Annotated in this window: 56 protein-coding genes, 1 riboswitch and 1 other annotated feature (2 of these 58 running past the window's edge); of the genes, 37 read left to right on the top strand and 19 right to left on the bottom strand. The window is 50.0% G+C overall.

All coding sequences use genetic code 11. From position 1 onward, the window contains the following. On the top strand, nt 1–370 hold the 3' end of the coding sequence (gene rpoD, locus KQJ23_RS16550; protein ID WP_216480018.1) for an RNA polymerase sigma factor RpoD. It extends 527 nt beyond the left edge of the window; 370 of the gene's 897 nt are visible here — the last part of the coding sequence; the start codon falls outside the window, past its left edge; the stop codon is at nt 368–370. Between the two features lie 44 nt (nt 371–414). On the opposite strand, the gene KQJ23_RS16545 is transcribed toward rpoD, so the two are convergent. Beyond that, complete coding sequence (locus KQJ23_RS16545) at nt 415–1512, bottom strand: S1 family peptidase (RefSeq protein WP_249529834.1); 1098 nt, start codon at nt 1510–1512, stop codon at nt 415–417. A gap of 84 nt (nt 1513–1596) precedes the next feature. Here KQJ23_RS16545 and KQJ23_RS16540 point away from each other — a divergent pair, with 84 nt between their 5' ends. Next, nucleotides 1597–2931 carry a voltage-gated chloride channel family protein gene (locus KQJ23_RS16540; RefSeq protein WP_249529833.1) on the top strand — a complete coding sequence of 445 codons (1335 nt, stop codon included), beginning with the start codon at nt 1597–1599 and terminating at the stop codon, nt 2929–2931. Between the two features lie 71 nt (nt 2932–3002). On the opposite strand, the gene KQJ23_RS16535 is transcribed toward KQJ23_RS16540, so the two are convergent. Next, nucleotides 3003–3416, bottom strand: a complete 414-nt coding sequence (locus KQJ23_RS16535) for a DUF4183 domain-containing protein (RefSeq protein ID WP_216480017.1) — start codon at nt 3414–3416, stop codon at nt 3003–3005. 200 nt (nt 3417–3616) lie between these two features. On the opposite strand from KQJ23_RS16535, the gene KQJ23_RS23995 reads away from it, so the two are divergent. Further along, nucleotides 3617–4528 carry a DUF4183 domain-containing protein gene (locus KQJ23_RS23995; protein ID WP_346779419.1) on the top strand — a complete coding sequence of 304 codons (912 nt, stop codon included), beginning with the start codon at nt 3617–3619 and terminating at the stop codon, nt 4526–4528. 49 nt (nt 4529–4577) lie between these two features. Continuing rightward, entirely contained in the window at nt 4578–5459 is an 882-nt protein-coding gene (locus KQJ23_RS16525; RefSeq protein WP_216480016.1) for a radical SAM/SPASM domain-containing protein, read from the top strand. A gap of 105 nt (nt 5460–5564) precedes the next feature. Here the strand turns inward: KQJ23_RS16525 and KQJ23_RS16520 are convergent, their stop codons facing one another. Genes KQJ23_RS16520 through namA form a run of 3 tightly spaced genes read right to left on the bottom strand, consistent with a single transcriptional unit; the run spans nt 5565 to nt 8149 of the window. Continuing rightward, nucleotides 5565–6401, bottom strand: coding sequence for a 1,4-dihydroxy-6-naphtoate synthase (locus tag KQJ23_RS16520; protein ID WP_216480015.1), 837 nt, complete (start codon nt 6399–6401; stop codon nt 5565–5567). Continuing rightward, a complete protein-coding gene (locus tag KQJ23_RS16515) occupies nt 6398–7102 on the bottom strand; it encodes a futalosine hydrolase (RefSeq protein WP_216480014.1) in 705 nt (234 codons plus the stop codon). Before KQJ23_RS16515 ends, KQJ23_RS16520 begins: the two co-directional genes overlap by 4 nt. A 36-nt stretch (nt 7103–7138) precedes the next feature. Further along, entirely contained in the window at nt 7139–8149 is a 1011-nt protein-coding gene (namA, locus tag KQJ23_RS16510) for an NADPH dehydrogenase NamA (protein WP_216480013.1), read from the bottom strand. A gap of 135 nt (nt 8150–8284) precedes the next feature. Then, nucleotides 8285–8383, top strand: a riboswitch (guanidine-I (ykkC/yxkD leader). A 92-nt stretch (nt 8384–8475) separates the two neighbouring features. Between namA and KQJ23_RS16505 the strand changes: the two genes are divergently transcribed. Both KQJ23_RS16505 and KQJ23_RS16500 read left to right on the top strand, forming a co-directional pair. Continuing rightward, nucleotides 8476–8817: a DMT family transporter gene (locus KQJ23_RS16505; RefSeq protein ID WP_216480012.1), complete on the top strand. Its 342-nt coding sequence runs from the start codon at nt 8476–8478 to the stop codon at nt 8815–8817. Further along, nucleotides 8817–9131, top strand: a complete 315-nt coding sequence (locus tag KQJ23_RS16500; protein ID WP_216480011.1) for a DMT family transporter — start codon at nt 8817–8819, stop codon at nt 9129–9131. The genes KQJ23_RS16505 and KQJ23_RS16500 overlap by 1 nt, the downstream gene beginning before the upstream one ends. Before the next feature lie 269 nt (nt 9132–9400). Here KQJ23_RS16500 and KQJ23_RS16495 read toward each other — a convergent pair whose 3' ends face one another. Together KQJ23_RS16495 and KQJ23_RS16490 are read right to left on the bottom strand one after the other, a co-directional pair. Further along, nucleotides 9401–9589 (bottom strand): hypothetical protein, encoded by a 189-nt coding sequence (locus tag KQJ23_RS16495; RefSeq protein WP_216480010.1) that lies wholly within the window; start codon nt 9587–9589, stop codon nt 9401–9403. Continuing rightward, the gene (locus KQJ23_RS16490) at nt 9586–10740 is read right to left on the bottom strand and encodes a DUF4062 domain-containing protein (protein WP_216480009.1); all 1155 of its coding nucleotides are present in this window, start codon (nt 10738–10740) and stop codon (nt 9586–9588) included. Before KQJ23_RS16490 ends, KQJ23_RS16495 begins: the two co-directional genes overlap by 4 nt. Before the next feature lie 124 nt (nt 10741–10864). On the opposite strand from KQJ23_RS16490, the gene KQJ23_RS16485 reads away from it, so the two are divergent. Together KQJ23_RS16485 and KQJ23_RS16480 are read left to right on the top strand one after the other, a co-directional pair. Continuing rightward, the gene (locus KQJ23_RS16485; RefSeq protein ID WP_216480008.1) at nt 10865–11461 is read left to right on the top strand and encodes a nitroreductase family protein; all 597 of its coding nucleotides are present in this window, start codon (nt 10865–10867) and stop codon (nt 11459–11461) included. A 183-nt stretch (nt 11462–11644) separates the two neighbouring features. After that, nucleotides 11645–12325, top strand: a complete 681-nt coding sequence (locus KQJ23_RS16480; RefSeq protein WP_216480007.1) for a succinylglutamate desuccinylase/aspartoacylase family protein — start codon at nt 11645–11647, stop codon at nt 12323–12325. 36 nt (nt 12326–12361) lie between these two features. Here KQJ23_RS16480 and KQJ23_RS16475 read toward each other — a convergent pair whose 3' ends face one another. Both KQJ23_RS16475 and KQJ23_RS16470 read right to left on the bottom strand, forming a co-directional pair. Next, nucleotides 12362–12547: a hypothetical protein gene (locus tag KQJ23_RS16475; RefSeq protein WP_216480006.1), complete on the bottom strand. Its 186-nt coding sequence runs from the start codon at nt 12545–12547 to the stop codon at nt 12362–12364. A 134-nt stretch (nt 12548–12681) separates the two neighbouring features. Then, nucleotides 12682–15966, bottom strand: coding sequence for a DEAD/DEAH box helicase (locus KQJ23_RS16470; RefSeq protein ID WP_216480005.1), 3285 nt, complete (start codon nt 15964–15966; stop codon nt 12682–12684). Between the two features lie 223 nt (nt 15967–16189). On the opposite strand from KQJ23_RS16470, the gene KQJ23_RS16465 reads away from it, so the two are divergent. Next, nucleotides 16190–17170 (top strand): aldo/keto reductase, encoded by a 981-nt coding sequence (locus KQJ23_RS16465; RefSeq protein WP_216480004.1) that lies wholly within the window; start codon nt 16190–16192, stop codon nt 17168–17170. A 152-nt stretch (nt 17171–17322) separates the two neighbouring features. Here KQJ23_RS16465 and KQJ23_RS16460 read toward each other — a convergent pair whose 3' ends face one another. Further along, a complete protein-coding gene (locus tag KQJ23_RS16460; RefSeq protein ID WP_216480003.1) occupies nt 17323–17502 on the bottom strand; it encodes a hypothetical protein in 180 nt (59 codons plus the stop codon). 175 nt (nt 17503–17677) lie between these two features. Between KQJ23_RS16460 and KQJ23_RS16455 the strand changes: the two genes are divergently transcribed. Then, a complete protein-coding gene (locus KQJ23_RS16455) occupies nt 17678–18436 on the top strand; it encodes a MerR family transcriptional regulator (RefSeq protein ID WP_216480002.1) in 759 nt (252 codons plus the stop codon). A 141-nt stretch (nt 18437–18577) separates the two neighbouring features. Next, the gene (gene hemG, locus KQJ23_RS16450; RefSeq protein WP_216480001.1) at nt 18578–19981 is read left to right on the top strand and encodes a protoporphyrinogen oxidase; all 1404 of its coding nucleotides are present in this window, start codon (nt 18578–18580) and stop codon (nt 19979–19981) included. Nucleotides 19982–20331: 350 nt separating this feature from the next. Here the strand turns inward: hemG and KQJ23_RS16445 are convergent, their stop codons facing one another. Further along, a complete protein-coding gene (locus KQJ23_RS16445) occupies nt 20332–21564 on the bottom strand; it encodes an MFS transporter (protein ID WP_216480069.1) in 1233 nt (410 codons plus the stop codon). Between the two features lie 146 nt (nt 21565–21710). After that, on the bottom strand, nt 21711–22184 hold the full coding sequence (locus tag KQJ23_RS16440; protein ID WP_216480000.1) for a MarR family transcriptional regulator: 474 nt from the start codon (nt 22182–22184) through the stop codon (nt 21711–21713). Between the two features lie 184 nt (nt 22185–22368). On the opposite strand from KQJ23_RS16440, the gene KQJ23_RS24130 reads away from it, so the two are divergent. Beyond that, the gene (locus KQJ23_RS24130; RefSeq protein ID WP_216479999.1) at nt 22369–23136 is read left to right on the top strand and encodes a GNAT family N-acetyltransferase; all 768 of its coding nucleotides are present in this window, start codon (nt 22369–22371) and stop codon (nt 23134–23136) included. A gap of 59 nt (nt 23137–23195) precedes the next feature. Here KQJ23_RS24130 and KQJ23_RS16430 read toward each other — a convergent pair whose 3' ends face one another. After that, nucleotides 23196–24428, bottom strand: coding sequence for an aminopeptidase (locus KQJ23_RS16430; RefSeq protein ID WP_216479998.1), 1233 nt, complete (start codon nt 24426–24428; stop codon nt 23196–23198). 144 nt (nt 24429–24572) lie between these two features. Between KQJ23_RS16430 and KQJ23_RS16425 the strand changes: the two genes are divergently transcribed. The 5 genes from KQJ23_RS16425 to proS all read left to right on the top strand — a co-directional run bounded on the left by KQJ23_RS16425 (nt 24573) and on the right by proS (nt 30789). After that, on the top strand, nt 24573–24842 hold the full coding sequence (locus KQJ23_RS16425) for a hypothetical protein (protein WP_216479997.1): 270 nt from the start codon (nt 24573–24575) through the stop codon (nt 24840–24842). Nucleotides 24843–24880: 38 nt separating this feature from the next. Then, on the top strand, nt 24881–25315 hold the full coding sequence (locus tag KQJ23_RS16420) for a VOC family protein (protein ID WP_216479996.1): 435 nt from the start codon (nt 24881–24883) through the stop codon (nt 25313–25315). A 217-nt stretch (nt 25316–25532) separates the two neighbouring features. Beyond that, nucleotides 25533–27374 (top strand): assimilatory sulfite reductase (NADPH) flavoprotein subunit, encoded by a 1842-nt coding sequence (locus KQJ23_RS16415; protein ID WP_216479995.1) that lies wholly within the window; start codon nt 25533–25535, stop codon nt 27372–27374. 46 nt (nt 27375–27420) lie between these two features. Beyond that, complete coding sequence (gene cysI / locus KQJ23_RS16410) at nt 27421–29139, top strand: assimilatory sulfite reductase (NADPH) hemoprotein subunit (protein ID WP_216479994.1); 1719 nt, start codon at nt 27421–27423, stop codon at nt 29137–29139. A gap of 384 nt (nt 29140–29523) precedes the next feature. Then, complete coding sequence (gene proS / locus KQJ23_RS16405) at nt 29524–30789, top strand: proline--tRNA ligase (protein ID WP_216479993.1); 1266 nt, start codon at nt 29524–29526, stop codon at nt 30787–30789. 113 nt (nt 30790–30902) lie between these two features. Here the strand turns inward: proS and KQJ23_RS16400 are convergent, their stop codons facing one another. Then, nucleotides 30903–31748 (bottom strand): YitT family protein, encoded by an 846-nt coding sequence (locus KQJ23_RS16400; protein WP_430522309.1) that lies wholly within the window; start codon nt 31746–31748, stop codon nt 30903–30905. 151 nt (nt 31749–31899) lie between these two features. Between KQJ23_RS16400 and KQJ23_RS16395 the strand changes: the two genes are divergently transcribed. The 7 genes from KQJ23_RS16395 to KQJ23_RS16365 all read left to right on the top strand — a co-directional run bounded on the left by KQJ23_RS16395 (nt 31900) and on the right by KQJ23_RS16365 (nt 40032). Continuing rightward, the gene (locus KQJ23_RS16395) at nt 31900–32589 is read left to right on the top strand and encodes a response regulator transcription factor (protein ID WP_216479991.1); all 690 of its coding nucleotides are present in this window, start codon (nt 31900–31902) and stop codon (nt 32587–32589) included. Beyond that, nucleotides 32586–33593 carry a sensor histidine kinase gene (locus KQJ23_RS16390; RefSeq protein ID WP_216479990.1) on the top strand — a complete coding sequence of 336 codons (1008 nt, stop codon included), beginning with the start codon at nt 32586–32588 and terminating at the stop codon, nt 33591–33593. The genes KQJ23_RS16395 and KQJ23_RS16390 overlap by 4 nt, the downstream gene beginning before the upstream one ends. A 110-nt stretch (nt 33594–33703) precedes the next feature. Continuing rightward, complete coding sequence (locus tag KQJ23_RS16385) at nt 33704–34459, top strand: ABC transporter ATP-binding protein (RefSeq protein WP_216479989.1); 756 nt, start codon at nt 33704–33706, stop codon at nt 34457–34459. Next, on the top strand, nt 34456–36387 hold the full coding sequence (locus KQJ23_RS16380; RefSeq protein WP_216479988.1) for an FtsX-like permease family protein: 1932 nt from the start codon (nt 34456–34458) through the stop codon (nt 36385–36387). The genes KQJ23_RS16385 and KQJ23_RS16380 overlap by 4 nt, the downstream gene beginning before the upstream one ends. 132 nt (nt 36388–36519) lie before the next feature. Continuing rightward, on the top strand, nt 36520–37206 hold the full coding sequence (locus tag KQJ23_RS16375; RefSeq protein WP_216479987.1) for a YjjG family noncanonical pyrimidine nucleotidase: 687 nt from the start codon (nt 36520–36522) through the stop codon (nt 37204–37206). Between the two features lie 233 nt (nt 37207–37439). Further along, nucleotides 37440–38162 carry a YebC/PmpR family DNA-binding transcriptional regulator gene (locus KQJ23_RS16370; protein WP_216479986.1) on the top strand — a complete coding sequence of 241 codons (723 nt, stop codon included), beginning with the start codon at nt 37440–37442 and terminating at the stop codon, nt 38160–38162. 37 nt (nt 38163–38199) lie between these two features. Then, nucleotides 38200–40032 carry a UbiD family decarboxylase gene (locus KQJ23_RS16365; protein ID WP_216479985.1) on the top strand — a complete coding sequence of 611 codons (1833 nt, stop codon included), beginning with the start codon at nt 38200–38202 and terminating at the stop codon, nt 40030–40032. A gap of 60 nt (nt 40033–40092) precedes the next feature. Here KQJ23_RS16365 and KQJ23_RS16360 read toward each other — a convergent pair whose 3' ends face one another. The 3 genes from KQJ23_RS16360 to KQJ23_RS16350 form a co-directional block, all read right to left on the bottom strand. After that, entirely contained in the window at nt 40093–40965 is an 873-nt protein-coding gene (locus KQJ23_RS16360) for a carbohydrate ABC transporter permease (protein WP_216479984.1), read from the bottom strand. 21 nt (nt 40966–40986) lie between these two features. Continuing rightward, entirely contained in the window at nt 40987–41844 is an 858-nt protein-coding gene (locus KQJ23_RS16355) for a carbohydrate ABC transporter permease (protein ID WP_216480068.1), read from the bottom strand. Nucleotides 41845–42186: 342 nt separating this feature from the next. Beyond that, nucleotides 42187–43533, bottom strand: coding sequence for an ABC transporter substrate-binding protein (locus KQJ23_RS16350; RefSeq protein WP_216479983.1), 1347 nt, complete (start codon nt 43531–43533; stop codon nt 42187–42189). Between the two features lie 256 nt (nt 43534–43789). Here KQJ23_RS16350 and KQJ23_RS16345 point away from each other — a divergent pair, with 256 nt between their 5' ends. From KQJ23_RS16345 to KQJ23_RS16330, 4 genes are all read left to right on the top strand, one after another. Then, a complete protein-coding gene (locus KQJ23_RS16345; RefSeq protein WP_216479982.1) occupies nt 43790–44218 on the top strand; it encodes a DMT family transporter in 429 nt (142 codons plus the stop codon). Between the two features lie 7 nt (nt 44219–44225). Next, nucleotides 44226–44921, top strand: coding sequence for a Crp/Fnr family transcriptional regulator (locus KQJ23_RS16340; RefSeq protein WP_216479981.1), 696 nt, complete (start codon nt 44226–44228; stop codon nt 44919–44921). Between the two features lie 24 nt (nt 44922–44945). Further along, a complete protein-coding gene (locus KQJ23_RS16335; RefSeq protein ID WP_216479980.1) occupies nt 44946–45431 on the top strand; it encodes a DMT family transporter in 486 nt (161 codons plus the stop codon). A 91-nt stretch (nt 45432–45522) separates the two neighbouring features. After that, a complete protein-coding gene (locus KQJ23_RS16330) occupies nt 45523–45702 on the top strand; it encodes a transcriptional regulator (RefSeq protein ID WP_212939768.1) in 180 nt (59 codons plus the stop codon). An 80-nt stretch (nt 45703–45782) separates the two neighbouring features. Here KQJ23_RS16330 and KQJ23_RS16325 read toward each other — a convergent pair whose 3' ends face one another. Further along, entirely contained in the window at nt 45783–46931 is a 1149-nt protein-coding gene (locus KQJ23_RS16325; RefSeq protein ID WP_216480067.1) for a cation:proton antiporter, read from the bottom strand. 481 nt (nt 46932–47412) lie between these two features. Here KQJ23_RS16325 and KQJ23_RS16320 point away from each other — a divergent pair, with 481 nt between their 5' ends. The 8 genes from KQJ23_RS16320 (at nt 47413) to KQJ23_RS16285 (ending at nt 54444) form a co-directional block, all read left to right on the top strand. Next, on the top strand, nt 47413–48741 hold the full coding sequence (locus tag KQJ23_RS16320) for a hemolysin family protein (RefSeq protein ID WP_216479979.1): 1329 nt from the start codon (nt 47413–47415) through the stop codon (nt 48739–48741). A 285-nt stretch (nt 48742–49026) separates the two neighbouring features. Beyond that, on the top strand, nt 49027–49605 hold the full coding sequence (locus tag KQJ23_RS16315) for a bifunctional transcriptional activator/DNA repair enzyme AdaA (RefSeq protein WP_216479978.1): 579 nt from the start codon (nt 49027–49029) through the stop codon (nt 49603–49605). Beyond that, a complete protein-coding gene (locus tag KQJ23_RS16310; RefSeq protein ID WP_216479977.1) occupies nt 49598–50158 on the top strand; it encodes a methylated-DNA--[protein]-cysteine S-methyltransferase in 561 nt (186 codons plus the stop codon). Before KQJ23_RS16315 ends, KQJ23_RS16310 begins: the two co-directional genes overlap by 8 nt. Further along, nucleotides 50139–51038 (top strand): DNA-3-methyladenine glycosylase family protein, encoded by a 900-nt coding sequence (locus KQJ23_RS16305; protein ID WP_216479976.1) that lies wholly within the window; start codon nt 50139–50141, stop codon nt 51036–51038. The genes KQJ23_RS16310 and KQJ23_RS16305 overlap by 20 nt, the downstream gene beginning before the upstream one ends. 87 nt (nt 51039–51125) lie before the next feature. Next, nucleotides 51126–51392: a binding site (T-box leader), on the top strand. A gap of 110 nt (nt 51393–51502) precedes the next feature. Beyond that, nucleotides 51503–52588 (top strand): aspartate-semialdehyde dehydrogenase, encoded by a 1086-nt coding sequence (gene asd, locus KQJ23_RS16300; RefSeq protein ID WP_216479975.1) that lies wholly within the window; start codon nt 51503–51505, stop codon nt 52586–52588. Between the two features lie 130 nt (nt 52589–52718). Beyond that, the gene (locus tag KQJ23_RS16295) at nt 52719–53258 is read left to right on the top strand and encodes a CueP family metal-binding protein (RefSeq protein ID WP_216479974.1); all 540 of its coding nucleotides are present in this window, start codon (nt 52719–52721) and stop codon (nt 53256–53258) included. A 119-nt stretch (nt 53259–53377) separates the two neighbouring features. Further along, complete coding sequence (locus KQJ23_RS16290; protein ID WP_216479973.1) at nt 53378–53932, top strand: GNAT family N-acetyltransferase; 555 nt, start codon at nt 53378–53380, stop codon at nt 53930–53932. Between the two features lie 26 nt (nt 53933–53958). Then, entirely contained in the window at nt 53959–54444 is a 486-nt protein-coding gene (locus KQJ23_RS16285) for a nitroreductase family protein (protein ID WP_216479972.1), read from the top strand. 96 nt (nt 54445–54540) lie between these two features. On the opposite strand, the gene KQJ23_RS16280 is transcribed toward KQJ23_RS16285, so the two are convergent. Beyond that, nucleotides 54541–55098, bottom strand: coding sequence for a TetR/AcrR family transcriptional regulator (locus KQJ23_RS16280; protein ID WP_216479971.1), 558 nt, complete (start codon nt 55096–55098; stop codon nt 54541–54543). Nucleotides 55099–55277: 179 nt separating this feature from the next. Here KQJ23_RS16280 and KQJ23_RS16275 point away from each other — a divergent pair, with 179 nt between their 5' ends. Beyond that, a protein-coding gene (locus KQJ23_RS16275; protein ID WP_216479970.1) for an NAD-dependent epimerase/dehydratase family protein crosses the window boundary here: on the top strand, nt 55278–56733 show its 5' portion. It continues 68 nt past the right edge of the window; the window shows 1456 of its 1524 coding nt (coding positions 1–1456); the start codon lies at nt 55278–55280; the stop codon falls past the right edge of the window.

Here is a 56733-nt window from a genome sequence, read left to right as displayed (position 1 = left end):
ACCGGAGAAGGTTCGGGAGATTATGAAGATCGCCCAGGAGCCGGTCTCGCTTGAGACTCCAATCGGTGAAGAAAATGACTCAAATCTTGGTGATTTTATTGAGGATCACGATGCTCCTGCTCCTGCGGAAGCGGCGGCTTATGAGTTATTGAAGGAACAGCTGGAGGAAGTGCTTGATACGCTGACCGAGCGGGAAGAGAATGTTCTTCGTCTCCGCTTCGGTATGGATGATGGCAGAACCCGGACCCTGGAGGAAGTTGGAAAGGAGTTCGGAGTCACGAGAGAACGAATCCGGCAGATTGAAGCAAAGGCTCTGCGTAAGCTTAGACACCCAAGCCGCAGCAAGCGGTTGAAGGATTTCATGGAATAAAGCAGAGAGGAAAGCATTCGCTTTCCTCTTTTTCTATTACAGGCCTAACGCTGATGATGGCAATGACACGGAGTCAGCTTTTTGCGTATTTGAGAATTTAGTGGTCTGACACACATGTAGGATTTCCGCTTCCCTCTGGCAGGTGTGTTCAATACGGATCGGCCTGAACGGGCAACACGGGTCCCGAACACCTTCATGAACCAGTCAATCGGATAGGCAATGGAAAGTCGTCCTTCATCCGAACCGGCAAAGTTAACTGCGGCAGCTTGGTTGCCGGATTTGGTCAGCCAGACGGAGCCGGAATCCCCGGAGAGAGAGACCGGGTTTGCGCCGCGTATTACGCTCTGATTCTTGAAGGTAATGGTTCCCAGATTACCATAGCTGCCGTAATCGACCTGGATATCGGTGTGAATGGATTCAACTCGGCCGGAGACAACGCCTGAGGTTCGGCCTACCTTCTTCAGCCGATCTCCGATTTTATAAGTGGTTACATATCCCGGAACGGTTCCGAATACCGCGTACTTGGGAGCGAGCAGGCGACGGCGTAAAGGTGTGGAGAGCGCGGCATCCAGATAATTAGGTTTGTTTTTATGAAGCTTGATGTATCGGGTCATTACCCCGATTTGGTCTTTCCTTACTGTTCCGTTATCAGCCGCCCCCGGTTGAAGCGTGGGAGAATAGCGGTTGCTGTTCTCGTTCACAAGCACATGATTGTTGCTCAAAATATACCTGGACCGCGGACGTCCTTTAACGCTGACAATCAATCCGGCTGTGCCTGATCCCTCGGGTGTACCCACGCTGTAACCGGCTATCACCGGACGGATTCTACGCCGAAAACGTCCGCCAGAGCGGTCGAGATCGTTCTTTCGGAATTTCCTTGTCCCAACGATTCGGACAGGTACCTGCTTCTTAACTGCAGAAGGCAAAAGCGGCGGTTTTCTTCTCACAGGAGCGCCGGATTTGGTTCGAGGAGCGGCGGTAGTCACGGCTTTGTCGGCATATACAATGAGAGCAGCCCCCTTATGGGGCTTGGCAGGGTCCTTGTATCCCACTCCTACACCGTGAATTCCCCGTTTTTTGAGCATGGATGCCGCGTAACGCTGTTTCACCAGATAAGCACGTTTAAAACTTACCAATGACATCACCTTTTCTTCTTGGATTGCTTTATACTATGCAAAGGGGAAGAAGGGTGTATGTTCCTAAGGCTGAAATAAGGAGCAATTGGCATGATAAAAGCATCGGATATGAAAAGCAGATTAGCGAAGTGGGCCGATAAGGAATCCTATTCCGGATTGATGGCTTCATTCTTAAAATGGGTGGTGCTTGGAGCCCTGATCGGTATATTAACGGGAAGCGCATCCGCCCTGTTCCTAAAAGGCCTGGATGCAGTGACAGAGTACCGCATGGAACAGCCTTGGCTATTATATCTCCTTCCGCTGGGCGGAGCTTTGGTTAGTTTTCTTTATATGAGGTATGGCAAAAATAGCGGTCGGGGCAACAATCTGATTCTGGAGCAGGTGCGGGGAGGACAGGAAACCATCCCATTGCGAATGGCGCCCTTGGTGTTATTTGGAACGCTGGTTACCCACTTGCTTGGCGGGTCTGCGGGCAGAGAAGGGACAGCAGTTCAAATGGGAGGCAGCCTTGCTGAAGGGGTTGGCAGACTGATTCGCATTGATGCAGAGGACCGCAAGCTTTTGCTGATGTGCGGGATTAGCGGAGGGTTTGGTTCCGTCTTCGGGACTCCGCTTGCAGGTGCAGTTTTTGGTCTGGAGGTCATAGCGATCGGTATGATCAGTCACCGCGCGCTTGTACCTTGCTTTACAGCAAGCTTCGTTGGGAACTTGACAGCGACCTATGTCTGGAAGGTAGGGCATCTTCATTACGAGATGGGGCCGGTCCCGGGGTTATCCGGTGCGGTTTTGTTAAAGGTCTGCTTTGCTGCCATATTGTTTGGCTTGACTGCCCGTCTCTTCAGTGAATTATGCCATGCATTAAAAAAAGGGTTCACCCGGTTGATTCCAAATCCGGTCTTAAAGACGGCAGCGGGCGGGGTGGCAGTCATTATATTGGTATTTGTGGCCGGAACCCGGGACTATCTGGGATTAGGCATTCCGCTAATTCAAGGCTCCTTTGAAGAAGGAGGAGTAACGCCGTTTGCCTTCCTTTGGAAGCTGTTATTTACAGCCGTTACGTTGGGTGCAGGATTTCAGGGAGGGGAAGTAACTCCGCTATTTGCTATCGGAGCTGCTCTCGGCTCCTCTTTGTCGACGCTGCTCCATATGTATGCACCATTCCTGGCCGCATTAGGATTCATTGCGGTATTCTGCGGGGCCGCCAATACGCCGCTGGCCTGCTTCATCATGGGTATTGAACTGTTTGGCTCCGAGGGAGCCGTATATCTGATGATCGTTTGCATTATCAGCTATATTTTCTCAGGACATACCGGAATTTACAGCTCACAGCAGATTGGCATCCCGAAGAGCAGCATCCTGGGCATGCCCGGTGAAAGCTACACGCTGGAAGAGTGGAAGCAGCGAAAGCGTTCGAAACAAGATTGAATGATTCTGAGGCGCTGTCTGATCCTGACAGCGCCTCAGATCTGTTCATGGCATAGGTGCCGGGAAATGAGTTAGGTAATAATTGTGATTGTAGGCGCCGAAATATCTGGAGGTGTTGTCATATCAGAGGTAACTCCGGCAAGACTAACAACTTCAAGTACGACAGGTACACCGGCAATCAGATCCGTGGTATCCAGTACAAGAGAAGCTGTCGTAAGCGTCGACAATGAAGCTTGCTGAATAGTGCCGTTGATATATACGTTGAAATAGTCGCTGGTACCCAAATCCGGCAAGGCTGTAACAGGAGCATCCGCATCATCAACAAAGCTGGCGGCAGCAATCGTAGTATCTGTTGCACCGATCATTCCAGCGTCAATGATGGCCAAGAAGCGGGCGGAATCCGGTGTGATCACCGTGGTTACTGTTCCTCCCGTCGCAACAGGTGCAGAGGATACAGCAGTAAAGTAGGGTTTAATAACAGGCATTGCGTTCACCTCCTCTCCTAGCAAATGGAATCGAATTATATCGATCCTCTATAATGTAATATGTTTACCTTGAGACTGAAACGGCGATTCTCCACTGCATGCAAATCTGTGTCCCATAATTGGGAAATTCGTCCAGAGCAAAGGAGTTTGCTGGGCATACGATATCGGAGTGAGATTTCACCGGAGGTGTTTCGAACTTGGTGCTCTTTAAACAGTCAAGGACAAAGCGTAAAAAATGGAGAGCCAGACCGATTCATGTATTGCTTGTCAAGGTCAATGGTCCCGGATTATACAAGCTTCGGCTAAACGCCGCAGGAAGCTTGAAGGTTCACCAATGCCGTAAAACAGTTCGCGCGAAGAAAAAAGTCTGCTGCCGAGATATCCAGAAGGTATCGAAATGTACTCACCGGTATTCCACTCCAAAGAACAAGGGGCTTGCAAGAAATGCCGGAACCGGTAATCCTTCGATGCAGCTGGGCATGCCGGGAGAGCAGGGAGCTCCTGGATTCCCAGGTACACCGGGAACACAAGGGGTCCAAGGGGTGCCTGGACCACCCGGCCCACAAGGTTTACCGGGACCGCAGGGATTCCAAGGTCAGCAAGGACTACAAGGAGTTCCGGGACCAAGGGGGATACAAGGCTCGCAAGGAATTGCGGGAGTACCTGGAGCAGAGGGAGCTCCAGGAGCTCAGGGACCCCAAGGTGCGCCAGGTCTGCAAGGCATCCCGGGACCACAAGGCCTCGAAGGCCCGCAAGGTATTCCAGGTCCGCAAGGCCCTCAGGGGATACCTGGAACCATTGATCTGTCCTCCATAGAGGTTATTCCATCCTCCAGCCGCTACTTTTATATTGCCGACGAATCTATGGACGGAACCGTCATTCTATCAGCCCGTCGATTCACCGATGATGCGGGTGCGGCAATAACTCATTTTCCCGAGGAGACATCGAATAGCTACAATCATTTATTTATCAACGGCATGCTGCAGGAGGGAAGGCTCTTCACCACCAACGGCCAGACCCTGACGCTGAATCTGGGGAATGATACAGTATGGGCGGGGACTCCGGTCATTCTGGAACATGTTGCGCTGAAATTGGAAGTTGGGAGTTTGTGATAAATCAGTTACAATGGAATAACTACTGGATAAAGCAGGTTACGAATCTATGAAAAAGTTCAAAAAATTCTATATCGAAACAACAAGTATTTGCAATTTGTCTTGCAGCTTTTGCCCACCGACGCAGCGGCAGGCCCGATTTATCGCGCTGGAGGAGTTCAAGCATATTCTTGACGAGATTAAGCCTCATACAGATTATATTTATTTTCACTTAAAGGGAGAGCCGCTGCTGCATCCCAAGCTCGATCAAATGCTGGATATCAGCGAGGAAAAGGGCTTTAAGGTGAACATTACGACAAACGGCACCTTGATCCGTAAGGCGGCTCCGAAGTTGCTGGGCAAGCCGGCACTGCGGCAAATGAATTTCTCGCTGCACAGCTTTGATGGACATGAAGGCTCTGTGGACCGGGAAGGATACATCCAAAGCGTACTGTCCTTTGTCCGCGAAGCCACCTCGATTTCGGACATGCTGGTGTCCTTCCGGCTTTGGAATTTGACACAGGATAATGAAACGAATCTTCAACGCAGCCGCAACCGGGAGACTTTGGCCATGATCGAAAAGGAGTTTGACCTGGATTATAAGATCGAAGAGAGAGTAGTTCCCGGCAGTGGAGTCAAGCTGGCTGAACGGATCTATCTGAATCAGGATCATGAGTTCGAGTGGCCAAGCCTGCATGCAAAGGAAGACGAAGGAAGGGGCTTCTGCCATGCACTGCGAAATCAGGCAGGAATTCTTGTGGATGGAACGGTGGTACCTTGCTGTCTGGATGGAGAAGGGATTATCAATCTTGGCAACGTCCACCAAGCCCCTTTTTCCGAGATCATTGAAGGAGAACGGGCAAACCGCCTCTATGAGGGCTTTTCCCGCCGCACAGCAGTTGAGGAGCTCTGCAGGAAATGCGGGTACCGGCAACGGTTTGGCGGAGCGTAACGAACGGAGAGAGCATAGAAGAGATCGATGAAATGTTAAAAAAGAGCAGACTTACAGGTCGAAATGCCTGAAGGTCTGCTCTTTCAAATGTTATAGGAATTGAAGTTACTTGAAGCTCAATAATTCGGGATTTACAGCGGGTATGATGCCCTCGCGCGCCGCCCGATCCAGCAGGGCATGAACAGCAGCATATCCGTCAGCTCCGAGATTTTCCGTAAAATCATTCACATAGAGCGCGATATGGGCCTCGGTTACCTCAGGAGCCATCTCTTGGGCATGAGAACGAACAAATTCAGCGGAGGCCTCGGGATGCTGCCAGGCATAGCGCACCGATTCCTGAATCCAGCCGCTAAGGGCCTCCAGATCAAGGGAACGGCGTGCTATAATGGCGCCTAGCGGAATCGGGAGCCCGGTGTCTGTTTCCCACCAACTGCCGAGATCTGCCAGCAAATGGAGACCGTAAGTAGGGTAAGTGAAGCGTGCTTCATGGATGACGAGCCCGGCATCGATGCTTCCGTCCTGTACCGCGGGCATAATCTCATCAAACGGCATGACGATGATTTCTCCTATGCCGCCGGGAATGTGAGCCGCAGCCCATAGACGGAACAGAAGATAAGCGGTCGAACGCTCGCTGGGTACGGCAACTCTACGACCGGACAAGTCCTGCGGACCGGCAATGCCTCCGGCGGTCAGAACAAGCGGGCCGCAGCCGCGCCCCAATGCGCCACCGCAAGGGAGAAGTGCATATTCGTCCAGGACCCAGGGGAGGGCGGCAAACGAAATCTTTAATATATCGGGGCCTTGCCCACTGGCGGCAAGCCCGTTCGTGATATCAATATCCGCAAAGGTCACGTCAAATTCCGGCGCACCAGGAACCAGACCATGAACCAGAGCATGAAAGACAAAGGTGTCGTTCGGACACGGGGAAAAGGCTATATTCATGAGTGCAGCACCTCCGGTAGATAAGAGCAGGCCGCTTCAAGCGCCTGCAGGGCATCGCCGATTTTCCACAGCTCACGCTGCCTCGGGCCGATGAGGTTAGAGATCGTCCTTAGCTCAAGGACGGGCAAACTTAGTCTGCGGGCTGCGACGGCCACGCCGAAGCCTTCCATAGCTTCGGCCGCTGCGCCGGGAATGCGCGCAGCAAGCAAGGCCGCGGTAGCGGCGGTGCCGGTCACGGTGGACAGGGTCAACACCGGTCCACGGCACACCGCCATGCCCGCGGCTTGCAGGCCTTCCAGCAGGCGGCCTGCAAGCACTGCCTCGGCTTCGATCCTGGCAGATCCGAAGCCAAGCTCCTCCACGCCGGTGAACCCGTCCGGCGTCTCGGCACCCAGATCCGCGGCGATCAGCTCGCTCGCGATCACCACAGACCCGACCGGCGCCCGCTCCGCGAAGCCGCCGCCAATGCCGGCGCTGATCACCAGATCATACGCGCCGGCAGCCAGCTCGGCCGCTGTGGATGCGGCGGCCATCGCCGGCCCGACCCCGGCAAGGCGCACCGTGAATTCCGGTGCGCCTGCCGATGGCCGGGCCGAGTGGAGGCCTCGCAGCACCGCTTCGCGCTCAGCCTCCACCGCAGTCATGATCAGAACCCGCCTAATGACAGCGGGTTCTATGCTTGTGCTAGGTTGATTCTCCATCAATTTGAATCACTCCATCTCCAGAATAGGGCCGTATTAAGAGCGAAGATACTGTCTTGGACGCTCGATGTCAGCGCCAAACTCCTTCGCCGCATTTAATGCCCAATAAGGATTCCGCAGCAGTTCACGACCGAGCAGCACCAGATCGGCCCGGCCATTGCCCAGAATTTCCTCAGCCTGGATTGCTGTAGTGATTAGACCGACAGCTCCTGTGGGGATATCTACCTGATTGCGAATCGCATCGGACAATCCAACTTGATAGCCAGGGAAGACGTTGATCTTGGCAGGGACCATGCCGCCCGAGCTGCAGTCGATCAAATCGACGCCTTGTGCCTTCATTTGTTGTGAATAAGTTAGATACTGATCCAGATGGTTGCCTTGCTCATCGTATTCTTCCGCCGAGATTCGAACGAAGATTGGACCGCTCCATTCCGACTTCGAGGCTTCAATCACCTTGCCCAGCAGCCGGTAACGATTATCCGGATTTCCGCCATATTCATCCTGACGATGATTGGTAAGCGGGGAGAGGAACTGGTTCAACAAATAACCGTGCGCTGCATGAAGCTCAATGATGTCAAAGCCGGCCTCTCTGGCGCGGCGCGCAGCCTGCTTGAAGGCTTCTACAGTCTGCTCTATTTGCTGCTTGTCCATTTCGGTTGGTGTTTTCATACCGGGGAAAGGAACAGCAGAAGGAGCGTAAATGGTTCCTTCCAGGTCTGCTTTCCGTCCGGCATGGGCAAGCTGGATTCCTGCCTTGGCACCATGCTGATGAATCAGGCCGGTGATTTCCTTAAGCCCTTCAATATGCTCATCGTTCCAAATACCGAGATCCTGGTCGCTAATGCGGCCCTCCGGTGTAACGGCTGTAGCTTCCAGTATAATAAGACCAACGCCGCCTACGGCACGGGTTGCATAGTGAGTCCGGTGCCAGTCTGCGACTTTACCGTCTTTATTTGGGGAAGAATACATACACATCGGCGCCATAACGATCCGATTCTTGAAGGTTACTTCCTTGATCGTATAAGGGGAAAATAATTTGGTGTTCATTCTTCCACTCCTCATCTCTATATCGATTGAACAGATTGAATTGCTCGTTATCTATGTTAGAACAAACCTTCGAGAGTTACAAGTTGCCACAAATCCTCTATTGACATCCGGGCCCGTACGGGTTAATATAAATTCCAGTTTGTTCTCTAGGGTTCCGCGGCAATTGCCGGTCCATGGTCCGAGAGAGAACACGCAGCCATGCTGCGGACACGGAGGGATAAAAGCCCGGGAGGATATCTTTTTGATATCTTTCCGGGCTTTTTTGGCTCCATACAAGCCGACAGAAGACCGGAACAGATCATCAATACAAACCGGAGGTGTTTTTCATGAGCAAGGATTGGATTAAGGTATTTGTCGCTGCATTCTTTGAGGTGCTATGGGTCATCGGCTTGAAGCATGCTGACAGCTTCTGGACATGGAGCGGAACGGTTATCGCCATTATTATAAGCTTCTATGTCATGATTATGGCGGGCAAGAAGCTGCCTGTAGGAACGGTATATGCGGTATTTGTCGGATTAGGTACAGCCGGTACAGTCTTGTCGGAAGTGTTGTTCTTTGGCGAGCCGTTTAAATTGGCCAAGGTTCTGTTGATCCTGCTCTTGCTGGCAGGCGTGATCGGACTGAAGCTGGTTACGAAGGATCAAGTAGAGGAAGGAGCTGAATCCTGATGGCTTGGATGACATTAGTGTTGGCCGGACTTTGCGAAATGTTTGGGGTTACGATGATCAATAAGTGGCATAAGGATCAAAAATGGCAATCCTTAGTCATGCTCGTTGTCGGATTCGGGCTGAGCTTTATCTTTCTGGCTTATGCGATGGAGACATTACCGATGGGAACCGCTTATGCTATATGGACAGGGATAGGCGCTTCAGGTGGCGCAATTCTGGGAATGGTTCTGTACAACGAATCCAAGGATTGGAAAAGAATCGTGTTCATCAGTATGGTACTATGCGCAGCTGTCGGTCTGAAACTGGTGTCCTAGACTATATAAGTTGAACTACTGAATTTTTACATTCTGGGGGCAACGTGTGAAGTGTGCTTACGATCGCTGTTGTTCGCGGATTTCTCTAATTGAACTAAGATATTTTAAGGTAGAAATCCACTCACAAAGGCGAACGCTTACGCTTCTTCAACACACTTCACACTTATGCCCTTTCTACGTAGCTTTTATAGTTCAACTTACATAGTAAAATTTTATATTAAAAAAACGTCCCTGCTGGATTCCAGCGGGGACGTTCGTATTCATCAAGCTCAGGCCCGTTTGGTCGCCAAGGCGAACCGGTCCTTGATCTGTTTACTGCTTCGCTTCATGGCTGAGCGTTGCTCCTTCAAGATATGCGAGGAATTCCGCTCCTCCGGAACAAATAGCAGGGCATCCTTGGGCTGAAAGCCTACCGCTTTGCTCACCTTCCCGTTTTTAGATACGAATACGCTACTCATCGCTTCAACCCTCCCAGAAATAATTTGACCCATTCGATAATTAACGGATTTTTACTTAGTATAGCACGATTAACGCTTTCTTTGTAATGGATGAATTTCCTGGCATTCCAGTCCGGGTCGGCCGGATAGTGTAGGGTAAGCACTTTGGAACCCGAGAAGATGCAGTGATAGAACATGGCTTTGGCTTCCTTATAATAGATCTGCTCGGCCGGATTGCCCATTTGGACCGTCAGGGCCATGTAAGAGCTTTGATCATCCAGCCTGAACTCGGGTACAGGAACCGCATTGCCTGCGGCAGCATCCAGATAGAGTTTGTCCTCCCTAAGCGTATATAAGGTTGCCGCACAACAATCGCGATAGTAACCGATACATTCCGTCATATATTGCCCGTAAACCTGTTCAATATCTCCGCCCTTCAGCATGCGCCTGATCTTTTCAAGCGCACCTTCAGGCTGCTCCAATCCTGTAATTTGCATAGAAGGAAGGAGTGAGGTAATTAGCTCAAATGCATCGTCGTATTGCTCCAGCCGCATTGATGTTTGTTCAATGTAGTCCTCCAGCGGCAGCAGCAGGGATCCTCTTCGCAGCAGATCGCTGAAGTACATCTCCCAGTCGATCGGAACCCCCAAGGTCAAATCATCAATGTAAACTTTGCGTTGTGTCATATCATAGTAAAAATACCATACGTAAGGGTCGATGTTGGATGGAATTCTGGAGTCAGCTTGCAGCAGCTCTATCAGATGGGTCGGAGGAGGGAATCGGGACTCCGATGCTACATATTTCTCAATGCACTGCTCCAATATCGGCTTAACCGTCCCGAAATAGCATTGCTTGACTTCAATATCGGCAAAGACAAGAATCAGCTTGCCCTGCTCACAGGCCTTTATGAATTCCATATGGGTGACGGTTCTCATGGCATTCCCGTAATAAGTGCCAGCCCGGCTTCCGATAAACAGCAGATAAATATCACTTTCTTCAACGGCCTCCAGGCAACGGTGCACCGGATCCACATGTCCAAGCCAAGGGCCCAGATTTTCTTCCCACATCAGGGGTTCGTGGCCAAGCTGTTTAAGCTGATGGTACACCTTTTGGCGAAGGGGCTTCAATCCGTCCTCATTCACAGAACTGATAAAAATTTTCGTCTTGGGCATCCGCAGCCTCCTCGAGCGTCTATTACTACCATTATAACCCAATTCTAGTTAATAGATAGTCAGTGGTTTATTTTTGCTCGTTCGGGTAAAATAAACGTAATTCAGGCAGAAGGAGAGAAAACAGATGAGCAGTATGATTGATTTACTGAAGAAACGCCGCAGTATCTATGCTATTAATAAGGAAATTCCAGTCTCGCAGGAACGGATTGAGGAGATTGTGGGCCAGGCGGTCAAGTATGTGCCAAGCTCCTTCAATTCGCAAAGTGCAAGAGTACTTATTCTGCTTGATGAGCAGCATGATAAATTTTGGGATCTGACGAAGGAGACGCTTCGGAAAGTTGTGCCAGAAGGCCAATTCGCTTCCACCGAGGACAAGATGGCTTCCTTCCGCAGCGGCCGCGGAACGATTCTGTTCTTTGAAGAGCAGGCTATCATTGAGGGGCTTCAGCAGCAATTTGCACTCTATGCAGATAACTTCCCTGTGTGGTCGGAGCAGTCCTCAGGCATGCTGCAGCTGGCCGTATGGGTAGCTCTGGCCGACGAAGGAGTAGGAGCTTCATTACAGCACTATAATCCGCTTGTGGATGAGCAGGTTGCCAAGGAGTGGAATGTGCCATCCTCCTGGAAGTTGATTGCACAAATGCCGTTCGGGGGGATTGCGGCTCAAGCCGGCGACAAAGAATTCGCACCGCTCGAGGTGCGAGTCAGAGTCGCTAAATAATAAAATGTATCTTCAAAACGTCTTCGACCCGCATAAAACGGTCCGGAGGCGTTTTTTCATGCAGATTTATAAAGCAGCCAGGAAAGAGACAAGAGTCCATACAGGATTGGAGCCGGATGCATAGGATAAAGCCTGACGAAAGGGAATGAGAAGTTGTAAAGAAGAGAAGAGGGGGTGGCATGGATGCAGCTTTCAACTCTGAAGTTAGCTCCGGGATCACGATATGTTACAACCTATTATGACTTTCGAGCTGACCGATCAGGCCCTACTGCCATGATTATTTCCGGTGTACATGGGAACGAGACCGCCAGCATCGCCGCCGCGCAGCAGCTTGTTAAGCAATTGAAAAGGGGAGAGCTGACTCTATTGAAAGGAAGGCTTGTGATTGTGCCTCTTGTCAATCAGCAGGCCTATCGCAGGAAGGTGAGGGGACGACCAGATCTTAACCGGCAATTTCCTAGACAATCCGGAAGCAAAGGACGAAACGGACTTGCCAGAGCGGTATTCAGGCTGGCCCGGCAAGTATCCCCAAGCTGGTTCCTGGATTTGCACGAAGCTAACGGCTTGTCTCAGCTTAGCTCGCGTGTGCTCGGGCAGACATTGATTACAAATCCACGCAGCCCGGTTATTCCCGTAGTTCAAAGACAAATTCGGAAAGTGAATGCAGCTATCCCGAACAGAAACCATCATTTTAACCGGCGCCTGCATGAGCTTCCGGGCTCCGCGCGAACCGCGGCAGCACGTCTGCTTAGAGCTAAAGCCGTAACGGTTGAAACATGCTGGAGTCTTTCGCGGGCGTCCAGAATCAGGTATCAAAAGAAAATAGTGCGAGGTTTCCTGCAGGAGGCGGGGCTGTTGAAATAAAAAAAACGCCCGGTTGACCGGGCGGCGGGGGGAACGTTATTTGTCTTGAGAATCGGAATCGGTAAAGGCGACCGGCTTGGCCACCCACTCATCGGCTTCCGGCTCGATATCCACACCATTTTCCAGCTTCTTCTTCTCCGCAAGCGAATCACCATCATGATCTTGCTTATTGCGAAGCTCAGCTTCATCCTGGGAATGACTGCTCTGATTATGCTGCGGCATGATATTTCCTCCTTCTTCTGACTGTACTGTTGAGTTAACCTATACTATCTGAGGTGCTTTTCGAACTCATACTTATAGTTACCCGATACAGGTAAATAAAAACATGAATTTTTCCAGTACCGGAAGCAGGCTTGTCAGAGGCTTAGGATTTCGCGGATATCTTGTTCATTCAAGCTGGACCATGACTCTTCATCCGGATGGAGGACCTCGTCGATCAGATGCATTTTCTTCTGTTGAAGCTCGTACATTTTCTGCTCCACCGTATTCTCGGCAACAAGCCGGAGCACATGTACAACCTGTTTTTGTCCCATGCGATGGGCCCGGTCCGCAGCCTGCTGTTCAACGGCGGGATTCCACCATAGATCATAGAGAATCACGGTATCTGCGCCGGTCAGATTCAAGCCTGTACCGCCTGCCTTCAAGGAAATCAAAAAGACATCATTCTCGCCCTCATTGAAGCGGGAGCATAGCTCTACCCGTTGCTCAGGCGGTGTCCTGCCATCAAGATAGAAGAAGGGAACTCCCCGGTACCCTAACTCTCTTCCGATCAGACTGAGCATTTCGGTAAACTGGGAGAAAATAAGCATCCGTTTTCCCGCGCTTAATGCTTCCTCGATGATCTCAAGCAGCTGTTCATATTTGGCAGAGCTATCCTGATAACCCTCAACGAACAGGGCAGGATGACAGCAGAGCTGCCGCAGTCGGGTGATTCCGGCAAGAATCTGAATCCGGTTTTTCTCGAAGCTGTCATCATTCAAATGCTTGAGCGTATCCTGCTGAAGCTGGGCCAGCATAGCGGCATACAGCTTCTTCTGCTCTGGAAGCAAGGCGCTGGATTGCAGAGATTCGATCTTCTCAGGCAGCTCTTTCAGAACATCGTTCTTCAATCTGCGCAGCATAAAAGGCCGGATCATCCGCGCAATCTGCTCCCTCCGTAGCTCATTAAAGCGAGTGCGGCTTTGGAACAGCGCCGGGAAGACGGCATCATAGATCGACCATAGCTCCTCAAGCGAGTTCTCGATCGGAGTTCCGGTCAGGGCGAATCGATGCCGCGCCCGAAGTGTCTTGACGGCTTTGGCGGTCTGGGTTGCATAATTTTTGAAGCTCTGGGCCTCATCGAGAATCAGGGTATGGAATGAAGCGTCTGCGAACAGCTCGACATCCATCCGAAGAAGGGGATACGATGTAATCAGGACATCATTCTCTTCCAAGTCGCGGAGCAGCCGGACGCGGTCCGGCTTGGCTCCGTCAATAATTGTGCACCTAATATCCGGGGCGAACCGTACAAGCTCATTCCGCCAGTTGTAGACCAGAGAAGCAGGGGCTACGATCAAAGCAGGCAATCGCTCCGTACGAATCTCGTCCAGCTTGGATAGCAGGAAGGCAATGCTCTGCAGGGTTTTTCCCAGTCCCATATCATCTGCAAGTACGCCGCCGAAGCCGAAAGAAGCCAGCATGCTCATCCATTGGAAGCCAAGCCGTTGATAGTCCCGCAAAACCGGGGCAAGCCCATTCGGAATTTCAACCTGCATTTCTTCAGGATGCCGAAGCAGTGAAATCATTTTTCCGATGTCGTTATCCAAATGAACAAGGCTTCCATATCGTTCTTCTTCCATAATCTGAAGCCCGCGGGCAACCGGAAGCTTGAAGCTTGCTCCGTTCTTCTCCGATGGGAGAAAGGGCCCGGCATCATTCATTAACTGGACAATATCCTGGAATTCGGCACTTTCAAGCGGCAGCAGGGCTCCATCAGGCAGACGGTAATATTTCCGCTTTGCTTCGAGTGCCTGAATGACCTCTCGGATTTCCTGTTCCGAGATCCCGTCCAGCCGAAAGGTCAGCTCCAGCCAATCTGTTCGTTCTCCAAGAGCAAGGGAAGCCTTTGGCAGCACAGGAGCCGGCTTGACCCGGACCTTCACCGCAGAAGTGGCATAGACCTCCACCAGTTGCTCGAGCCGTGGAAGCATGTGAACGAGAAAATCATACTCCGCTTCCTCGTTGTCAAGATAATAGGCGCTTTCCGTCTTGGAAAAGCCGCTTCCCTCCATGAGCTCCAAGATAAGCCGCTCCTGTTCATCATCCCGGAGCAGGATATGCTCCGTTCCGCGTTGCTGTTCAGCGCTTTCCAGGGGATTCAGCACCACATTGCCGTAATGGAACTCCAGCCCGGCGAGAAGTCGTTCACGAAGCCGATCCAGAAACAGCTTGGCCTTTAAAGGCGTCCGTTTGATCCGGTTGCTGACCTCCTCCGCGACCTGGAGCTTGCCGAGCTTGGCCAGACCGGGCACGACTCTGCGCATAAACGGCTCCATCTGCTCCCCGGGAACATGGACATAATCTCTCCGGGAGGCATCCATCATCCCCTTCATTTCAGCAAGCCGGCGGCAATCCTCCTCTTCCAGACGGATAAAGGCATCCTCATATCGGACAAGCCCGTAATCTGCATACAGCTCAAGCTCCTCCAGACCATGGATCACCAGGATGCTGCCATGATCCTCGGACGGGCGAACCTCAAAGCGTAAGGGCAGGGGATGAAAGGAAAGCTGCAGCGGAATTACTCCGCCTTGGCGGTCTTCCACTTTCACAGAGGAAGAGTTCATGAACAAGGAAAGAAGCCGATTCCAGGCATAAGGAGGGAGGACCATCAAACGCTCCTCCTGACGACGACCGTGAGGCTGACTCGGGATCGCACCGGAATAAATCTGTTCATTTTTTGAAATAGCAACCAGCTCGCGAATGATCTCGTAATCCTGGGGATCGAAGCTGTGCTTCTCCGGATCATAAGCGAATTGCGGTGTGAACGAGAACGTTTGTCCCCGGTCCGCCAAATCCAGAAAGGCAAGAATATTCTTGACAATATAATGCCTCGAGACTCCCAGCTTCATCTCCACGGCAAGCAATCGGCGATGGGTTCTGTAAGCATAGGGTCTTAGAATGAACTCAACCTGAAGGCGTGTGCGGGAGTCAAACCGTACTTCTGCCGGCTTTCGGCGATAGGAGCGCGGATCGAACAAGCCGATCAGGTCGCGGGTTAGCCACACGTCCTTGCCGGTGGAATCGGGCCGAGAAGGGGAGGCGCTCAAAGCACCTGAATCCATTACGGGTTCATGGTCAATCTCTGTTCCCTTATGCTGCTGATCATCAAAGATAGCCAGCAAAACTGCTGCAATATGCTTGCAGTAATTATGAAGAGAGGTATAGACCTCGCAGCTGCACTGAGCGGCGACATTTCCTTTTGCAGACAGATCAATATGCACAAAGCAGGTATCGATATCATGTACGACAGCGTGGAATTGCTGTCCCTCCTGACCCACTGGAGTGAGATCGACCTTCTTGTGACGGTAATAAGCTTCTCCCCGGTCATAGGCGATGCGACCGCAAAGGAGCTTTATAAATTGACGCGTTAATTTTGCGCTCATAAGCTGTTGACCTTTCTATCATTGTTATACATAAGTTGAATTAATGATTGACGCATGCACTTTCTGCGCATCTCTTATAGTTCAACTATACATATCATTTATAATAACAGAAGATGGGGACGTATAGAGAATGTTCGGAGTGATGGATTTGCATCAAGTATTTGATAGGAATAGAATAACAGATGATAGATCCTAATTCATTTCGGAAGGTGTGTGTGAAAGAATGGAGTTTACCCGTTTGGGGCGTTCAGGTCTGAAGGTCAGCAGGCTTTGTCTTGGAACCATGAATTTCGGCACAGAAACGGAAGAGAAGGAAGCATTCAAAATTATGGATGCGGCATTGGATGCAGGTATTAACTTTTTTGATACGGCCAATGTGTACGGCTGGGAGAATTCCGGGCGGACAGAGGAAATTATCGGCCGCTGGTTCGCCCAGGGCGGCGGACGCCGGGAAAAGGTGGTCATCGCCACCAAATTCTACGGAGAGATGAAGACGAACCCGAATGACGGCCCGAATAAAACAGCCGGCCTGTCTTCGTACAAGCTGCGGCGCCATCTGGAGGAGTCGCTCCGTCGTCTTCAGACAGACCATATCGAGCTGTATCAGATGCATCATGTGGATCGGAATGTTAGTTGGGACGAGCTGTGGGAAGGTTTTAGAATCGCGATGTACCAAGGCAAGATCGGCTATGTGGGCTCCAGTAATTTTGCAGGCTTTGATCTGGTGAAGGCGCAGTACGAAGCCAAAGCCAAGGGCATGCTTGGCCTGGTGTCCGAGCAGCATAAGCTCAGTCTGCTGTGCCGCTTGCCGGAGCTGGAACTGCTTCCGGCGGCAGAGGAGCACGGCATCGGGGTTATCGCCTGGAGTCCGCTCGACGGTGGACTGCTTAGCGGACATGCACTGCATCCGATAGAGGGCTCCAGACGCTCGAACAATCCGGAGCGCGTAGAACGTCACCGCGCCCAGTTGGAAGCCTTCGAGGCGTTCTGCAAGGAGTTGGGCGAGAGCGAAGCGAACGTGGCCTTGGCCTGGACGCTGACACGTCCGGCGATGACGGCCCCGATTATCGGGCCGCGCACACTTGAGCAGTTAGAGGGCGCATTGCGCGTCGTCGAGATCAAGCTGGGTGAAAGCGAGCTTAAGCGGTTGGACGAAATTTTCCCGGGACCGGGAGGAGCCGCTCCGAAGGCATATGCCTGGTAATCATGCCTTATAATCTAGAACCCCTGGTTGGACGCCACCGTCCAGCCAGGGGTTCATCTATTTTAATCTTCCTCCACTTTAATTTCCGGGTTGTAGGCGACTTACTAAATATTAGACGTCCGGGTCGTATCGGGTTACTTTCGTCTGAAAGCTTAATCCAACTCTCTTTTAATTAATACTGTCGAGATTTGGAGCGCCCTGATCCTGCGTGTTAGCAGTGTGTGCTGAGGTGTGCCTTCTTTCAGCTTCGGCAAGGCTTTCTCGCATTTACTTATCGTCGATTCAAGTGCCCGCAACGCTTCTTTTAATTCTTCGCTCGTAAAGTTGTCCACGGCATAGTCCTCCTGGATTTCCATCAAATTTGGCAGCAATCGTATAATAAATTATCTCCTTAGGGGATCATGCTGTCCATAGGTAATTCAGAAGCATAGATATACTTTTTTGAAAATATGTATTGACCTTCACGTTACGTAAAGGTGTACTCTGGGATTGTCAGGAGGGAAGCATATGGAATACACGATTCAAAAGCTCGGCAGGCTCGCGGGAGTCAGCTCGAGAACGTTAAGGTACTATGACGAGATCGGCCTTCTCAAGCCGGCGAGAACGAACTCGTCCGGGTATCGCATCTATGGTCAGAACGAGGTGGATCTGCTGCAGCAGATTTTGTTCTACCGGGAGCTTGACGTTCCATTGGAGCATATTCGCGAGATCATGCATAATCCGGAATTCAACGGAGAAGATGCGCTGCGGGAGCATCGTGGCAAGCTCCTGGACAGAAGAAGACAACTCGATGCGCTGATTGCGAGCATTGATCAGACGCTTGATGCGCGGGAAGGGAGAACGACGATGACGGATCAGGATAAATTTGCAGGTTTCAAGCAGAAGCTGCTGGAGGAAAACGAACAGAAATATGGTGCCGAGATTCGGGAGAAATATGGGAAAGAAGCCGTGCAGCAGTCAAATGCCAAGTTTGGCAGCCTGAGTGAAGCACAGTACAATGATATGCAACAGACGGAAAAGGAATTGTTTGCAGCTTTGAAGGAAGCAATGGAAAGCGGAGACCCGGCAGGAGAAGCGGCACAGCGTGCGGCTGACCTTCACAAGCACTGGCTCAGCTTTACTTGGCCTCAATACTCCAAGGAGGCTCATGCAGGCCTTGCCCGGATGTATGTAGACGATTCGCGCTTCAAAGCCTACTACGATTCGCGCTTCGAAGGAGCGGCCTTGATGCTTAGGGATGCAATATTGCATTATATAGCTAAGTAAAAGGATGCAGGCTTCAAAGCTGTCTTCAGATCAACGGTCTGTAGGCAGCTTTTTTGCTTGCATTGTTCGTCCGGGTTGATTAAGGTATCATGAAGAATAGGCAAGATAGGCGAAACAATTTTCTGATTGAGGTGGAAGCGATTGAAGACGGTTGTCATTGTTGGCGGGGGAATTACCGGCCTGTCAGCGGCTTATTATCTAGAGCGGGAGTTATCTGAAGCACAGGAGCAGCTTCGAATCGTGGTTGTTGAGGCACAGGAGAAGCTGGGCGGGAAAATACATACGATTCATGAATCAGGCTTTATTATGGAGGCTGGGGCAGACTCTATTGTTACGCGCAAGCAGAATACGGTTCCATTGCTTGAAGAGCTGGGCTTGGCTGAGGAAGTTGTCTATAATGCTACAGGAAAATCATACATTTACACGGAAGGACAGCTTAAGCTGATTCCGGAAGAGGCGGTATTCGGCATCCCGATCGGACTTGAATCCTTGGCAAAGAGCAAATTGGTATCGGCAGAGGGGAAGGTGGAGGCGCTCAGGGATATCTACACGCCGAACGAAAGCTATACCGCAGAAGACTCGGTGGGAGTATTCCTGGAAGCTTTTCTTGGGGAAGAACTGGTTAGCAAGCAAATTGCTCCGGTGTTGTCGGGCGTATATTCCGGCACCTTGAAGGATTTGACACTGGCTTCCACGATGCCTTATTTGCTGGATTATAAAAATGAATATGGCAGTATTATGTTGGGGCTGGAGGCAAATCGGCACCTCTTTAAAGGGAACGGAAATAAGAAGTTTTTCTCCTTTAACGGCGGGCTTGGCCGTTTGGTTGACCGGTTCGAAGAGAAGCTGAAGAATGTTGAATTCATCAAGGGAGTTCCGGTGAACGGCATTCAAAAATCCTCGGATTCTTCTCCAAGCTACCAGGTACAATTGGGGGACGGGTCTATTTTGCCAGCGGATTATATCGTGCTCAGCGCACCGCATCAGGCTGCAATGTCCATGCTGAATAGCGATGATCTGAACCGGGATTTCTCCAGGCTTCGCGGCAGCTCGATGCTCAGCGTGTACCTCGGGTTTGACCTGGATGACGATGCGCTGCCCGTGGACGGAACAGGATTTATTGTCTCGGGATCAGAGGATGTCCGCTGCAATGCCTGTACATGGACAAGCCGAAAATGGCCGCATACGTCGGCGGAAGGTAAATTTCTTACCAGGCTCTTTTACAAGAGCACCAGTCCCGGCTTTGAGGAATTGGCGAGTATGACAGAGGGGCAACTGCTGGACCTTGCACTTTCCGATGTGGCACGCAGCCTGGGCATCCAGGCAGAGCCGGTATCCTGCGTTATCTATAAATGGCTGGATGCGATGCCTAATTATCATTTACAGCATCCGGAGCTGGTGCGTTCCTTGGAAGAGAAGATGAAGCTGCTTTATCCTAGAGTTCTATTGGCGGGCTGCTCGTACTATGGGGTGGGTATCCCTGACTGCATCGCTAATGGTGAGGCTACAGCCAAGCGAATTGCTCAAGATATCAGGGAGGTGTAGCCTAGTACTCGATGGAAATACATGAGTTCACAATTTGTTCATTTATTAGGGCCAAGCGCGGTGATTTATTTTCTGTGAGACGGGTATATTATAAGTAAGTGGGAAGTGGTAATGATCATACAGCACAACGGGATGATGCTTCAAGCTCATCCGGAAAGGCAGTTGATTCACCATGAAACCTCGTGAAAGAAGAAAGAGACGGAAGCTGTTGCTTGGTCTCTTGTCTGGTAAAGTTCCCTAGCAATTGGAAAGTTGCTTAACCATATTTAATATCGCTTCCCACCCCAGAAGGCTTGCGCGAAACGGAATCGCGCGAGTCTTCTTTTTTTGTGCGGTCACATGCACTGCATCTAATTTACAAGCGTTCTCTTATATAAAACGGGTATTGCTGCTGCGATAAGAATCATCCCCATAAAAGCGGGGGCGGCATGACCGAGTGATACATAGATTCGACCCCCAATGACGGGTCCAATCATTCTGGCTAAAGCTTGAATAGCTTGACTACCGCCTTGAATGCTTCCTTGCTTCTTGGCTTCGACAGATTTGGAGAGCATGCCATTGAATGAAGGGCCAAAGATCGAATCGCCAAAACCGAAAATAAACATTCCAGCGATAAGAAAAGGATAGAAGGAGAACAAAGCGGATGTAGCAATAAGACCGTATCCTATAATCTCCGAGGCCATCCCAAGGACGGCTATCCGTTTATCACTAAGCTTCTTCAAAAGCTGTGGCATAATGAAGGCCTGTGAAATGATGTCTTGGAAACCCATAATGGAGAACATAAGTCCGATTAGAGCAGGCTTCCAGTTGAAAGTATCCATTGTAAATTGGGAAAACACTGCTTGTAAAGATCCATTGGGTATCCAGAGCAAGAATGCTGAGATAAGCAGTCTGTTTAAGCTTTTCATGGAAAGCACGTTTGCAAGCTGGCTGAATGGATTCAGTCTTACAAAAGTAATCTCTTTCTGCCGGTGATGCTTTTCAAGGCTCTCGGGCATAAAGAAGAATCCATACAGAACATTCAATAAAGTGATGATTGCCCCAAAATACAAGGGGACGGAATAGCCAAACTTGGCAAGTAATCCGCCTAAAGCCGGACCAATAACAGCACCTGCACCAGCGACCGCGCTCACCCATCCAAAGTATTTCGTTCTCTCTTCCTGAGGAATGATGTCTGCAAAATAGGCGAAGATCGTGCTTATGCTCCCGCCTGTTATACCTTCTATGATGCGTCCGGCAAATAGAACCCATAGAGCTCCTCCCATGCCAAATATGAAGTATCCGATTGCTGAGCCCAAAAGGCATATTAAAAGCAACGGACGGCGACCATATTTATCGCTCAAGGCTCCAAGTGCAGGGGCCGCGAAAAACACGAAGGCGGCATATACAGCGGTCAGGAGCGTAACAGCTATAGCTTGATCTTCCGGGTTGCTTATATATGGCTGAACCAGAAAAGGGACGACGGGCGTTATGATGCTGAAGCCTACTCCGCAGAGAAATACAGAGATAAGACCGAATATTAAGGCGTGTTTATCTATGGCTTGTGATGCGGAATGTTTATTGTGTGATCTGGATTTGAACATAGTATTCTCCTCATTAAAGCGTTTTTTCTTCCTAGGAAACAAAAATATCGTACCATCATTTTGTTTCCTTGGCAACAAAATGATGGCGAAAAAAAGACAGCCTTTCACAAAAGCGTAGGCTGCCTGCAAGTTATTTTTAGTTAAATCTACTCTGATTTTATAGCTATACCTTGCTTCTTTATTTCTGTATCCAAATGCCTGCTATATTTATCAATGAAAACAAGCATACTGTCATACTGTTCTTCGGTTATCTGTTCAAATACGGCTTTATCGCGATCACGAAACTCTTGGTGGAGTTCCTCATGGATGTTATAGATAACCTTCCCTTGCCCGGTAAGCCTGAAATAGATTTCTTTCTTGTTCTCGGGCTTCTGGTAACTTTCGACGATGCCTTTATTCATAAGCTTCTTCGTTATTTTACTTATGGCGCCGCTGGTCATGTAAAGGGATTCCGCCAGCTTTGTCACGTTCGGATCCACATTTTTTTCGATATATTCGATGCAATGTACCTCAGAAGGCTTATAGCCCTTAAGGCGTTCTTCCATTTTAGATTTATTAAGCCAGACCATTTTATTGAATAAGTCCCTGAAACCCGTTAAGGCCTGTTCTTCTTTGTTCATGACCGTCCCCCCACCTTACCCGTTGGTGCACTAACCCCATTATATTTAATTTTCGTTTTCGTTTCAAAAATATAAAATCATTATTCTCAAGAAATAAGCTATGCATCTATCTGAAGCTTCCTTGCGCCTGTTATTATAGGTGTATGCCATACCTTGAACAAATCGAAATAGGAGGCACCTATACGTGACGAATCAAGATATATTGAAAATTGCTATGCGGCAATCGGCCATGGATTTGAATTGTCATGAAAGTGATTTTTGCCAACAAGAAAATAAGGTCGTTACTTCTGCGGCTGGCCCGAATGCGAGAAAATACTTGACGCTGCCCTTTTATTGCAATTTAGTTTCTTACGGCCATAACATCGTTGCGTCAGTGGATGATGAGATCGCTGGTATCGTAGAGGACTACATAAACAAGTATCCCATAGAGCACTGTTTTGAGACACCGAACCTGCATGTTCTTGATGAGGAGCTGCGCAAGAGAAACCGGCGGATTTGCTTCATGGCGGAGTACTTTCTTCCCGATCTAAGCCTTCTTCGTGAGTTAGATTGCAGCTATGAGCTGAAGCTGTTGACACCGGAGAGCTTCGGCGGGCTGTACACAAGCGAATGGGGCAACGCCCTGTGTGAAAAACGCAAGCATCTGGATGTATTGGCTGTCGGAGCTTATGAGGAAGGGGAGCTCATCGGATTGGCTGGGTGCTCTGCAGATTGCGATACGATGTGGCAGATTGGGGTGGATGTTCTGCCGTCTTATCGGAAACAAGGGATTGCTTCTGCATTGACTAGCCGTCTGGCTGTGGAGGTCATCCAGCGAGGGAAAGTGCCGTTTTATTGTGCAGCATGGTCCAACATCAAATCGGTACGCAACGCAATTGCCAGCGGATTCAAGCCGGCATGGGTGGAGATGACTGCGAAGGAAGCTGGATTTGTAAAGAACATGAACGCTTAGAGAGACAAAGGAAACGCCGCTATAGGTTAATATAGCGGCGTTTTTCATTTAAAGTGACATCAAATCCAGTTCCCTTGACGAAATACTGGTTCAATTGAACCGTCTTCAAGCTCGCCGTCGATGTCCAGCTCCGCGGAGCCCACCATGAAATCGACATGGGTCAGGCTGACGTTGGCGCCGCGCGACAGCAGTTCTTCCTTGCTGAGGGCAGCACCGCCTTCGATGTTCACAGGATAGGCACTACCTAATGCGAAGTGACAGGAGGCGTTCTCATCAATACCGGTATTGTAGAAAATCCGGTTCATCCGCGAAATGGGAGAATCATGAGGCACCAAAGCAATCTCGCCGAGGTAGCTGGCACCTTCATCGGTTTCAAGCAGGGATGCCAGATGCTCTTCACCGGAAGCAGCTTCATAGGATACCACTTTGCCGTCCTTGAAGGTAAGACGAATGCCTTCAACCAGGCGGCCGTTCAGGTTCAGCGGCATGGTGCTGGTGACCGTGCCGTTTACAGCCGTCCGCAGCGGCATGGAATAGATTTCCTCCGTCGGCATATTCGCCACGAAATAAACGCCGGCTTCATTATAATCGCCGCCGCCGAGCCACAGATGCCCCTCCGGCAAGCCGACCTTCAAGTCGGTTCCAGGAGCGCGATAGTGCAGGCTTTTGTATCGCTTGGCGTTCATGGCGTTTTGGCGTTCTTTAAGATGGGCAATGTGATCCTGCCATGCAGCTACGGCATCCTTGCCGTCCGTTACCCGGTTCATCTGTAACACGGCGTCCCACATCGCCTGCACCCGCTCTTCTTCCGGCAAGTCGGAGAATACTTTATCCGCCCAGGCCCGAGTAGGCGCCTTGATCAACGACCAAGTGATCCGGTTGTTGCGGGTATATTGCTGAAAGCCTTGGCGTGCAATGGCCGCGGCCTTGACGGCCCGGGAAACCTTGCTGCCGTCAATGCCTTTTAACAGCATCGGATCAGGCACTTTAATATGTAACAGGGCTCCGCCTTCTTCGGCAAAGCGCTCCAGCATGTCGGCATGCCATTTCGGATAATAGTCGAACGAATCGTCTGCAGCCTTTTCATAACGGATGCGGGTTATCGCTTCATCGTCCCAATCCACCTGTACATACTTTGCACCGGCTTCATAAGCCTTGGCTACAACCAGTCGCGTGAACTCGGCTGTCTCTAACGGCGCCTGAACGATCAAGGCCTGCCCGTGCTGGATATTAACCCCGACCTTGATGACCAGATCGGCATAGCTGCTAAGTAGTGTGCTGAAATCTGACATATGCTTTTTCTCCTTCTCTGACTGCTTTATAAATTATTGTTCTATTATAGTCCCGGCATGAGAATGGCGCAAAGCGGGAATAATTTTGAGCCTATTGCCTCAGATTAGTACATGTATCGTTCAGTCAGACAGGAGGCAGATAATATGGATAACCCATTTTCCAGCTTGCAATCTCAAAATCCGATCTCACTCGCCCAGCAATCCGTTGAGAACGTGCACCGGGCGGTGAAGCAGGCTCAATCTCATCCCAGCGAGGAGACCGTGCAGAATGCGCGCAATGCGCTGGAGAAAGCGGAGCGTTCAATCGCCCAGGCAGAAGGCCGGATGAATCAGGAGCCGATTGACCGGGCCAAAGAAAGCTTGGAAACAGACCGCGGATTTCTGGCGGAAGTGGAAAATCAATTAAATAACTAGTATGATAGCCATGAACAAATTTAGAGGAGTTGACAATCATGGCTATAGAACTGGCACCTTACTTAACAATGGATGGCAATGCGAGAGAAGCAATTACATTTTACCAGCAAGCGCTAGGCGCTGAGATTTTGTTCCTGAAGACCTTTGGCGAAATGCCTGATAATCCGGATTTTCCACTACCGGTAGAAATGAAGGATAAAATATCCCATGCCGCATTGAATGTGGATGGTGCAGAAATGATGTTCTCGGATGCTTTCCCGGGGAATCCTCCCAAATTGGGCGGTATGCTGTCTGTGTGCCTAACTACGGATGAGGAGTCGAAGGCGAAACGCATCTTTGATGCTTTGGCCGAAGAGGGGAAGGTCGAGCTGCCTTTCCAGAAGACCTTCTTTAGTCCTGGATATGGTATGGTAACGGACAAATTCGGCATCATGTTCCAGATTTTCACCAAAGGGGCAAGTGAATATAAGTAAGCAAGAACCGGAGGCAGAGAATGCTTCCGGTTTTTTTATTTACTTATAATAAACGTAATATATATTATGTTAACTATCAGTAAATTTAATAGTATCTATAAAATCATTATAATTGACCAGCTTCATGAGCTGTGATAATTTCAAGAGAGTATAATTCTTAGTGCGTTACTAGGAATTTAATGCAGAATTCTATGTAGGCTTGGTGAGGTGGATGAGCTTGGAATTACAAGTATCGAACAGCCCGTTTAATCAGGAACAGACAGAGCTGCTGAACCGGCTGCTCCCGTCATTAACGGATTCGCAGCGGGTATGGCTAAGCGGTTATTTGACAGCTCTTGCTGGTGCAGGTATTTCGGGGGGGCTTGCAGGCCCGGCTGTGTCAGTTCAATCTGCAGCACCTTCCGCAGCTGTGCCGGTTCCTGCGGCATCGAAAGAGATCACGATTCTGTACGGCTCGCAAACCGGCAACAGCAGCGGCTTGGCAAAGAAATTTGCGAAAGCACTGGAAGCCGAGCAGTATCAAGTGACTCTATCATCGATGGGTGATTATAAGACAGGTAATTTAAAAAAGACGAATCAATTATTAGTGATTGTAAGTACCCATGGAGAAGGAGAACCGCCTGACAGCGCTATTTCGTTCTATGAGTTCTTGAACAGCAAGCGGGCTCCGAAGTTGGATGGGCTAAGGTTTTCCGTGCTTGCGCTGGGGGATACGTCCTATGAGTTTTTCTGCCAAACCGGCAAGGACTTTGACAAACGGCTTGAGGAATTGGGCGGTCAACGGCTTGTACCGCGGGTGGACTGCGATGTGGATTTCAGCGAGGATGCTGGCGCATGGTTCTCGCAGGTTACATCGGCTCTTTCCGCCGGATCGGGGTCTGCGACATTAAAGACGGAGGATCTCACAGCTCAAGTGGAAGCGGGAGAATCGTCTTATTCACGCGATAATCCATTCCGGGCAGAAGTGCTGGAAAACCTGAATTTGAACGGACGCGGCTCGGCGCGGGAAACGCGACATCTGGAAATTTCGTTGGAAGGCTCTGGCTTGGATTATGAACCAGGGGACAGCCTCGGCATTTATCCGGAGAATGACCCGCAGCTTGTGGATGCGTTAATCGCAACGTTGGGTTGGAGCGGTGCGGAAGAGGTTACGGTATCCAAATCGGGCGATTTGCTCCCCTCGCGGGAAGCATTGCAGAGACACTTTGAGATCACGGTGTTGACCAAGCCGCTTCTTATCCGATTGGCGGATATCACTGGACATGAGGGACTGGTAAAGCTTGTATCGCCAGGCGAGGAAGAGGCTTTGAAAGGTTATCTGCAGGGAAGAGATCTCTTGGATCTCGTGCAGGATTATCATCTTCAGGGCATCGGTCCGGATGTATTGACCAGCTTGCTTCGTAAGCTGCCGCCAAGGCTGTATTCGATTGCCAGTAGCTCCAAGGCAACTCCGGAAGAAGTGCATGTGACGGTTAGAGCCGTAAGATTTGAAGCGCATGGACGGCAGCGCCGCGGCGTAACCTCTGTCCAATTGGCAGAGCGCGTGCAGCCAGGGGATACGTTGCCTGTGTTCATTCAGCATAACCCGAACTTTAAGCTGCCAAAGGACTCGGATACCAGAATCATTATGATTGGCCCGGGTACGGGTGTAGCTCCCTTCAGAGCATTTTTAAGCGAGCGGGAAGAGAGCGGCGCACAAGGCGAGAGCTGGCTTTTTTACGGGGATCAGCACTTTACGACTGATTTTCTGTATCAAGTGGAATGGCAGCGCTGGCTGAAGGACGGGGTGCTGACACGTATGGACGTTGCTTTCTCGAGAGATACCGAGCAGAAGGTTTATGTCCAGCACCGTATGCTGGAGCACAGCAAGGAGCTGTTCAACTGGCTTGAACAAGGAGCCGTGGTCTATGTATGCGGTGATGAAGGAAGCATGGCACATGATGTTCACGCCGCTCTTGCAACAATCCTGATTCAGGAAGGCGGTCTTACGCCGGAAGCGGCGGCAGAGAGGCTGACAGAAATGCAGCGGCAGCAGCGCTATCAGCGGGATGTCTACTAGGTCGGCAGGGAAGAGAAGAACCCGTGATTGAAAGGAGAAGCTTACTATGTCCGAAAATCATTTATTATCCAAAAACAGTGCACCTCATAGTGATGTAGAAGATATAAAAATACGAAGCAATTACTTGCGCGGCAAGCTTGAAGAAGTGCTGGAGGACCGGATTACGGCATCGATCCCGGAGGATGAGAACCGGCTGATGAAGTTCCATGGCAGTTACATGCAGGATGACCGGGACTTGCGGAATGAACGGAGCAAGCAGAAGCTGGAGCCGGCATATCAGTTCATGCTGCGTGTGCGTGCGCCGGGAGGCGTGGTTACTCCTGCGCAGTGGCTGATGATGGACCGGATTTCCAAGGCCTATGGCAACGGGACGATTCGCTTAACTACGCGGCAATCTTTTCAGCTCCACGGTGTCTTGAAGTGGAATATGAAGAAGACGATCAGAGAGGTGCACGATTCTCTGTTGACTACGCTGGCAGCGTGCGGAGACGTGAACCGGAACGTGATGTGCAACCCGAATCCGCATCAATCCGATATTCATGCCGAGGTCTATCATTGGGCATGCCGTCTGAGCGAGCACCTAGAGCCGCAGACCAAGGCATACCATGAGATTTGGCTTGATGGGGAGAAGGTCCTGGACAGTCAGGAAGCGGAGCAGGAGCCGATTTACGGCAAGGTGTACTTGCCCCGGAAATTCAAGATTGGTCTGGCTGTACCCCCATCCAATGACGTGGATGTATTCTCCCAGGATCTCGGTTTGATCGCCATAGTCGAGGACGGCAAGCTTGCTGGCTTTAATGTGGCTGTCGGCGGAGGCATGGGCATGACGCACGGCGACCCGCTGACCTATCCGCAGGTTGCGAAGATAATCGGATTCTGTACCCCGGAACAGGTGATCGAGATTGCCGAGAAAACGGTGACGATTCAGCGGGATTATGGAGATCGCTCTGTACGGAAGCACGCCCGGTTCAAATATACCATTGATGACCGCGGGGTGGAATGGTTTATCTCCGAACTGACGAGCCGGCTTGGCTGGGGGCTTGCAGAAGCAAGACCTTACAGCTTCGAGGATCACGGAGACCGCTATGGCTGGGTTAAGGGTACGGGCGGCAAATGGCATTTTACGCTCTTTATCGAGAACGGACGAATTAAAGATGAGCAGGATTATCAGTTAATGACGGGCCTGCGGGAAATTGCCGGGATTCATACGGGAGATTTCCGTCTGACCGCTAATCAGAACTTGATTATTGCCAATGTGACCACCGCGAAGAAAAAGAAAATCGAAACTTTGATCGGCCAATATGGCTTGACTGACGGCTTACGCTATTCGGCGCTTCGCCGCAATTCCATGGCTTGTGTGGCACTGCCGACCTGCGGGCTGGCGATGGCGGAATCGGAGCGTTACCTGCCGGATCTGCTTGGCAAGATTGAGCCGCTGCTGGCAGAGAACGGACTTTCTGAAGAGAATATCGTCATCAGAATGACGGGATGCCCGAACGGCTGTGCAAGACCGGCGCTGGCCGAGCTCTCCTTTATAGGGAAAGGACCGGGGAAATACAATATGTACCTTGGGGGAGGCTTCGCCGGAGAGCGCCTGAACAAGCTTTACAAAGAAAATATCGGAGAAGGCGAGATACTTGACTCGCTGCGCAGGCTGCTTTCTCATTATGCCAAGGACAGAAATCCGGAGGAGCATTTCGGGGACTTTACGATCCGTGCCGGCTATATTCAACAGGTGGCCTCAGGACAGGACTTTCACTCGTAAGCCGATTTGTGCGGAAACGGCTTGACTAATGAACTAGAATACAGTATTTTTAGCAATAATTAAATCGCTAAAATGCTATGATCAAGGTCTCAAGTTCAAAGGGTACAGTTCAGAGAGGAAGCCGATCGGTGAAAGGCTTCTCTGCACCGGAATTTCGATCCTGCCTTGTGAGCAGTGACTGATTGTCCGATATCCCTTTAGGATGAGGAGTAGGAAGTCACCGGCCTGGCGCCGTTAATTCCATGAAGGATTGCTTGTATTTGCTTTGCAATCGAATTAGGGTGGTACCACGACACATTCGTCCCTGACCGAATGTGTCTTTTTGCGTTATAGAGGCCGTTCAAAAGTTATTAAATCCATTATTTTATAGTAGGAGAGATGAATATGCTTCAAAGTCGGTTGTTGCAAGGTACGTTGCGGGAGGCTCCGGCCGAAGCGGAGACGGTCAGTCATCAGCTTCTGCTTCGCAGCGGATTGGTGAGGCAGGTTGCCGCAGGAATCTATACGTTTTTGCCATTAGGGAGAAAGGTGCTGCGAAAGGCAGAGCAGATTGTCAGAGAAGAGATGGAGCGATCTGGCGCGCAAGAGGTACTGCTGCCGATGATGCAGCCTGCCGAATTATGGCAGCAATCCGGACGCTATGGAGTCTATGGACAGGAGCTGATTTCTCTAAGCGACCGTCATGGCCGGGAGTTTGCGCTCGGCCCTACCCACGAAGAAGTGATCACTTCCTTGGTTGCTCAGGAGATCAGCTCCTACCGCCGGTTGCCGGTAACCTTATTTCAGATCGGAACGAAGTTTCGGGATGAACGACGTCCCAGATACGGGCTGCTTCGGGGCAGGGAATTTGTCATGAAGGATGCTTATTCCTTTGACAAGGACCTGGAGGGACTGGACCGTTCTTATCAGATGATGTATGAAGCTTACCATCGGATCTTCACTCGTTGTGGGCTGAGATTTCGTGCAGTGGAAGCTGACCCCGGCGCGATTGGCGGAGAAGGAGGAACCCATGAATTTATGGCATTGGCCGAGATCGGAGAGGATACCATTGCAGCATGCAACTGCTGTAACTATGGAGCGAATCTGGAACTGACAGGTATTGCCGAGGGTGACCGCTGTCCACGTTGCTCAGAAGGAACAATGCAGTTCTTTCGCGGAATTGAGCTCGGACATGTATTCAAGCTGGGGACTAAATACAGCGAAGCAATGGGTGCTGCTTTCCTTGATGAAAAAGGAGTAAGCAGGCCGGTCATTATGGGCTGCTACGGGATCGGCGTATCCAGACTTCTATCTGCGGTTATCGAGCAGCATCATGATGCAGATGGGATTATCTGGCCTTTGTCCCTGGCGCCTTATCAAGTTCATCTCGTTCCCGTGTCCGCCAAGGATGGGCAGCAAATGCAGGTTGCCCGCGATTTGTATAACCGCCTGAAGCAGGCCGGAGCGGATGTGTTGCTTGATGACAGAGATGAACGGGCAGGCGTCAAATTCAAGGATAGCGATCTGTTGGGGCTGCCGGTTAGAATCACGATCGGCAAAGAGGCAGGACAGGGAAAGGTTGAATTTTTGGAACGCCGCGCATTGTCCGATAATCGTCAGATGAAAGTAGAAGAAGCCATCGCGGAAGCGATAGCGGTCTTGCAAGGCTAACTGGGAACCCGGTGCGGCAAAAAAAAGAAGGAAGGTGCCCCTGCGACAACAGCGGTCGTAAGGACACCTTCACTTGCAGCCATCTCTTATGTACTCTGCAGCCTGTAAGGCTGCTAATTCTTCGGTCTCGCAAATCGTCCCAATATTTCAGTCGATTGGACAACGTTCATAAAAGCCTTGGGATCCGTCTCGGTAACGGCTTGCCGCACCGCTGCCAGCTCATAGCGAGTCGTCACGGTCATCAGCGTATAGTTCCGTTCTTCGCTATAGCCGCCCTCCGAATGAAGGCAGGTAATTCCGTGATGGAGCTTGCGAAGCCGGCACAGCATCTCGTCCCGCTTTTTGGTAATGATGAAGCAGGTCACCTTGATGTGGCCTACGTGAATCATATCGACGACCTTACCTTTGACAAAGGTAGATAGCATGGAATACAATGCCAAGTCCCAACTCTTGTAGAAACCGAGCAGCAGGATGACAACACCGTTCATGACAAACAGAATGTTGCCCATTGCGATATCTCTTCTGCGCGTCACAATGGAACCAACGATGTCGAACCCGCCGGTTGATCCGCCGGCACGCAGTGCAAAGCCGATACCGATGGCGGAGATGATGCCTCCGAACACGGCTGCCAGAATCGGGTCCTTGGTTAAACGAACCTGGGGGATAACAGCCATAAACCAGGTGGTGCTAACGACAGAGATCAGGCTTAGCACTATATATCTTTTGCCAACTGCTCTCCAGCCCCATATAATCAAGGGGGCATTGATCAGAAAATACAAGATGGATATATTCCAGTCTGATACATATCCGATGATTGAAGCTACGCCTGCAACGCCACCGGATAATAACTGGTGAGGAATGAGGAAGAAATTGAGACCTGCCGCGACTAGCAGGGAGGAGAGAAGAATAATTGCAATTTCTTTTGCGGGTCTTAAGCTTGATTTGATTGGTTTGCTCAAAAGTGCTGAGCCTGAATCGACTTTCATGACTGCGCCTGCTTTCTCTGGTAATAAAAATTGTTTATCGGCTTAAATTATCTTTTCTATCAGTATATCCGACAATGATAATGATCACCAACTAAAATTTTTTAACCTTCGCGAGGTGGAAACGATGTTCAAAATTATGCTCATTGAGGACGATACAACCTTATTCGGGGAGATCAAGGCCCGCTTGTCGCAATGGTCGTATGAGGTATATGGAGTGTCTGATTTTGGCCGGGTGCTTCAAGAGGTTCACCAGCTTGGGCCCGAGCTGATTCTGATTGACATCCAGCTCCCGCAATACGACGGCTTCCATTGGTGCAGACAAATTCGTGCTCATTCCAATGTGCCGATCATCTTTCTCTCCTCCCGCGATCATCCCATGGATATGGTCATGGCCATGCAGCTTGGGGGCGATGATTTCGTCCAAAAGCCGTTTCATTTCGAAGTGTTGATTGCCAAAATCCAGGCGATTCTTCGTCGGGTGTACGACTACAGTACAGAGCGGGTCGAGCTTCGCTCATGGCAAGGAGCAACGATTGAATTCGTTAAAAACCTTGTTACCCTTCAAGATTCCAGTGTTCTGCTGACCAAGAATGAGATGTTGATTTTGAAAATTCTGATCGAGCATAAAAATACGATTGTTAGCCGGGAGGAACTGATCCGCAGCCTCTGGGACAACGAGCATTTTGTCAGCGATAATACGCTCACCGTCAATGTGAACCGGTTGCGCAAGAAGCTGGAGCCGCTGGGGCTGGAGAAATATATCGAGACCCGGACAGGACAGGGATATATTGCCACGGAAGAGGCCGATTTATGATCAGGGATTTTTTAAGGGAGAGACGGAGCTGGCTGCTGTTATTGCTCGGCATGCAGCTACTGCTGCTGCTTCTGGCCTTTGTAGACTCAGCAATTCCATTTCTGCCCGTGCTGTATGCTGTCGGCCTGAATACGCTTCTGTGCGTTGGTTTCGTTATATTAAGATATTCACGGGAAACCTCATTTTACCGGGAGCTTGATGCCTGGGATCATGCGTATGACCTGACTGGTTTACAGGAGGCAGGCAGCCCGCTGGAGCAGAGAGTACTAAGTGCAGTTACCCGCCAGAGTGAACGCTTCCGCAAGGAGACAGATGGGCATTTCTTGCTTCTGGAGCAGGAAAAGGACGATATGCTGGCCTGGATACACGAGATGAAGACGCCTCTGACCGCGATGAAGCTGATGATTGAACGGTTGCCGGAGGAAGCCTTGAGGCAACAGATGATGTACGAGTGGCTTCGTATTCATCACTTGCTTGACCGCCAGCTGCATCAGAAGCGCATTCCCTTTATGGAGAAGGACCTTTATTTTGAGCAGCTCGATCTGGAGGCCGTTCTTCACGGCGAGATCAAAGGATTGCAATCCTGGTGTATTCGTAAAGGCATTGGATTTGACCTGATGCTGGAGGAGAAGCTCGTCGTATCGGATGCCAAATGGACGGCGTTCATTCTTCGGCAGCTATTGACGAATGCGGTTAAATACAATCGTGAGGGCTCTGAAGTTGAGATTATCAGCGGCGAGGAAGAAGGGCATCTGATGCTTTCGATCAAGGATTCCGGAGAGGGAATTACGGCCAGAGATTTACCAAGAATCTTCGAAAAGGGCTTTACCTCCACGCAAAACCATCAGTCCAGCGCGGCGACAGGAATGGGACTCTATCTGGCCAAGCAGGCCGCAGATTCCTTGAGTATTCAACTGAAGGTGTCTTCTGTGCCTGGAGCAGGCTCGATATTCACCCTCATTTTCCCCCGAGAAAATGAGTTGCAGCATCTTACCGGCATGTGACAGGAATGTCACATGCCGGTTTGCTTTTGTTCGTTGATTCGCAGGAAGGCAGCTTCTCAGGCAGGGTATAATAATGCCATAAACAAGGATATATCGAGGAGTGAGTCGTTTTGACCATCTTGGAAGCAGCTAAAATAGTAAAAGTATACGGGAACAAATTTAATCGGCAGGAGGTCCTTAAGGGGATTGATCTGAAGGTGGAGAAGGGAGAGTTTGTGGGGATCATGGGTCCATCCGGCTCAGGCAAGACAACTCTCTTAAATGTACTGTCGACGATTGACCGGGTCAGTCAGGGCTCGATCCGCATCGAAGGCAAGGATTTTACCGGCATGAAGGAAAAGGAATTGGCCGAGTTCCGCAAACAGCATCTTGGATTTATTTTTCAGGATTATAATTTGCTGGACACATTGACGGTGAAGGAGAATGTATTGCTTCCGCTGTCCATTACCGGCGTAAGCAAGCAGGAAGCGCAGAACAGGTTCCGACAGGTCTCATCCGAGCTGGGAATTTATGAGCTTGCGAACAAGTATCCTGCAGAAATCTCGGGCGGGCAGAAGCAGCGGACTTCCGCAGCGCGCGCATTCATCCATCAGCCGAGTATTATATTTGCGGACGAGCCAACCGGGGCTCTGGACTCCAAATCGGCAAGTGATTTGCTGGGGAAGCTGGGCGAGATGAACACCAAGTTCGCATCGACCATTGTGATGGTGACGCATGATGCTGCAGCAGCAAGCTATTGCAGCCGGGTTATTTTCATTCGGGACGGACAGATTTATTCCCAACTCAACAAGGGCGATGAGAGCCGTCAGGCATTTTACAATGATATTATCCGAACGCAAAGTGTGCTGGGCGGGGTGCAGCCATGAGCTTGCGGGTGATCATTTTACGGAATCTAAGAAAGAATATTAAAAATTATTATCTGTATGTCTTCGCCTTGATTTTCAGTGTGGCCTTATATTTCTCGTTTGTTACCCTGCAATATAATCCTTCGCTTGACGAGCTGGAAGGGACTGTCAAGGGGGGAGCTGCTATCGGCGCTTCCTCAGTTCTGCTGGTCGTGATCGTCGCTGTCTTTCTGCTATATGCGAACACCATCTTCATCAAACGTCGCAGCAAGGAGATCGGGTTGTTTCAGTTGGTGGGTCTGACGAAGGGGAAGATCTTCAAGATCCTTACCGTTGAAAATCTGATGCTGTATTTCGGCGCCATGGCGGTCGGTATTTTTGCAGGCTTCGCGGTATCGAGACTCATTCTGATGATATTGTTAAAGATCATTCAGGTTGATGCCATTGCCGGGCTCAGCTTTTCTCCCCAAGCACTGGTTCAGACGGTAATTGTGTTCTCGGGCATCTATCTATTGATAATGCTGATGAACTATCTGTTTATCAAAGGACAGAGCATTCTCAGTCTGTTCCGGGCTGTGGCGCTGGCCCAGCAGCGGGTGGAAAAGCTCTCGTTCTGGAGCATTTTGATGGGGATCGCGGGGATCGCGCTTATTTTGCTGGGCTATCAAGTGTCGTCCCAACTGTTCAGCGGGAAATTCACGGATATGAACCAGTTATTGGGCGCTATGCTGTTTATCCTGGGATCGGTAATCGCGGGAACGTACTTTTTCTATAAAGGCTCCGTGAGCTTCATCTTTAATCTGATCCGCAGAAGCAAGAGAGGCTATCTAACGATCAAAGAAGTGCTTTCATTATCTTCGATCATGTTCCGTATGAAGTCGAACGCACTGCTGCTCACGGTGATTACCACGCTATCTGCACTGGCGATCGGGATGCTGTCTCTCAGCTACATTTCGTACTATTCGGCGGCTTCCATGGCAAAAAATAATGTTCCGAACGACTTCTCTTTCTATAAGAGTGAGTGGGTGGACGAGTTCACATCTGTTCTGAATTCTGAAGGTATCGCCTATAAGGAAAGCGTGCTTGAACCGGTATGGGTCAACATGGATGCAAAATCGTTCCTCAATAAAGACATGCTTGATATCCAATCCGATACCCTAAGCGTAGCCGTGCTTGGCGATTCAGCCATCGGGGAGGATATTCAGGCCGGAGAGGCATTATTCCGGGGGATGGATGGGGGCTTGATGAACTATATGCCAATGGGTAATTTGGACAACATCACGTTATTGGCTGAAGGGAAATCATTCCCGCTAGATTTAATCGGCTTCGACAAAGAAACTATGCTGCCGTTCTATTTCTCTTCCGGTTTTCCTGTCGTCATTGTAGATGAGTCGATCTATCAGGAGCTTAAGGTTGGATTCAGTTCGGACCGGGAATTCACGGTGTACTACGGAGTAGACGTAACAGACCGTTCCCAACTGAAAAATGCTAACAAAGCATTCGCAAGCATGGATTTGTTTAAAGATGAATACGGCGCAAACTCCCAATACAACTACGAGATCGAGCAGCGTGCGAACTTTGGGTTGATCATGTTCATCGTCGGATTTCTGGGTCTTACCTTCTTAGTCACTTCCGGATGTATTCTCTATTTCAAGCAAATGGATGAGAGTGAAGAAGAGAAGCCGGGTTATACCATTCTCCGCAAGCTGGGCTTTACCCAGGATGATCTGGTCGGAGGAATTCGCTACAAGCAGCTGTTCAACTTCGGCATTCCGCTTGTGATCGGGCTTAGCCACAGTTATTTTGCCGTAAAATCAGGCTGGTTCTTCTTCGGCACAGAAATGCTGACTCCAATGCTGCTGGTCATGCTGCTCTATACGGTGCTCTATTCCATCTTTGGTATATTGTCTGTTATGTATTATAAACAAGTGATTAAGCAGTCGTTATAGCTATGTTCTTAAGGCTTGCCTTGGGTGATCCCAGGGTAAGCCTTTTATTGCGCGAGGACATTCGCGCATGACAAAGACGGTATGAATCGCTACAATCAAGAGGAAGCTAGTTCATAACGGAGGTCTAGAGAGATGAAATACCATACTTTATTGTTTGATGCGGATGAAACCTTATTCGATTTTTCCCGAACGGAGACAGCGGCACTTGAGGACACCTTTCTTGCCCATGAGATGGAGTTCTTGCCGATGCATTTCGAACGGTATAAAGAAATTAACCATGAACTGTGGAGCGAGCTGGAAGCGGGACTAATCAGCAGCCAGCTGCTGCGTACGGAACGCTTCTCCCGCCTGTTCCAGGCGTTCACGCTGGATTTGGATCCTGTCGCTTTTAGCGGCGAATATTTGGTGAATTTGGGCAGAGGGGCCTATTTGCTGGATGGCGCGGAAGAATTATGCTGCGCATTATCCGCTCAAGGATATCGCCTCGCAATCATCACCAACGGGATTAAAGAGGTACAGCATGAACGTATTCGGAGATCTCCGCTCAGCAACACCTTTGAGCAGGTCATCGTATCGGAGGAGGCGGGGTCCCAGAAGCCGGAATCAGGAATATTTGATGTTGCATTTGCGAAGCTGGGCCTTCAAGATAAAGATGGAGTCCTTATGATCGGCGATTCCTTAAGCAGCGATATCCAAGGCGGCAACCGGTACGGCATAGAAACCTGCTGGTTCAATCCCCGCCGGGCAGACAACAAGACAGATATACAGCCGACATATGAGATTCATGCGCTTCACGAGCTTTTTGATATTATCGGATGATTTGAAGCAACGATTACGAGGGAGTTCTCGCTTTATCATCAAGACATCCGAAAACATTATGATTTAAACGATGCCTGGGTGGCTGCTCCGCCAATATATCGCGGGAAATAAGTGCTTGCAGTGTGTAGTTGTAAGTGAAACATGATGTATGGTCACTTGATCGACCATTTTTACTATCAAGAATTGATGGTATAATAGATTGCGAAAATTTCAAATAGAAAGCAGGTACACCGATGGGTCGTAAATGGAATAATATTAAGGAAAAGAAAGCTTCGAAAGATGCTAATACAAGCCGGATTTATGCCAAGTTTGGCGTAGAAATTTATGTGGCTGCAAAGAAAGGCGAGCCTGATCCGGAATCCAACCGTGCGTTGAAGGTCGTGCTTGAGCGCGCGAAGACATACAATGTCCCGAAGGCGATTATCGACCGTGCTTTGGACAAGGCCAAGGGAAGCGGAGAAGAAACTTATGTGGACCTGCGGTACGAAGGCTTCGGACCGAATGGCTCGATGGTCATCGTAGACTCGCTTACAAACAATGTTAACCGGACAGCTTCGGCGGTGCGCGCTGCTTTCAATAAAAACGGAGGCAACATGGGAGTGAATGGCTCGGTATCCTATATGTTTGATTCTACTGCCGTGATCGGTGTGGCAGGTAAGACCCTCGATGAAGTGTTTGAGCTGCTGATGGAGGCCGACGTCGAGGTGCGCGATATCGTGGAGGAAGAAGACACAGTGATCGTCTATGCTGAACCGGATCAGTTCCACGAAGTACAGGAAGCATTCCGGGCTTCAGGAATTACCGAGTTTACGGTCGCTGAGCTGACGATGCTTGCCCAGAACTATATTACCTTGCCTGAAGATTCTGTTGCTCAATTCGAGAAGCTGATCGACGCTCTGGAGGATCTGGAGGATGTGCAGCAGGTTTATCATAACGTGGAGTTTGACGAAGAATAAGATTGCGGCCCCATGCCCATAGAATGGAGCTTACCTTATGTATCGTAGTATGGAAGAATGCCTGATTGATTTGGAGAAGCACGGACATCTGATCCGGATCCGGGAGGAGGTTGATCCTCATCTGGAGATGGCGTCGATTCACCTGAGGATGTATGAGGCTGGCGGCCCTGCACTGTTATTTGAGAGGGTAAAAGGCTCCAAATTCCGTGCGGTTTCCAATTTGTTCGGAACGATGGAACGCAGCAAGTTTATCTTTCGCAACACATGGGATGTCACCCAGCGGATTATCGCTTTGCGCAATAATCCGCTCACCGCTTTGAAGCATCCGCTGCAAAGCGTCGGAACCGGGTTAGCCGCTCTGACGGCGCTCCCGATGAAGGGGATGAGTTCTCGCCCGGTTGCTGCGCAGGAGATTGCGATCTCCGATCTGCCGCTGATTAAGCACTGGCCGATGGATGGCGGGGCCTTTGTGACCTTGCCCCAAGTGTATACGGAGGATCCGGAAAAGCCGGGAATAATGAATTCCAATCTGGGGATGTATCGGGTTCAGCTCAGCGGCAACAGCTATGAGCAGGATCGCGAGGTAGGAGTCCATTACCAGATTCATCGCGGAATCGGGATTCACCAGACTAAAGCAACGAAACGGGGAGAGCCGCTCAAGGTCAGTATCTTTGTCGGCGGGCCCCCTTCACATACGCTGGCCGCAGTCATGCCGCTGCCGGAGGGTCTGAGTGAGTTAACGGTTGCCGGTATGCTTGGCGGTCGCCGGTTCCGCTACAGCTACGAGGATGGCTTCTGTATTAGCCATGATGCTGACTTTGTCATTACCGGCGAGATTTATCCTGAGGATACGAAGCCGGAAGGACCGTTCGGGGATCATCTGGGCTATTACAGTCTGGTTCATCCTTTCCCGGTGATGAAGGTACGCAAGGTGTACGCCAGGGAACACGCGATCTGGCCGTTTACGGTGGTTGGCCGGCCGCCTCAAGAGGATACGGCGTTCGGGGAACTGATTCATGAATTGACCGGGGATGCCATCAAGCAGGAAATTCCGGGGGTCAAAGAGGTTCATGCCGTCGATGCAGCCGGGGTTCATCCGTTGCTATTTGCCATTGGCAGTGAACGATATACGCCTTACCAGCAGGTGAAGCAGCCTGCCGAGCTGCTGACGCTTGCCAATCGGATTCTTGGAACCGGACAACTGAGTCTTGCCAAGTATCTGTTCATTACGGCAGAGGACCGGCAGCCGCTGGATACGCATGAGATCGAGCAGTTCCTAATGTACATTCTGGAACGGATGGATCTGAAGCGTGACATTCATTTTCAGACGAATACGACGATCGATACCCTCGATTATTCCGGTACGGGTCTAAATACCGGGAGCAAGGTTGTATTTGCTGCTTACGGCGATGCGAAGAGAGAGCTCTGCCGAGAGGTTCCTGAGCTGCTGAAGAATATTCGCGGACTTGATAACCCGCGTCTGGTATTCCCGGGAGTCGTGGCTGTTGAAGCCGGAAAATTCGAGTCGTATGAACAAGCTGCCGGGCAAATGAGGGAGATCAGCGATGCTATCCTAGAGCAGGGAACGCTTGCATCCTGTCCAATGCTGGTGGTGTGCGATGACAGCTCCTTCTTAAGTGAATCCTTAAGCAATTTTTTGTGGGTCACATTTACCCGCAGCAATCCTTCTCATGATATTCATGGTGTGAACAGCTATGTGGAGCATAAGCACTGGTCTTGCGATAATGTCATCATTGATGCCCGTTCCAAGCCGCATCAGGCCCCGCCGCTTCTGCACGACCCAGCAGTCGAGAAGCGAGTGGATGAGCTGTTCGCCCGAAATGGCAGTCTTAGCTCGATCCGGTTGTAAATGGACAGCAAAAGAGCTTTCCTATCCGTCTAAGCAGACGAGCGGGAAAGCTCTTTTTTGTTACCCCTTGATGGCACCTTCGGTCAGGCCTTTCTGAATATACTTCGAAATGAAAAGGTAGACGATGAGTACGGGAATGACAGTCAGGCAAACGGCCGTTGCCATTAACCCGAAGTCGGTGCCATATTGCGAACTGATCTCATTCAAGAGCGCAACGATTGGGCGCACATTTTCCTTATTCACGAAGATTAACGCCGAGAACAAGTCATTATAGGACCAGAGAAAGACGAAAATACTGGCTGATGCAAAGACTGGCTGGGAGATCGGCACGAAAATTCGGCTGAACATATTCAGGCGGTTGCACCCGTCTATGAATGCCGCTTCCTCAAGCTCCTTGGGAATCGTCTGCATATAGCCTGCCATAACAAGAATGGCGAAGGTCAAATTACCGGCCGTATGCGGCAGAATGAGCCCCCAATACGTATTGACCAGGCTGGTCTTGATCAGCAGCTCATAAACCGGAACGACGGTGGCAAAGGCCGGGATAAGCAGCGTCGCATACAGAATGGAGAAGATGATCCTTTTACCGGAAAAGCTGAACCTGGAGAGCACGTAGGCAGCAAGCCCGCCAAAGATCAGCACGAGCAGGACGGTGGCCCCAGACATGATCAGACTGTTGATATAGCTCTTCCCAATATTCATCCGGTCAAAGGCATTCTGGTAATTGATCAGATCCGGCTTTAGCGCAAGCCCGAAGGAATTGTTCATGACATCCCGTGACACCTTGAAGGAGTTATTCACAATCCAGAAGAGCGGATAGATAGTTGTCATAGCCCAAGCGCTCAGAAAGAAATAGATCAATACGCTGCTCCATCGGAAGCGCCTGAATTCCCTCCGCTGAACCCGACGATCTACAGATATTGTTGGCTGCATAACGGTACACCCCTATATCGCTTAGTATGTAATCTCATCACGCTTGAGCAGGCGATTGGCCAGCAGGGACAGCAGAACGCCGAAGACGACCATGTAGATGGCAATCGCGGAGCCATATCCAAAGTTCTGGTCAACCATCGCTTTTTTGTACATATACGTACCGAGCACCTCGGTTCCGTTCTGTCCGCTGGTAATGACCCAGATGAACTCGAACACCTTCAATGTCCCGGTAATGGCAAGCGTAATGACGACCTTGATATCGCTCATAATCAGCGGAATGGTCAGCATCGTCGTTCGTTTGAAGGCAGAAATGCCCTCCAGCTTGGCAGCCTCATAATAGTCCGAAGGAATCTTGGACATCGCTGTCAGGAACAACACGAAATAGAACCCGACATAGTGCCATACTGTAGGCACGGATACAGCTTTGAGTGCATTGCCCTCATCCAGCCACAGCACCTTGTCAATTCCGAAATTCGCAAGAACACTGTTAAGGAGACCGAAATTGTAGTTGTAAAATAGCACGAATAAAAGCGAAATTGCCGTTCCCGAAATGACGACCGGGAAGAAAAAGACGGTACGGTAAAAGCCCTTCAGCTTGCCGATCAGATCAACCATGACTGCCAGGACAAGCGCGATTCCGACTTGAAACAAGATGACATACAGCATGATTTCAAGTGTGTGCAGCGTGGCAGCTCCAAGCAGATCGTCCGTAAACAGCCGAGTGTAGTTATCCCAGCCGATAAATTTCTTGTCGAAAAAGCCCTTGGTCCGGAAGAAGCTTAAATACAAGCTCTTAAAGAAAGGGTAGTACATGAATACACTCATCAGGATTGCTGCCGGGAGGAGAAACAGGAAGATGTATTTCCGATCACCCTTCATCATCATCACCCTTGCTGTAAAGTAGTGGCTATATAAGTTGGACAAATAAAAATACTTCTGGAGGAAACGTGTGCAGTGTACTTACGATCGCTGTTGTTCTCGGATTTCTTGGATTGGATTAAGCCATCACAAGGGAGAAATCCGCTCACAAAGGCGAACGTTAACGCTTTATGCTTCCGAAGTAGCTTTCTTACAGAAAGCTTTTAACACTGCACACTTATGCCTTTACCAAGTAATTTATCAGTTCAACTTATATAGCTTAGGCAAACGGGTGCGCCGCCCGAATGGAAGAGAAGGGGGCGGCGCAAGCGTTCTTAGCAGTGAAGTTCGCCAGTGAACAGTTTAGTTCTTATTGGCGTCCTCAACTTTTTTGGCGCTGTCAATCGCTTCGGTTGGAGTCTTCTTGCCCGTTACAACCTGTTGAACGCTGGCACGAAGATCGGAGAAGGTCTCAGGAGCTACCTTGCTGTCCACTGGTGCACTGATTGAATCAGCCTTGGCCGTCATTGCGAAGCCGTCAAGCTGAACCTGTTGAAGACCTGTGACTTCCACGTCGGCAGCAGGTGTTCCGCCATTCGCACTGGCAATAGCCTTAATGCTGTCCGGTGCCGTCAGATGCTTCAACAGCTCAATCGCCGTGTCTTTCTTAGCTGCATTATCGTAAGTGGCCTTGGACAGATAGAATCCGGAGCCGAAACCGCCGACAATGTCATTGCCACTGCCTGCACCGCCAGGTACAGTAGGGAAAGGAATTACTGTAGTGTTGGCACGCGTCTCATCACTCCAGCCGCCGATTGCCCAAGAACCCTCAATCGTCATGGCTGCAAGACCTTCACTATAATAGTTGCCGGTCATATTCAGGTCGATGGTCGCGGCATCTTTCGGGAAGGCGCCGAGCTCATAAAGCTCCTTCATCGCTGCATAGGCCTTCTCCCAATTTGGATCGATCCCTTCAGCCAGTCCTTTATCCTGTCCGGCAGGTCCAGCCGCTGAGAGGATCGTGTGCTCGATCAAATAGTGGGATTGATCGAATGGAACGGAGAGAGGAATAATATCCTTTGCTGCAAGCGCCTTGACGGCAGTAGTCAGCTTTGTCCAATCCGTAGGCAATTCCAGTCCGTTATCCTCGAAGATCTTTTTGTTGACGAACAGACCTTCGTAGAAGCCGGTCAATGGAGCGGCATAGATGTTTCCATCCGCCTGTCTGGCCAGTTCCAGTGCATCTGGAATGAACCCGTTCTTCCAGTCCGCATTCGCGTCCAGGATCTCATTTAATGGAACGACCTTACCGGCATTGACAAAGCCTTCGGCATCGGCTCCGATAAAGTAGAAGAGGAGATCCGGCTCATTGCCGCTGGTCATATCCGTATTTACCTTGGTACGGAATCCGTCATCATTAGCCGACATGGTGTCATTTTCAACCGTTACGTTCGGGTGACTAGTCGTAAATTCATCAATGACCGCTTGGAACGCATCGCGTGCAGCGTCGGTTCCGCCAAAAGTGGAGAATACGCGGAGCGTAACCTTCTCGGCTTCTTTCGCCGGTTCTTCGACGGCTGGCTGATTGGCGTTGGTGTTGCCCGAAGCCGGTGCATTGTTGCCTGCATTGTTATTACTATTTCCGCAGGCGGCGATAAACATGGAGAACAACATCATGACGCTCAGTAAAACGATAGAAGTTCTTTTCAACAGAATTCCCCCTAAATTTGATTGTTGTGCGCGAAATCTGGCTGTTAGCAAAATAGTAACGTAAGAAAGGGTTTTCAAATAGGGGGATTATCTTATAAACGAGGGGTAAAATAATCCAATTCCCATATCATGTCAGCAGTCCCTAAAGGGAAGTAATCACATTAATAATTAATTACATAAAGGACATATGTCCTTTCAAGTTTGGCAATATGCCATTAAAGTAGCTGTAGCAGAACTTTTGGAGGATCGATAGAGGATGAGAGGAATTTTATTTGCCATTCTTGGCGGAGCATTTATCACTTTTCAAGGGGTTGCTAACGCCCGGATCAGTCAGGATCTTGGGACCTGGCAGGCAGCAGCCCTAACGCAATGCACCGGATTTGTGGTTGCATTGCTTGTATTGTTGGCATTCAAGGATGGACATCCTCGTCAATTCAAGCGGGTGAAACCCCTTTACTTGGCCGGCGGCTCCTTTGCCGCGATCGTTATATTCAGCAATGTAAAAGCGATCGAGCTGGTCGGCGTTACCTTCAGTACTTCTTCGGTATTAATCGCCCAATTGCTCGTTACCTTCCTAATAGACAGCTTCGGGTGGTTCGGACTGCCCAAGCAACAGATGAAGCTGCCTCAATTTATCGGCATCGGCATGATGATCGCTGGTGTTGTTGTGATGGGATGGAGGTAAGAGGTTTATGGAAGAGAAACAGAAAAAGATTGAGGACTATTTAATGGAGCTCGGACTTCTTAAGGTGGTCCCGGGGGAGATTCTACCTTATATGTCCTTATCGAGCTACCAGCCCGGAGAATGGATCTGCTCGCAGGGAGAAGCCGCAGATACGCTTTATTTTTTGGTCCAAGGAAAAATCAAGATTTATACCACCTCATCCGAGGGAAAGACACTGGTGCTCTCTTTTAAAACCCCGCTTGATCTCGTAGGAGACATTGAATATATCCAGCGCTGTGAAACGCTCAATACGGTCGAAGCTGTGACACCGGTTCAGATGCTTGCCATCCAATACCGGTGGCTGGATCGGTTCGGAGACCAGAATGCTGCATTTTTGAGATTCATGCTGGATATTATTACGAAAAAGTTTTTTATGAAGTCAAGCTCGCTGAGCTTCAATTTGTTGTATCCGGCGGAGGTCCGGTTAGCCAGCTATCTGTTATCCGTTGTTGATGATGGCACGGAAGAAGCGGTGAACAGCCAGATTAAGCTGGAGGTTCTTAAGGATGCGGCAGGCATGATTGGTGTCAGCTACCGGCATATGAACCGGATATTGTCGCAATGGACGGAAGCCGGGCTTGTCGAACGCGAGCTGGATGGCATTACACTGCGGAACTGGTCGGAACTGAAGGAGCTATCCAAGTACGGAAGCTACGAATCTTGAGGATAGAGAGGTAGGAAGAGCAAAATGCTAATGGGACTGTTATTCTCGATTGTAGCGGGTGCGCTGGTCGGGCTGCAAAATATATTCAACAGCAAGGTGAATGAGCATACCGGGTCATGGATGACTACGACGTTGGTGCTTGGATTGGGATTTGCCGCCTCCTTGCTGTTGGGCGTTGTGTTCGAAGGCGGAGAGATGTTCCGTCTGAATATGAGCTCTATGCAGACTTGGTATTGGTTCAGCGGAATTATCGGGGTAGGTGTGGTCACTTGTGTTGTGCAGGGTGTCAGACGTCTTGGACCGACCTTCGCAATCTCTATTGTACTAATTACCCAACTGGTCACAGCGATGATCTGGGACACGATGGGCTGGCTCGGGCTTGAAAAGGTTCCATTCTCCTGGAATAAGCTGGCAGGAGTCTTGATTCTGATCGGCGGAATTTTGGTGTTCAAGCTTGGCGGCAGAAATGCAAAGACGACAGAAAAGGTTCACATTCATGACTCGATCTGATCGGTTGATGAACATTTGTTGAACAAGCTGTAATCCCTCAAATGGTTCTGATATGGTAAAGATAATATTCGGGAAATGAGGTGACTTAAGCTTGAGCATTAAGGAACAGGTTCTGGCTGCAATGAAGGAAGCAGGCAAGCCGGTCAGCGCAGGAGAGGTTGAGAAGCTGAGCGGGCTTGACCGCAAGGAGATTGACAAGGCGTTCAAGGAATTGAAGGCGGAAGCAGCGATTACTTCACCGGTCCGTTGTAAATGGGAACCGGCAAGCTAAGCACTGCGCATGATTAATGCAAAGAGAGAATAAGCCTCCACTCAGGCCAATAGGACCTGAAGCGGAGGCTTATTTTAGGTTCAGTTGTGTGCGTTCTCCGGCTTCGGATCTGCGAAAAACAGCTTCATCATCGGTGGTGTTACAAGCGTAGTAACTAAAACTACGATGACGATAATAGCAAAGAGGCCATCTGGAATCAGCTGAGCCTCTTGACCGATTGCTGCAATGATCAAGGCGACTTCTCCGCGAGATACCATGGCTGAGCCGATTCCGAGCGCGCTGCGCCAGCCGAAGCCGGAAGCCTTGGCGCCGAGTGCGGCGCCGATGAGCTTGGTGGCGATCGCAAGGAGACTCAGTCCAATGATCAACGGAATCTCGGACCACAGACCGGAAAAATTAACTTTTAGGCCAATCGTCGTGAAGAAAACGGGAACAAAGAGGGCATAGGCCATCGTCTCTACTTTTTCAGTCACTATGGTCTTGTAAAAGGTTCTGCTGATTGAAATACCGGCGATATAGGCGCCGATAATGGCTGCCACTCCCGTATATTCAGCAAGATGGGAAAGAAGGAAGCAGCTAATAAGTGCGGCGGTAACGACCGTCTCGCTGACTCGCAATACAGTGAATTTCCGCATAAACCAGGGGATTACCTTCCAGCCCAGTAAGATTGCTGCGCCGAAGAAAAGAACCTTTTTCAAAATAAGCATTCCCAGGTGGACATCTCCGCCCGCCAGACTCATTACAAATGCAAGCAGGATAATGACGACTACATCGTCAATAACGGCTGCTCCCAGCACGGTGGCTCCTTCTTTGGACTTTAATTTCCCCAGCTCCTTCAGGGATTGAACAGAGATGCTGACACTGGTAGCGGAGAGCAGGAGGCCAAGGAATAATGCTTCAAGAACAGGCATGCCCAGCAGTACGCCTGCCAGATACCCCAGGCCGAGCGGCAAGATGATGCCCAAGAAGCCTACATAAGTCGATGACCTTCCGCTTTGCTTGAATTCCTCCAGGTCTGTCTCAAGTCCTGCCAGGAACATCAGGAGTATGACACCGATTTGGCTTAAGGCCTCCAGAACCTCGGTCTCATGAATCAAGCCAAGCAGGGCCGGACCAAGAATAATTCCGACCAGCAGCTTACCTAGCACGGCAGGCTGCTTCAATCTCACACTCAGTGAGCCGGCCGCCTTTGATGCAAGGAGTATTAAGGCCAATTGAAAAAATAACAACATGATGAATCCCCCTTTAAAATGCAGCTTTTCTAGACAGTCTGGCCTCATTTAGGCAAAAAAAGCCCGCCACTTGGAATGCCGTATGCAAGAAAACATACGACGCCCTTTGTGACAGACTCCACCAGATGATATAATATTAAATTAACGTCCCTAAATTATATGATGCAGGACTCATTTTGTAAAGATGCTATATAAGTTGAACTATAAAAGCTACGTAGAAAGGGCATAAGTGTGAAGTGTTACAAGCCTTCTGAAAGAAAGCTGCTTCGAAAGCATAAAGCGGAAGAGTTCGCCTTTGTGAGTTGATTTCCACCTTATAATATCTTAGTTCAATTAGAGAAATCCGCGCAAGAATACTTCACAAGTTGCCCTCGGAACGTAAAACCCAGTAGTTCAACTTATATAGATGCATATTCCTGCCGCAATCGGGGGGAGGTTAAGGTCGACGTACATATCTTCCGCAGAGAGGACGAAAAAGATGTTTGAATTGCTTATCATTCTTGTGCTTATTCTAATCAACGCTTTTTTCGCAGCATCCGAAATTGCACTAATCTCTCTAAACGATAACAAAATTAGAAATATGGCACAGCAAGGGCACCGCAAGGCCAAGCTGCTGGTCAGCTTGCTGGGCGAACCAAGCCGTTTCCTGGCAACGATTCAGATCGGGATCACGCTGGCAGGCTTCTTTGCCAGTGCTTTTGCCGGCGAGAGCTTCGCCGGAGATCTGGCGGCATTACTGATTAAGTGGGGAGTTCCTTTGTCCCCGTCACTGTTAAGCACCTTGTCTCTCATCGTGATTACGTTGATACTGTCCTATTTCCAACTGGTGCTTGGAGAGCTCGTGCCTAAGCGGGTTGCTATGAAGCGGGCCGAGGGCATGGCCATGCTGGCAGCAGATGTGTTGTCTGTGCTGTCGAAGATAACGGCTCCATTCGTTAAGCTGCTTACGGTATCAACGAACCTGCTTGTCAAGGCATTCGGTCTGGACCCCAATTCCGACGATGATGAGGTGTCAGAGGAAGAAATCCGCATGATGCTGGATACGGGGACAGAACTAGGTACGATACAAGCCAGCGAGAAGCTGATGATCAACAATATTTTCGACTTTGATAACCGGACGGTCTCGGATATTATGACCCATCGATTGAATGTGGTTGCGATCCCGGTCAGTATGGATATGGTCTCGGTCGCCAAGCTGGCGGACGAGGAACAATACACGCGTTTCCCGGTGTATGAAGAAACCATCGACAATATCATCGGCATCTTCCATAGCAAGGATTTGCTGGGTTATTTCCGGAAGGCGGCCACAGAGTCCTGGGAGCTGAGAGATCATGTGAACAAGGCCTATTTTGTGCCTGATTCGAAAAATGCCCGGGATTTGTTTGAAGAGCTGCAGCAAAACCACGTGCACATGGCTATTGCCGTTGATGAGTACGGAGGCACGGCTGGTATTGTCACGATGGAGGATCTGCTGGAGGAAATCGTAGGCAATATTTATGACGAGCATGACGAGGATGAACAGGAATATGAAATGACCCCGGAAGGCGGTTATCTGTTCAAAGGAACGATGGCTTTGCACGATGCGCGGGAAGTGCTGGGGATTGCGCTGCCGGATGATGAATATGAGACCCTGAGCGGTTTCATGATCGGAATGCTTCACCGGATTCCTACGGTTCAGGAAAAGCCGATTTTTGAATACAACGGGTATGTGTTTGCTGTGAAAGAGGTCGGCCACCACCGGATTCATCGGCTATTGGTGACGAAAAAATCCGATCTTCCTGAGGAGCTTGACACCATACTGGAGTAATAACTTAGAGGACAGGCTCGATGTCAGCCTTCAATCCGGCTCGCAGACTGTACGAGGCGTTCGGGTTTTAGTACTGTGAACCTTTCTCGGATTATTCCGGGGACCCTAATAGCGTATTTATGAACTTGGATTTATAATGCTGACAAGCCCCCGGATCGTTTGTTCGGGGGGCTTGTTTTTTCGTCTTATCATGGTTACCGGAATGTCGAATTGTTGCTATCGTAGCCGAGACGGCTTTAAGGAAACGGGTGTTCGGGTTATACTTGCAATAGGAGGCGATGATCTGTGGAACAGAAGCTCTTTGACTTGATCTATGCTTCGGTGCTCGCCAAGGAACATACCTATGACGGAATCTATTATACTTGTGTCCGGACGACCCGAATTTTCTGTCGTCCATCCTGCCGGGCCAGAACGCCTTATCCGCAAAATGTGCGGTTTGTGAACTCCTCGGAGGAAGCAATAGAGCTGGGATATCGCCCCTGCAAACGCTGCAAGCCGGAGGAAGCAGGAAAGCTCGGGCCTGACGAGGTCATGGCTGCCAAGGTAGATCACTTGATTGAACGGGATCTTTCCTGTCCGATGACATTAAATATGCTGGCTGGTCAGTTAGCGGTCAGTCCATTTCATTTGCAAAAAGTATATAAACGGGTGAAGGGATATTCTCCTGCTGATCATTTGCAAGCGGTTCGTATGAAGGAAGCGAAGAGCCTGCTGGCGCAGGATCGGCTGACTGTGGCCATGATTGCCCGAGCGGTCGGCTTCAGAAGCCCGTCTCATTTTACAGTATGGTTCAAACGGGACTCGGGATGCTCGCCGAGGGATTATAGGGAACTTACAGGGAAGGGGATAGGAACTAATGAATGACTCGAGGGTCTATTGGAGCAGGGAGGCATTCGGTCCGGAGGGCCACGTATGGACGATATTGGCTACCGGGCAGGGGGTCTGCCGGCTGATGTATCCGCAGGATACGTTGGAGGGTGCAGCCGCGTGGCTTCATCGATTCAAACCAGGGGCCATACTGGAGGAGAACGCAAGTGTGATTGCGGGCACGGGTGTTGTCGGGAAGCTTAAGGGCTACTTTTTGGGAGAAAAGGTTGATTTTTCAGAGGTTTCGCTTGATTTGTTCGGCACACCGTTTCAAAAGGAGGTTTGGTCGGCCCTTCTGACGATCCCCTATGGAGAGGTGCAGACTTATCGTGACATTGCCGCTGCGATTGGGCGTCCAAATGCGGTACGGGCTGTTGGAACCGCCAATGGGGCCAATCCGGTTCCCGTTATTGTTCCCTGCCACCGGGTGATCGGGTCTAACCAGACATTGGTCGGGTACCGGGGAGGCTTAAAAATCAAAGACATGTTGCTCAGGCTGGAAGGAGTGAAGGCGGTTGAAATGTCCGGACATGCCCGGTTTCAGTTTTAATTTGCCTGTCCCCGTGCCCTTTTGCTTTCGTTTATGTCTGGATTATCTGTCAGGCTCAAACAGTGAATGTCTGTATGAGGTGCATGAGGATCACATTCGCAGGCTGGTATCTTTAGGCGGGAGAGACGTGCTGCTCGAAGTAAGCAGTAAGGATGATCTTGAGCTTGCGGTCAGGGTGCTTTACGGCGGACCATTGAATGAGGACGAGCAATTGGAAGCAGCGGCATACGTAACCACCTGGTTTGATTTGAACCGGGATCTGGCTCCGTTCTATAGACTAGCATCAGGTGACGAAAGGCTGGCTGGCGTAGTTCAGAAATTGAACGGACTCCGACTTATGGGTATTCCCGATCTGTTTGAAGCACTTTGCTGGGCGATTCTCGGACAACAGGTGAATCTGGCCTTTGCCTATACCTTAAAGGAGCGTTTGACATCCGCGTACGGCGATTCCGTGCAATGGCAGGGGACCGCATACCGGCGCTTTCCTTCACCGGAACAAATGCTGGCGGTGAGTGCCGACGAGCTCGGAGCATTGAAGCTGAGCCGAATGAAAAGCGCGACAATTCTGGAAGTGGCTAGACTGATGGCGGCGGGCGAATTGTCCCGGGAGGGGCTGCTGGCTATGGATAGCTTTGATGCCATGGAGGAGCGGCTGGTCTCGATTCGCGGCATCGGTCCCTGGACGGCCCATTATGTCAGGATGCGCTGCTTGGGCGATCCTGCAGCTTTTCCCATCGGAGATGTCGGTCTTCATAATGCCGTCAAGAACCTTCTAAGCTTGGAGGAGAAGCCGTCACTTGGCATGCTGAGGGAAATGTTCAACAGCTGGCAAGGCTGGGAAGCTTATGCGACATTTTATTTGTGGCGGACGTTATATTAGTACGAGTTCAAAAGGTGATTTTTTGAACAACCTCCAATAAATTTGGGGTTTATCTTGCGCCGATTATTTGATAATATAGCTACAATATCAAATGCGATGACGAGAGAAGTAAATGACGGCGATCCTTCACAGAGAGCTCCCGGTTGCTGAAAGGGAGTAAGGAAGCGTTCATTGAAGAAAGACTCCGAGCAGCGCGCCGGAACCTTGATCCACTGGAGATGGCACGACAGGAGCTCCTGTTACAGAGCTAGAGTATACGCGCCTGCCCAAGGCAGCGCCGTACTTGAAGAGGCTGGTGCGGCGACGTATTAGTAAATGTAGGGTGGTACCACGAGAAGCAATCTCGTCCCTAGGACTACGTAGTCTTGGGGGTGGGATTTTTTTGTTACATTAAGAGGCTGTACTGACATACGTTATTATCAAATCATTCCACATCATATAAAGAGAAGGGATCTGAATATACGATGGCACAAAGATTAAGAGCAGGTATTGTCGGCGGAACAGGAATGGTGGGCCAGCGCTTTGTCCAACTGCTGGAGAACCATCCATGGTTCGAGGTAACCGGGATCGCAGCCAGCGCCAATTCCGCAGGGAAGACCTATGAAGAAGCGGTTCAGGGAAGATGGAAGCTGGAGGGAGACATTCCGGAGGGCGTGAAAAAGATTGTCGTTCAGGATGCTTCCGAGGTGGAGAAGGTCGCAAAAGACGTTGACTTCATCTTCTGCGCAGTAGACATGAAGAAGAATGAGATTCAAGCGCTTGAGGAGGCATACGCGAAGACGGGTACGCCGGTTATTTCCAATAACTCCGCTCATCGCTGGACACCGGACGTACCAATGGTGATTCCGGAAGTCAACCCGGGGCATATCGAAGTTATCGCGGCGCAAAGAAAACGTCTCGGCACGGAGAGAGGCTTTATTGCGGTTAAGCCGAACTGTTCGATCCAGAGCTATGTGCCGGCACTTCATGCTCTGCTGGATTTCAAGCCGCGGCATGTGGTAGCCTCGACCTATCAAGCCATTTCCGGAGCAGGAAAGAATTTTACGGATTGGCCTGAAATGCTGGACAACGTGATTCCATACATTGGCGGCGAAGAAGAGAAGAGTGAGCAGGAGCCGCTGCGGATCTGGGGATCGGTGGAGAACGGCCAGATTATCAAGACGGAATCCCCGCTCATTACGACTCAATGTATTCGGGTTCCGGTAACGGACGGGCACTTGGCAACGGTCTTTGTTTCCTTTGACAACAAGCCATCGAAGGAAGAGATTCTTGCACGATGGAAGCAATTTTCCGGTCGTCCGCAGGAGCTGGGACTGCCAAGCGCGCCGAAGCAGTTCATCACTTATTTTGAAGAGGATAATCGGCCGCAGACGAAGCTGGACCGGGATATCGAAGGCGGAATGGGAGTTTCGGTCGGCCGTCTGCGTGAGGATTCGCTCTATGACTTCAAATTTGTAGGATTGTCACACAACACTCTGCGCGGTGCAGCCGGCGGAGCCGTGCTGATCGCGGAGCTGTTGAAGGCAGAAGGTTATATCCAACCTAAGTAAGATTTGCAGGCAAGATGTGCGGCGCCCTTCGGGGCGTCTTTTTCTATGACATGTTTTATTGCTTCCGGGAGGCGAGCCTGATATGATGATGGCGGGTAAGAATTGAGCCTGGATAAGATGGAGGTAAACGATGAGAAATAAATATATGGTCTGGCTGTTATTGATCGCTTCGGTAAGTGTGCTGCTATCTGGCTGTACCGACGGGAAGCAGGGCAAGGGCGGGACTGCTCAATCCGCTGAAGAGGTCAAGCAAATGGTGAATGATCTTAGTACGGACAAGCTGTCTGCCGAAGGTGCATCTATCACTTCCCATCAGCTAATCGTAACGAATTTGGATCAGTCAAAGACTACTTATGAATTGCCTAAGGACGAGTTCTTTGTCTCCATCGCACCTTACATTAACGAGACGCATCCCTGTGCGATTCATAGTCTGACGGGCTGTCAAGGGGAAATGAGCAGCGAATCCTTCGAAGTCAAGGTGACGGATCAGGACGGGAATGTCATTATTGATGACACGCTGCAGGCTCATAATAATGGGTTTATTGATATTTGGCTGCCGCGCGATCGTAAGTATGAGGTGGAGATCGGGCAAGGCGATAAATCCGGCAAGGAAGAAATCTCAACCTTTGAAGGGGACAATACTTGTATTTCGACTATGCAGCTTTCGTAAGCGGAGAAGCCGCCATTCGGATTATGACCGAATGGCGGCTTTTTGTTGCTATAATTCAATTGCAAATTGATGCATAGGTTTTAATTGTGGTAGAGTTGTGACCAAGGAGGAGGTTTCATGTGGGGAAAGAGATTACGATTCGGATTGCGCGGCCGTCCGATGCGGAGCTTGCCTGCCGTGTATTCGATTTAGCCATACCCGAAGCCTTCGAGCAAGAGGGCCTAGGTCATCTCATCGAGGATATAGCCCATGAGCTTGCCGCGAAGAGAAGGGTACTTCAGGCGTGCTTGTTGAAGGAGGACTCGGTCAGTTGCTGGTTTCTGGTTGCTCTGCTGGGGGAGAACATAGTCGGAACAATCTCTTATGGTCCATGCGGAGAAGATATCCTGAACTGTACCGGAAATGCTCTGGGGAATGTAGGTGAATTAGGCAGCCTTTATATATTGCCGGAATATCAGGGCCAGGGGATCGGTTCGGTTTTGATCCGTGCTGCTGCCAACCGCATGGCCAGCCAAGGAATCCAGAGGTTTTCCCTAGACAGCGGATATCGCATAGCACAACAAAAGTGGCTCAACAAGTTTGGCAAGCCGTATGCCGTCGTGCCCGATTACTGGGGAGCGGAGTCTGCACACATGGTATGGCTCTGCGAAGTCAAGAATTACATCGGTTCATAATTATCGATTAAAGGGGAGATACGCATATGAGCATGAAAGAAGTGATACAACGACGCCGTACAATCAAATCCTTCAAGAAGGATACCATCGACAGGGATGACGTCATGAATTGGCTGGAAGCGGCCAGCTATGCCCCAAATCATCGAATGAACGAGCCTTGGGAGATTTTATTTCTCGGTCCGGAGACCCGGGCCAAGCTGAATCATAAAACGGATCTGGGCGGTGCTCCGATTGTACTTGCGGTGCTCTCGAAGTCTGCGTCCAAGCAGTTGGAGCGAGACGAGAACGTGATGGCGGTGTCGTGCTTCATCCAGAATTTCATGCTGCTGGCCGAAGAGGCGGGAGCGGGTGTGTTCTGGAGCTCAATCGGTGCTCAGCCGCAAAACCGTGAGCTGCTTGGCGCGGCAGACGGAGCGGAAGTCATCGGCGTGCTTGGAGTCGGTTATCCGGCCGAGATTCCGGCGTTGAAGCCTAGAACGCCCATTGCAGACAAAGTAACTGAGATGCCGTAAAACTAAGTTCGATATTGGAAAAGAAGAGAAAGCGGGAAAATGGGCAGCCATTCTTCCGCTTTCTCTTCTTTTTATGGGGTTTGAGTTTGGAATGACTCAAGTGTTCTTATTGGAATAGACTGAAGCGGCTCCGTCAGACAACATGAAGATCATATCAGAAAGCTCCTTCGTACTTAAATCAAAGCCCCTATCAATCCACTGACTAATCATACTTAAGCAGCCGATAGTCAAATAGTGATAAATATAATCTGATTGAGCTTCTGAACCCGTCAAAAGCAGGTTCATTCTCAAGGTAGTGATCGCTGAAGAGACGAAGCTGGAAGGAAACGAGGAATTTCCCGTTGGTCCAAGAAGTACACTGAACACCCTGCCATTGTCCTTCACATACTCTAGCAGCCCTTGCAGCAATTGGAAATTCCCGACAATCTTCTCAATGTGCCCCCTCACCTGAAGCATTACCTCTTGTTCAATATCTTCTAACAGATCGAACTGGTCCTTGTAATTAAGGTAAAAAGTAGACCGGTTAATACCTGCATGCTCGCAAAGTTCTTTAATGGTCACCTTGTGAATCGACTTGGATTGCATTAGTTCGATCAGGCTATTCTTCAGTAACGATTTCGTCAATCTGACTCGTTGGTTTTCACGATTGCTCATGACTATTCATCCTTTTTACTTTCAAGTTTTACTATTTTGACGAGCTCCCAACATATTCATCCCGAGTGTCTATCTTATATCAAAATAAGATCAACTGTTGGTTGTAAAATAGACACTGTGTCGAAGATACTTGGATTATAACATAATTATCAGCTTGTAGTTGAAAGGAGATAAAAAGGATGATTAAGAGAAGAGTATTATTAACCGGGGCTACTGGAGGAATGGGTTCTCATGTGCTTCGAGAGCTGCTAAAGGATACCGATAAGCTGGATATTACATTGTTGGTACTTGATACAGAGACAGATCGCAGAGCTCTAAAAGATTATGAGAACAAAGATGGCCTCACTATCCATTGGGGAGATTTGACCAAGGAAGACGATGTGTATGAATGTATCAAAAATGCGGACATTGTCTTGCATGTTGCCGCGCTGGTCTCTCCTATAGCGGACTATAAGCCTAAGTTGGCAATGAAGGTGAATTATGGTTCCATGCGTAACATCATCCACGCGATTAAGGAGCAAGGAAGAATGGAGGAAGTCAAGGTTGTCTCGATCGGAACGATTGCTGAAACGGGGGACCGGATGCCGCCTATTCATTGGGGACGGGTAGGCGATCCCATCAAGCCAAGCATTTACGACTATTACGCAGTATCTAAAATCGCTGCAGAACGACTGCTGATCGAGTCGGGATTAAAATATTGGGTGAGTCTGAGACAGACCGGAATAATGGGTCCTGCAATGAGCAAGATCAAGGATGCAATCATGTTCCATAATTGTCTGGATAATGTGCTTGAATATGTTTCTGACCGGGATTCCGGCAGAATGCTTGGCAACCTCTGCCGCTTGGATTATTCGGGAGAATTGTCTGAGGGCTTCTGGTGTCATGTGTACAATATTGGCGGTGGCGAAAGCTGCAGGGTAGATACTTATGCCATGTACAGAGAGCTCTATGGGGCGATCGGATTTAAAAATTTAAAATATGCCATTAATCCTAAATGGTACGCAACACGAAATTTTCATGGAACCTATTATCTGGATTCGGACAAGCTGGAGGAGCATCTTCACTTCCGCAGAGACAGTATGCAATATTTCTATGATTCCTACCTGGATTCACTAGGACCGGTAGCTCCAATATCACGCCTAGTATGCAAGCTTCCGGGCGGACAAAAGCTGATGGGAAGTATTATGAAGAAAGTATTTTTGAAGGTAGCGCGTACGGAGCATGGGACGGTTCGCTTCATCGAGCAGAATATGGAAGAGAAAATCGATGCCTACTGGGGCAGCAAACGTGCATGGGAGGCAATCCCATTCGATATTAATGAGTTCGAGCACTTTCGGGATTGGGATCGGGTCATATGGATTGATCATGGCTACGATGAGAACAAGCCGGAACGGGAGTTGAACCTGGAGGATGTGAAAGGAGCCGCTCAATTCCGAGGAGGACACTGCTCCTCAAACGAAATGAATATCGGGGATTGGATGGGGAAATTGAAGTTTACTTGCGCTTTCGGACACGACTTTGAAGCAAGCCCGCGCCTGGTATTGGAAGCGGGGCACTGGTGCCCGGTCTGTGAACGTGAAAGCTGGAACTATGCAGCTCGCGCCAAAGTGGATCCATTTTTCGCCCAGGTATGGA

Source organism: Paenibacillus brevis (assembly GCF_018919145.1).
GTDB lineage: Bacteria > Bacillota > Bacilli > Paenibacillales > Paenibacillaceae > Fontibacillus > Fontibacillus brevis.
This window is presented reverse-complemented; position numbering and strand designations above follow the sequence as displayed.

What these genes read in the sequence shown, in the direction of transcription:
- KQJ23_RS16370 (WP_216479986.1), top strand. Translation starts at nt 37,440, where the DNA reads ATGGGTCGTAAATGGAATAATATTAAGGAAAAGAAAGCTTCGAAAGAT.
- KQJ23_RS16420 (WP_216479996.1), top strand. Translation starts at nt 24,881, where the DNA reads ATGGCTATAGAACTGGCACCTTACTTAACAATGGATGGCAATGCGAGA.
- KQJ23_RS16390 (WP_216479990.1), top strand. Translation starts at nt 32,586, where the DNA reads ATGATCAGGGATTTTTTAAGGGAGAGACGGAGCTGGCTGCTGTTATTG.
- KQJ23_RS16340 (WP_216479981.1), top strand. Translation starts at nt 44,226, where the DNA reads ATGGAAGAGAAACAGAAAAAGATTGAGGACTATTTAATGGAGCTCGGA.
- KQJ23_RS16465 (WP_216480004.1), top strand. Translation starts at nt 16,190, where the DNA reads ATGGAGTTTACCCGTTTGGGGCGTTCAGGTCTGAAGGTCAGCAGGCTT.
- KQJ23_RS16490 (WP_216480009.1), bottom strand. Translation starts at nt 10,740, where the DNA reads ATGCCCAAGACGAAAATTTTTATCAGTTCTGTGAATGAGGACGGATTG.
- KQJ23_RS16445 (WP_216480069.1), bottom strand. Translation starts at nt 21,564, where the DNA reads ATGTTCAAATCCAGATCACACAATAAACATTCCGCATCACAAGCCATA.
- KQJ23_RS16355 (WP_216480068.1), bottom strand. Translation starts at nt 41,844, where the DNA reads ATGAAGGGTGATCGGAAATACATCTTCCTGTTTCTCCTCCCGGCAGCA.
- KQJ23_RS16360 (WP_216479984.1), bottom strand. Translation starts at nt 40,965, where the DNA reads ATGCAGCCAACAATATCTGTAGATCGTCGGGTTCAGCGGAGGGAATTC.
- cysI (WP_216479994.1), top strand. Translation starts at nt 27,421, where the DNA reads ATGTCCGAAAATCATTTATTATCCAAAAACAGTGCACCTCATAGTGAT.
- KQJ23_RS16480 (WP_216480007.1), top strand. Translation starts at nt 11,645, where the DNA reads ATGCAGCTTTCAACTCTGAAGTTAGCTCCGGGATCACGATATGTTACA.
- KQJ23_RS16525 (WP_216480016.1), top strand. Translation starts at nt 4,578, where the DNA reads ATGAAAAAGTTCAAAAAATTCTATATCGAAACAACAAGTATTTGCAAT.
- KQJ23_RS16285 (WP_216479972.1), top strand. Translation starts at nt 53,959, where the DNA reads ATGAGCATGAAAGAAGTGATACAACGACGCCGTACAATCAAATCCTTC.
- KQJ23_RS16505 (WP_216480012.1), top strand. Translation starts at nt 8,476, where the DNA reads ATGAGCAAGGATTGGATTAAGGTATTTGTCGCTGCATTCTTTGAGGTG.
- KQJ23_RS16380 (WP_216479988.1), top strand. Translation starts at nt 34,456, where the DNA reads ATGAGCTTGCGGGTGATCATTTTACGGAATCTAAGAAAGAATATTAAA.
- KQJ23_RS16520 (WP_216480015.1), bottom strand. Translation starts at nt 6,401, where the DNA reads ATGAATATAGCCTTTTCCCCGTGTCCGAACGACACCTTTGTCTTTCAT.
- KQJ23_RS16515 (WP_216480014.1), bottom strand. Translation starts at nt 7,102, where the DNA reads ATGGAGAATCAACCTAGCACAAGCATAGAACCCGCTGTCATTAGGCGG.
- proS (WP_216479993.1), top strand. Translation starts at nt 29,524, where the DNA reads ATGCTTCAAAGTCGGTTGTTGCAAGGTACGTTGCGGGAGGCTCCGGCC.
- KQJ23_RS16495 (WP_216480010.1), bottom strand. Translation starts at nt 9,589, where the DNA reads ATGAGTAGCGTATTCGTATCTAAAAACGGGAAGGTGAGCAAAGCGGTA.
- KQJ23_RS16395 (WP_216479991.1), top strand. Translation starts at nt 31,900, where the DNA reads ATGTTCAAAATTATGCTCATTGAGGACGATACAACCTTATTCGGGGAG.
- KQJ23_RS16500 (WP_216480011.1), top strand. Translation starts at nt 8,817, where the DNA reads ATGGCTTGGATGACATTAGTGTTGGCCGGACTTTGCGAAATGTTTGGG.
- KQJ23_RS16470 (WP_216480005.1), bottom strand. Translation starts at nt 15,966, where the DNA reads ATGAGCGCAAAATTAACGCGTCAATTTATAAAGCTCCTTTGCGGTCGC.
- KQJ23_RS16455 (WP_216480002.1), top strand. Translation starts at nt 17,678, where the DNA reads ATGGAATACACGATTCAAAAGCTCGGCAGGCTCGCGGGAGTCAGCTCG.
- KQJ23_RS16485 (WP_216480008.1), top strand. Translation starts at nt 10,865, where the DNA reads ATGAGCAGTATGATTGATTTACTGAAGAAACGCCGCAGTATCTATGCT.
- KQJ23_RS16425 (WP_216479997.1), top strand. Translation starts at nt 24,573, where the DNA reads ATGGATAACCCATTTTCCAGCTTGCAATCTCAAAATCCGATCTCACTC.
- KQJ23_RS16535 (WP_216480017.1), bottom strand. Translation starts at nt 3,416, where the DNA reads ATGCCTGTTATTAAACCCTACTTTACTGCTGTATCCTCTGCACCTGTT.
- KQJ23_RS16345 (WP_216479982.1), top strand. Translation starts at nt 43,790, where the DNA reads ATGAGAGGAATTTTATTTGCCATTCTTGGCGGAGCATTTATCACTTTT.
- KQJ23_RS16475 (WP_216480006.1), bottom strand. Translation starts at nt 12,547, where the DNA reads ATGCCGCAGCATAATCAGAGCAGTCATTCCCAGGATGAAGCTGAGCTT.
- KQJ23_RS16335 (WP_216479980.1), top strand. Translation starts at nt 44,946, where the DNA reads ATGCTAATGGGACTGTTATTCTCGATTGTAGCGGGTGCGCTGGTCGGG.
- KQJ23_RS16310 (WP_216479977.1), top strand. Translation starts at nt 49,598, where the DNA reads ATGAATGACTCGAGGGTCTATTGGAGCAGGGAGGCATTCGGTCCGGAG.
- asd (WP_216479975.1), top strand. Translation starts at nt 51,503, where the DNA reads ATGGCACAAAGATTAAGAGCAGGTATTGTCGGCGGAACAGGAATGGTG.
- KQJ23_RS16365 (WP_216479985.1), top strand. Translation starts at nt 38,200, where the DNA reads ATGTATCGTAGTATGGAAGAATGCCTGATTGATTTGGAGAAGCACGGA.
- KQJ23_RS16280 (WP_216479971.1), bottom strand. Translation starts at nt 55,098, where the DNA reads ATGAGCAATCGTGAAAACCAACGAGTCAGATTGACGAAATCGTTACTG.
- KQJ23_RS16375 (WP_216479987.1), top strand. Translation starts at nt 36,520, where the DNA reads ATGAAATACCATACTTTATTGTTTGATGCGGATGAAACCTTATTCGAT.
- KQJ23_RS16545 (WP_249529834.1), bottom strand. Translation starts at nt 1,512, where the DNA reads ATGTCATTGGTAAGTTTTAAACGTGCTTATCTGGTGAAACAGCGTTAC.
- KQJ23_RS16540 (WP_249529833.1), top strand. Translation starts at nt 1,597, where the DNA reads ATGATAAAAGCATCGGATATGAAAAGCAGATTAGCGAAGTGGGCCGAT.
- KQJ23_RS16305 (WP_216479976.1), top strand. Translation starts at nt 50,139, where the DNA reads ATGCCCGGTTTCAGTTTTAATTTGCCTGTCCCCGTGCCCTTTTGCTTT.
- KQJ23_RS16430 (WP_216479998.1), bottom strand. Translation starts at nt 24,428, where the DNA reads ATGTCAGATTTCAGCACACTACTTAGCAGCTATGCCGATCTGGTCATC.
- KQJ23_RS16440 (WP_216480000.1), bottom strand. Translation starts at nt 22,184, where the DNA reads ATGAACAAAGAAGAACAGGCCTTAACGGGTTTCAGGGACTTATTCAAT.
- KQJ23_RS16295 (WP_216479974.1), top strand. Translation starts at nt 52,719, where the DNA reads ATGAGAAATAAATATATGGTCTGGCTGTTATTGATCGCTTCGGTAAGT.
- KQJ23_RS16320 (WP_216479979.1), top strand. Translation starts at nt 47,413, where the DNA reads ATGTTTGAATTGCTTATCATTCTTGTGCTTATTCTAATCAACGCTTTT.
- namA (WP_216480013.1), bottom strand. Translation starts at nt 8,149, where the DNA reads ATGAACACCAAATTATTTTCCCCTTATACGATCAAGGAAGTAACCTTC.